A 42750-nucleotide genomic window follows, 5' to 3' on the forward strand; every position below is an offset into this window, starting at 1 on the left:
GAATTATATAAATATTGTCATGTTAATTTGTTATAATGTAGATAACAAAAATGGCGGTGATGAAATTGCTTCATACAAGATCGAGTATTCAAAATGAGATGGAATTTGTTTGTCTTGAAGACTTAGTTCCCGAAGACCATCTGCTGAGAAAAATTGATAAGCATATTGATTTCTCTTTTATTCTTGAGAAGGTTAGACCTTACTACTGTGAAGATAACGGCCGTCCCTCGTTAGATCCATTGATCCTGTTTAAAATGATGTTCATCGGCTATTTTTTTGGTATTCGTTCGGAACGCCAGCTGGAAAGGGAAATTCAAACGAATGTTGCTTACCGTTGGTTTTTGGGATTGAGGTTATCCGACCCTGTTCCTCATCACTCTACTATCAGTTGGAACCGGTGTAATCGTTTCAAAGATACAGACATCTTCCAAGAGGTCTTTGATGAAATCGTTCTTCAAGCGATCAACCACCGTATGGTTGGCGGGAGAGCGCTATTTACTGATTCTACCCACTTAAAGGCCAGTGCGAACAAACATAAATATACAAAAGAAGTCGTTAAAGTGGAGACACGTGATTACATAGAAGATTTAAATCAAGCTATAGAAGAAGATCGGAAAAAGCATGGAAAAAAGCCTTTAAAGGCTCGAAGGGAAGTGAAGGAAACAAAAGAGATCCGAAAAAGTAATACAGACCCTGACAGTGGATTCATGTCCCGGGACAATAAACAAGAGATGTTCTGCTATTTGGACCACCGTACGACAGACATGAAATTTAATATTATCACGGATGCCTTTGTCACTCCTGGAAATGTTCATGACTCTGTTCCCTATCTTGAACGTTTGGACCGCCAAATAAAAAGGTTTGGATTTGAAGTGGAAGCCGTAGCACTAGACTCTGGATACCTGACAAACCCTATTTGTAAAGGCTTGTTTGACCGGAGTATTTTCGGGGTCATTGCCCATCGCAGGTATCATCCAACACAAGGGTTATTTCCAAAATGGAAGTTTAAGTATGACGCAGAACATAATGTCTATATCTGCCCCAATGGAGAAACATTAAGCTATTCCACCACAAGCCGTGATGGCTACAGGGAATATAAATCGAATCGGAAAAAGTGTGCGGCCTGTCCTCTCTTGGAAAAATGTACCCGGTCTAAAAATCATCAAAAGGTGGTCACCCGCCATGTTTGGGAGGAACATAAAGATCAAATCCGTCTGAACCGCTTATCATCGGAAGGAAAATTACTATACAAATTTAGAAAAGAGAAAGTTGAACGAAGCTTCGCAGATTCAAAAGAACTGCATGGGCTTCGTTATTGCCGGTTGAGGGGAATACAAAAGGCAGCCGAGCAGGTGCTACTCACGACGGCCTGCCAGAACATGAAGAAGATTGCCTTACACCTGGACAGACAGGACTAGGTGTAAGGGAGTCTTTTTCCCATTTATTTAGGATGAAAAAATAATTGAATATCTCGAAAATACAAGAACAAAAAAAGCTTGTAGAGAAAAAACACCCACTTTCTCTACAAGCTGAGCAGCCTTGTCAGGCTGCTTTTTATAACAAGTCTTCATAAACAGGTTCTGCATTTTTCAATTTATCAACTTTTTCCTCGATTCCATTTTCCGCATTAATATACATGCGGTATGTGTCACCGTGATCCATTGTACCCAGGAATTCATAGCATAGCACTTCTTTGCCAAGTTCATTCACAATGACAGCTTTCCTGTTCTCCTGAACCTTTAGATCAGGATTTAACTTTGAGCGCGCTTCTTCCAGGGTCAGATTTGGTTCAGGTAGTTTTCTTTTTTTACTTCCCTTTAAATAATCATCCGCAGCAAAACCGATGATCTGTCCGTTATCAAGGGCGACTTTTACTTTGATCGACTCAGGATAAATCCTGACTCCGTCTTGGTTGGTTACATATGTAAACAGTCCGACGGAATCATATTGTATACTTTCAGCCATTTCAAGGCCATTATACTTATGCCTTTTGAGAAATTCATCAGCCTTGTTCATGGCCTCATTTAAGCTAATTTGCTGTTTATTCACTTCTCTTGAATCAATGAACCAGATTGGATAGCCACCTTTTCGGGTAATATCCATCGTTGCTTCGTGTCCTCTATCATTAGCAAGTACGACGTTGTAAAATCCGAAAGAGGACCCTTTCTTGTTTTCAGTTACTTCAACCTTTTTCGGCTGATTGATACCGCTGTATTTTTGAGCCAGGGCTATTGCTTCCCTTTTTGATATCTTCTCTCCTTTTAAATGCTCGTAGTTTTCATCCCGTTTTTGAAAACTTACGATAGATGGATTTTGAAGATTTTTCTCGTCATACCCAGTTGCATGTTTTTCAACCGTTTTAAATCCATCTATAATCGTATTGTCAGACATTTCTTTTCCAGAAGCCAATGCCAGTTCAACATCCATCCAGCGAAGATTGTTTTTCAAAGCAAGATTCTGGACTTTTCTTAACTCATTCCTGATTTCTCCGCTTTGATTGTATAAATTCCTCAAAGTCTTCTGTTCGTCTTTTGACAATGGCTCATCATCCAAATTGCGGACAGCTGTCCTGTAGCTGAATGTACCGATATTCGACAGGAATTCTTCCGTTTTATTGAAAGGAAGTAAAGTAAGAGGAAGCTGTCCCACCTGGCTTCGCGCATCGGAAGTGATCCTCCATACATCTGCAAGGGCTGGAGATAAAGATTTGCTTGAATTCATTGCAATTGTCCCACCAAGTTTCTCATGCAGTAAATCCATCTGATAGCTCAAATCATGGAATGCCCGTTGATAATTGTTTTCCGCGTTTATCAAAATTGTATTTTTTTCCTGATGTTCCTGGTAGCCCCAGGCGCCTGCCCCTACTGCAGCGACTACCAATATGGCCATAATTATATTTCTGATCAAGCCTTTTCACCTCCTCAGCTGCAGAATATATGTTTCCCAATTTTTTTTATTTGAGGTCTTGACCAAATCCATGCACTTGTTGCCGTATCCGGATTGAAATAGTAGAGGGCGTTGCTTGATGGGTCCCAGCCATTGATCGCATCCAAAACAGCTTTTTTGGATGTTTCATTCGGCTCTAACCAAATTTGTCCATCAGCGACTGCAGTAAATGCGCCCGGTTCAAAGATCACTCCGGAGACCGTATTTGGAAAAGAAGCGCTGTTCACCCTATTTAAAATGACCGCGGCAACAGCAACCTGCCCCTCATATGGTTCGCCCCTTGCTTCACCATGTACGGCATTCGCCATAAGCTGAATATCATTTTGTGAGAAGCCGGCGGGCGTATTGACTGCTGTTGGCTTTGATGCTCCGCCTGTACTTCCCTTTCCGCCATAATAGGTAAAGTTTTTACCTTTATTCACTTGTTCTTTTACGTATTGCTTGTTATATTTGGACGCCTTCACCAATTTTGCTTTTGTAGTTTCCCCGGCAAGACCGTCCACTTTAAGCCCGAAGTTATTTTGGAAGTTCCTCAGGGCCCAATACGTCCCCCAACCGAATACACCGTCTATTTTCCCATGATAATACCCGAGATATTGAAGCCTGGCCTGGAGTTCAATAACATCATCCCCCACTGCACCTTGTTGTATGACTTGGTTGGTGAATGCCTCTGTTTTCACCCCCGGGGAGGCTGTTGTAGCGATGGCACACAATAACACAACGATCACCATTTTGCCCATCGTGGCATACTTCATGCTGTAACCCTCCACATATTAATTTTCATGCCGATAGTATTTGAATTTGAAGCTTTTTTATTCAATTTTGATTCATTAGATAAACGTGCCTTGAACACTGAAGACGGTAAAACGGTCGCTGAGAAGCGGCCTGAAGCCTGAAAGGAACAAGTTTTTTCTATAAAATTCCATAATAAAAACGCATCCGCCTAGATCAGACAGATGCGTTTTTTTCCTGAATTTTTCTTCCGTAAAGTTTTTTCGTAAGCAGATGGGCATGTTTGACTTTTCTCAAACCGAGCCACCATAAAAACAGCATGAAAGGGAGAATATAATAAAGCCAATTTTTCTCGGAGAATAATATGAAATCATATAGTCCATGTAATATGAATGGCACAAAAAAAGAGAAAAAAAGACATCTTTTTTGGGAACTGTCTGTTTGGAATTTGGCCTTCCCCAAATAGTATCCCATGATAACACCAAACAAGGCATGGCTTGATACAGGCAGCAATGCGCGGCCAAGTGCAAAGCTTACACCATTTGCAGCTAGATATAAAATATTTTCTACCGTTGCAAAACCAAGCGAGATGCTTGCTCCATATACGATTCCGTCGAAAGGTTCATCAAATTCGGCATGCTGATAAATAGCAAGGAAAAGTACAAACCATTTAAAGAACTCTTCAAATAATGCAGCAGATAAAAATGCCGACAGAAGGCTCCCCTGAATAATTTCTTCCACAGACATGATATATTGAATAAACATTATCGGAAAAGTAATAACAGCACCCATTAAAAACGTCTTGAACACTGTCAAAATGGGCTCCTGGTCAAATTGATCCCTCAAATAAAAATAACTTAACAGAGCTAATCCCGGGGCAACACCAGCTGAGACTACCACCAGCATACACAGCCCTCTTTCTTTTTCATTTATTCCATCGTATCATGGAAAATAGAGTTTGAACATGCAAAGTTGCAGTATTTTACGCAGGAGTTGAAAAAATGAAACATATACTTGTCATCCATACAGGCGGGACTATTTCAATGGAAGCAGATACCGAGAATAATACAGTAAATATTGGTGATACCAACCCGTTGACAAAGGGACTGGAAGACCTCCGTAAGCTTGCCCGCCTCACCGTTAAGGAACCATTGCATAAGCCATCTCCACATATCACGATAAACGATATGCTGGAACTCAAACGCCTAATCGAGTCGGAATGCGCAAGCGGAGATATTGACGGGGTAGTCATCACCCATGGCACGGATACAATGGAAGAAACGGCTTTTTTCCTTGATCTGACCCTCGATACGGACACACCGGTTATCATGACTGGCGCTATGCGTTCGATCAATGAAACCGGATCAGATGGATTATATAATATTTTGTCGGCTATTCGTACAGCAGTATATGAAAAATCCATAGGAAAGGGTTTGCTGGTCGTCTTCAATGATGAGATACATACTGCCCGTGAAGTGACAAAAGTTCACACGACAAACGCGGCAGCTTTTCAGAGTGTGGTTACCGGACCGATTGGAACGATAACGAACGGTTCCGTCACTTTTCATTATGATCCACTGCCGGAACTTAAAATAAAGGTAAATAAAATCACAAAACGTGTTGGATTGATTAAGGCTTATGCGGGGATGGATTCTTCCATTTTGTATACATTAAGTGAATTGAAATATGACGGTGTCGTGATAGAAGCACTGGGTCAAGGAAACCTCCCTCCTGATGCTGTCGATGGGGTTGATAAGCTGCTTTCCAATGGGATACCGGTCGTCCTTGTTTCAAGATGCCTGAAGGGCAGTGTCCAGGATACATATGGTTATCCGGGTGGTGGCAAACAGTTGAAGGAACTTGGAGTTATTTTTTGCACAGGGTTAAACGGGCAAAAAGCACGTCTGAAACTATTAGCTGCACTGATGCAAACAAATGAGATACAAAAATTGAAAGATGAATATTTTTCTGCTTGATTATTCGGCTTCGGGGCTGTTCATTCCCTAGCAGTTAAAGCGTCCAGACTAAAGAGACAATCAAAAGGTGATACTTGATAAGTCTATTTCACAGCTGCCACAGATTATTGACTTGCCCCTTTCATGTTTGCGCTAGAATTAACACTTTCTTCGTAAAAAACATCCCGGTCAATTGGATTGCCGGGATGTTGTAATAAATGATTCTCTTTTTTGAATGGCAGCAGCAATTTGACCTCCATGAAAACGTCCATTTTCAATAAATATTTCATTTGCATTATTTCCGGCAGCGATGACTCCTGCAATAAATAAATCCGGAATATTCGTTTCCATGGTCTCAGGATCATACTCAGGCCTTCCGGTCAATTCATCCATCTGCACACCCATCGCTCTTATAAACGTGTGATCGGGATGATATCCTGTCATGGCAAATACAAAATCATTCGGGATTTCCTCTTTCCCCTGGTCCGTAACATAGACGATGCTCGTTTCGGTAATTTCTTTTACCTCTGAGTTAAAAAGCATCGTGATTTCCCCATCTCTTGCTAACGCCTCAAAGTCCGGAAGCACCCATGGTTTGATGCTGGAGGAATATTTGCTTCCTCGATATATTACCGTCACTCTTGCTCCAGCTTTTTGAAGTTCAAGTGCTGCATCGATCGCTGAATTTTTACCTCCAATAACCGCTACATCCATATCAAAATAAGGATGAGCTTCTTTGAAATAATGAGAAACTTTATCGAGATGTTCCCCTTTGATTCCCATTAGATTCGGATTGTCATAATATCCTGTTGAAATAATGACGTACCGTGATTCATACTTGTTCCGATCCGTAGTGACCTGAAAAAACCCATCCCTTTTTTCGACGGATTCCACCATTTCAAACCTGTTAATTCTTAAATCCTTTCTTTTGACCACTTCGCGATAATAGGTAAGAGCTTCATTCCTCTTTGGCTTCCGATTGACTGTCAAAAACGGGACATCACCGATTTCCAGTTTTTCACTCGTACTAAAGAAAGTTTGGTGAGTCGGATAACGATAGATGGCATTTACAATATTTCCTTTTTCAATAATTAAGGGGTTTTTGCCTATTTGTTTCAATGCAATGGCTGCCGACAGACCACACGGTCCTCCGCCGACTATGATACAATCCTCTTGCTGCATGGACACCGACTCTCCTATCTTACAATTACTAAAAAAATCTCCTTTCTTTATGATAGGAGATTTCGACTTTCCGTGCAAAAATAATGTTTTAAAAATGTCTGTGTATTAATGAGAATGCCACTTTATCTATGATTTTATTTCCATAATCCTCCAAGTAAGCTTCCGTCACACCGGACAATTCACCGTATTCACTGCAGAGGCTCCCCATAATTCCACTCACTTCAGAGGTACCGTCAATTTTTAAATAATAGCTGCCGTCCAAAGCAAATAAAGAACTGCTTTCACAACCAATATTTAATGCTGTTACTCTTTTTACCAGCAGAATGATATGGTCAAATTCCTCAAATCTATATAAAAGCCCCAAGCTATTTCCTGCTACCAGCCCCTCATCCTTTACAGGCGAATCTTGCCAGGGTTCTTCCTCTTCCAATGTCAAGATTAAAACGAGTTCCCTGGATGTTAGGGAAAAAATCTCGACGGAGACGGCACCAAAGTCATTGAGTTCATATACCCTGCTTGCTTCATCTAACATTTCATCAAATAAAACATCCCATACAAAGGTGTCTTTCAATAGTTCGTCTTGCAAAAAACCCTTCTTTGTCAACTCTTCGAAAGTAATTGAATATTTGATTTTATTTGATGATATTCTCTCCAGCTTCATTAGACCCGCCCCCTGAGGAATACTGTTATCCTCATACTATGAAAGAGGCGCCGGATGGTTCATGGAAGTGCCGGCTGATATCTCAACCCTTTTTGACAGTGATCAAATGTGTTTCTGCAGGAGCGCCAAGTCTGAGCGGCAGCAAGGAGGTACCATAACCGTTGCTGACAAACAATGTTGTCCATTGATATTCCTTGATCCCGCCTTTTTCGTATGGACCCATTCCGAAGATGCGGATTTGCCCGCCATGGGTGTGCCCGCTTAGAATAAGGGGGACACCGTCTGAGTCTGTCACTTTTTCTGCAAGATCGGGGCTGTGGCTGAGTACGATTCTGAACGCGGTCTTTTTTATTGAGTATAGGATAGCTTGCATCGAGTCGGATGTATTTGGATAATCGGTGCCAATCAATACAATTTTGTTATCGAAAGTCGGCAAAAAAGCAGAGTTATTTTTCAAAACAGTTACATCAAACTCACGAAACAACTCTTCCAGTTTTTGTATGTCAACCTCGTAATCATTGTTTCCCCAGATAAAGTATATGGGTGCAATTTCAATCAGTTTTTTTATATTCTCCCTGACACGTGAAAAAGGAACACCTTTTTCAGTCAAATCCCCGCCAATGATCACAACATCTGCACTACCTTTTGCTTCATGAATGATACTGTCATGAATGCTTCTTCGATGAATATCCGAAATGAAGAATATGGTCAGATCATCAATCTGTGCAGGATAGTCGTCAAATGTCAATACTTCCTCCCGGACGGTATTCGCAAACGCCGCACGGACCATCATTACAATAAGAAATGCCGCTGCAATAAGCAGCACTGCCGCCAATAAAAATCCTGTCATGCCATCACCTTGGTTTTTCAACTTTCCCGCACGATTGGCAGAATGTTATACGGTCCCCATCTTAACATATGGCTCCATAAAAACAATAGTCTTATTACCGTATGCACAAAGACTTCATATATCTATATAGGAATGTTTGGTTGCCCATTCCAATATAGTATTAAGGATGACATATAGAAGGAGGAGTTTGTGTGCCTACCCATCATAAGACCTATCATCCGTATATCAGCCCTTTTGATCCATGCCCACCGATTGCGGTTAAATCATATTCCACCCCTCCCAATCTTTATTTGGGATTCCAGCCGCCGAATCTGCCCCAATTTTCACCGAGGGAAGCATTAAAAAAAGGTACGCTTTGGAAAGTATTTTATGATCCGTATTACAGCCCTTATGAAAGAGCAAAGGAGGGGTCTGACTCATGAGGCAAATGCCTCCGGAATATTACAAACAGTTGGAAGAACTTCAGGCGATGGATTTTGTCATTGTAGAACTAACCCTTTACCTGGATACTCATCCAGGAGATATGGAAGCCATCCGCCAATACAATGAGTTTGTAAAAAAAAGAAAAGCATTTGTAAGTCAATTTGAAAAGGAATTCGGGCCGCTCACAAGTTTCGGTTACAGTTTTTCCAAATATCCATGGGAATGGAAAAAAGCTCCGTGGCCATGGCAAGTATGATTCGTTATTAAAGCTTATTTCAAGGAGGTCTTTCCCCTTATGTGGGTATATGAAAAAAAATTACAATATCCAGTTCGTGTAAGCCAGTGCAATCCGATGCTGGCAAAATTTTTGATTGAGCAGTATGGAGGTGCCGATGGTGAATTGGCTGCAGCCCTTCGTTATTTGAACCAGCGCTATTCGATCCCTGATTCGGTGATCGGGCTTTTAACGGATATCGGAACAGAGGAATTAGCGCACCTGGAGATGATTGCCACAATGGTTTATAAACTTGTAAAAGACGCGACTCCAGAACAATTAAAAGAAGCTGGGCTTGGAGCCCATTATGCAGATCATGATAAAGCATTGTTTTACCATAACGCTGCAGGAGTTCCATGGACAGCGACTTACATTCAAGCCAAAGGCGACCCGATTGCTGATTTGTATGAAGATATAGCTGCCGAAGAAAAGGCGAGGGCTACTTACCAATGGATCATTAATATGAGTGATGATCCAGATTTGAACGACGGATTGCGCTTTTTAAGAGAGCGGGAAATCATTCACTCCCAGCGCTTCCGTGAAGCAGTGGAAATACTTAAAGAGGAACGGGACAGAAAAAAAGTTTTCTAATGTATAAAGATTATCAAATCTTACTTTATAAGATTTGATAATCTTTTTTTCCGCATTATTCGATTCTTGTATTCATTATTGAGGATCTTTCCAAGAACCGCCTTTTTGGACAATGTTACTGTTTTCTTTGTTATTTTCTCACTTTTACTAAGATATAAAAACTTCTCTTAGAAAATACGTTCATTCTGTTACTTGGTTTCATTTTATGTTATAAATGCAGAATATTATAACTTTTACCAATGGTATTGGAGAATGACCACAACTAAAATAATTAATCAGCAAATAGTAATTAATCTGGAGAAGGAATTGGGTTTGATGTTTGTTTTAAAATCAGGTGTTTACTGAAAATGTAGCCTCTGCAGTCATAAGGAATACTAAATAAAAAACTTGAAGTAGTAGAAAGGCAAGGGCTTACAAAAAGAGTTGAGATTTATGTAGGGTGGCACTGGGCAACATTTTAAAATCAATCACGAATAAGTATTTTTCGTTTGGTTATCTCTTTTTTAAGTAACTGAATAAAGTTCACGTCGAGCTCTATTTCTTTGGCTTTCTTATAAGCCAAAACTAACGACTCATCAGACAACTTATCCATATTTTTATTCTTCCCCTTTAGCTTCATTAAAATCTCAAAACACTGACATGATACAACACTAGACAATTTAAAGAAAGAAATATGTTTATATACAGATAAAATAATTGTGTATTAATTGCTCATTGCCCATTATGATGGATGAAAAAAATACTTGATAAGCGCTTTAAACTTTTCTAAACTTTGCACTAAACGAGAAATTAATTTTTTCTGTCTTTCATGTTTTGATCATGACTGCATATTTCATTTTACCGGTTTTCTCAGTTATAACTGTACTATTAACCATGGTACAGGGATCTTTGCCGATGTGACCGGCCTTGTTCGTAAGCGGAGAAAAAGCTAAATGATCAGTTATATGCAGAACCTTCGAGTTACGGAGGAATGTCAACTTGTAGCAATGGATATGTTTGATACTTACACCCTTTATAAGAAGATAATTTCATTGAATATAAGGCGAGGGCTACTTATATGAGTGATGATGCAGGTTTTAAAGAAAGCGGGAGATCGTCCACTCCCAGTGCTTCCGTGAAACAGTGGAGATACTTAAAGAGGAGCAGGACAGGAAAGAAGTTTTGAAATGTAAAAAGATTATCAAATCCTACTCCGTAAGATTTGATAATCTTTTTTATCCCATTATACGATTCATCATCTTGACGTTATTTCCGAAACCGCTTCATCAAACTCCTCTTTTTCCGGGCGATTCAACCTTGTTGATAATAAAAGGGCCATTGCCAATAATACGACACAAAGCCACAAGGCAGCAGAAATACCGCCGAGTTTGTCCGCAAGCAGTCCTCCAAGACCAGGTCCAAGTATCTGCCCTCCTGCAAAATAGATAGTCACATATCCCAGAGCGATTGGCGCAAATGATTGATGGATCTGCTCTGTAGAAAGTGCCTGGATGAGGGAAAGCATGCCCACAAACGTAAAGCCCCAAAGGGTTTGACTGATGATAAAACCTGAATAAACTGGAATCAGTATGGGAATCAATATGGCAAATCCCCCTAGGAAAATGGTGATACACAAAGATAATTTTCTTCCAATTTTATCGGAGACAGCTCCCCATACTGGCCCGCTGAATATGCTCATGCCCCCTCCTAAAGCCATGACTGTCCCTGCATTGTTTTCATTTATACCTGCCTCAAGTATGTAGCTGAAAAAGAAGCTTTGCGGTATTAAATAGGCAAAACCGATTAACCCGTAGATGACAGCGACCAGGAGGACACCTTTATGAAAGTATACTTCCTTAAATAAAGACTCGTCCTTGTTACCGTTCTGGCGTGCAGGCACAGGAGGATCTTTCAAAACCCTAACCGCAATTAAAGTAGTAATGATAGAAACAAGGCCAAAAAGAAGCCAAAGATAACGCCAGCCGTCATTGAAAAACCATAGATTAAAAGGTGGTGCAAGAATACTTGCGATAAGGGTTCCCAACCCCATTCCGCCTAACAAAAGTCCAATCATCAATCCCCTGTTATTCGGAAACCACCCTACAACAATATTTACAAGCGGCGTGTACCCGAAAGCGGTGCCAACACCAAGCATAATCATACCAATAAGAGAGGTGATATAATTTTCTACAAAAAATAATACCATACACCCTCCGGCTAGAATCATAAGACTGATGACTATGAGCGGCTTAGATCCCCATTTGGATGCCATGATTCCTACAATCAGTACCATGACAAGATAACCGATGGCCGTGGTAGTGCCCAACATCCCCGCCTGTTGATAGGACAGATGAAGACTATCCCTCATATAAGGCATCAAGATCCCGTATGCCATCCTGCCGAATCCTGATATACATATCGTAATCAAGATACTGACTATAGCGTATATCAACATTTTTTTCCGCTGTTCCATTCCTCCACCCCGCCGGCAAATAAATAATACTGTTCTATCAAAAAATTTTTTGAACAAAGGTGTATCAATTGTATCAAAAAGACGATTATCTGAAAAAATAATTACAAAAAAAGCGCCCCAAAACCATTAAAGCAGGTTAATGAGGCTACATTTTATTCATATTCAAATCTCTACTTTAATAATTTAATAAACTCACGCATAAAACCCGGTAAATCAGGCCATGCGTGTCCGGAGACAAGATTTTCGTGTACATGGAGAGGTTCTTCGATATAAGTGGCTCCACAGGCGGATACGTCAGGCCTGCATGCGGTATAAGCAGTAAATTCACGGCCCTTCATCAAATCCGGGACAATGGCCAGCACCTGTGCTGCATGACAAATTGCGCCTACTGGTTTATTTTCCTCAAAGAAGTGGCGAAGAATACCTGGCATTGCGTCATCAAGACGAATATACTCTGGAGCACGTCCTCCCGGAATGATCAGTCCATCATATTCGGATGGATCGATATCGGCAAATGCAACATGGGAATCAATACCATAGGCAGGCTTTTCAACATATGTTTCCATCCCTTCTACAAAATCATGGCTGACCGTTTGCAGTTTCTTGATGGATGGGGAAGCGATCGTTACATCAAACCCCTCTTCAAGGCAACGATAGTAAGGATAAAATATTTCCAGTGCTTCTACTGCATCTCCAGTCACAATCAAGATTTTTCTACTCACACTTATTCCCCCACTCCATTATGATGATTACCTCTGTATACTCATATTCGACCCATCTTTCCAATTTCCTCCCAAATACCGCAATAAAATCCGAATGGATAAGCTATTTCATACTTAAAAACTTTCTTTCAAATGTATCTGCAGACATTGGATGACCAATATAATAGCCCTGTGCATATTTACAAGTGGTTTGCAATAAGAAGTCCAAATCGGCTTTTGTTTCAACTCCCTCAGCAACAACATCTAAAAATAGATGTTGGGCCAGTGATAAAATACATTTTACAATGGCCGCATTCTCTTTATTGTTTGATATGCCGGTGATAAAAGACTTATCGATTTTCAATATATTTATCGGATATTTTTGCAAGTAACCAAAAGAAGAATAACCCGTGCCAAAATCATCTATAGATATTTTCACTCCAAGGTTTTTTAATTCATGCAATTTTTCGATTGTAAATGTATGATCCATTATGGCTATACCCTCAGTAATTTCCAATTCAAGATATTTCGGATCAAGTTTTGTTTCGTTTAAAATTTGTGAAACTGATTCAATAAAATTGTGTTCATTAAATTGTTTCATTGAAATATTTACAGCTATTTTTAAAGGAGGAAGACCCTGCTCCTGCCACTTTTTATTTTGCAGGCATGCTTCCCTCAAAATCCATTTGCCAATTGGTAGTATTAGATTGGTTTCTTCCGCCAAGGAAATGAATTCACCAGGAGTTACATTCCCTAATTCGTTATTATTCCATCGTATCAAAGCCTCCACACCGGAGATCTCTTTCGATCGAAGATTCAACTGAGGCTGGAAGTTCAATTTGAATTCATTATTTTCCAATGCCATTCGGAGCTGTTTCTCTATAGTCATTTTGCGATGAAGACTTTTATTGATCTCGGGAGTGTAAAACTCAAACCCATTCTTGTTCTTTTCTTTTACAGCATACATGGCGGCATCGGCATGTTTCATTAATTTTATGGAATGTTCACCATTATCGGGATATATACTTATACCTATACTTGGAGTGATATATAAACTATATTTTTCAACCACGATGGGTTTTTTAAACGTGTCAAGAATATGATGGGCAAGGTTTGATACAGATTGAATTGAACATTCTTGAAAGATGAATGTAAACTCATCTCCACCTATGCGATATACCCTAACTTGACGTTTCAATTCATCAATAACTGATTGAAGGAGGCTTGATATTTCTATCAAAAGCAGATCGCCTATATCATGACCCAGTGTATCATTTATATTTTTAAATCCGTCCAAGTCCATATATAAAAGGGCCAACTGTTTATCACGTTTTTCAGCTGCCTTGATTGCTTGGTTCAAATCCTCATCAAACAACCTCCTGTTCGGCAATTGGGTCAGTGAATCATGATAGGCAAGGTTTCTAATCTTATCTTCCTGTTCCTTTAATTCGGTAATATCAGATGAAACCCCCAATACCAGGCTTTCCTCAGCGGTTTGAACAGGTATTTTATAAGTTTTCAACCACTTTTTATTCCCACGTACATCTCTGATTTCTTCCTCAGTCGCATAGACATTGTCCGTGTTATCAAATTCAGTTTTAGAAAAATACTCCGGGATTTTTTTTTCAACGTCCTCATCAGATTTGCCGATAATATCTTTAGAGTCTAATCCATGTAAATCTGCAAAAGCCTTATTAGCCAAAGTATATATTCCGTCCTGGTTTTTAGCATAAATATAGTTGGGATTGAGATCGATCAGTTTTTGCAGAAAACTTCTTTGATTGTCAAGAGCTTGATTCATTTTATTTACCACTTGGACATGCAGCCGCAAAGAAAGAACAAAGGTCGAAATGGCAAAAAATACAACAGCGATACCGCTAGGATATAACATGGTTTCCGGGATAATGTTTAGCATTCCAAAAGCGTATCCTATCGTAATCGCAATGATAAAAAAGAAAAGGAATGATCTATATTCATCATTTTTCATTTCCAAGATCAACACTACGCAAGCAATAACTCCGACAATGAATAAGGCTACATTTGAATGGAATGCCCATGAGTGCGCACCATAAATGGGAAAGTAAAAACTAGCATGCTTATCCGATTCTATTAAAATGATATCTTCAATACCTTCTTTGCCCCATCCCAGTAAATAAACGATGAGGCTCCAAAAATAAAATAAGAAAACAACATATTTATTTATCAATAAATTCCATGCAATTCCGAGATTATCTGTTATCATTTCTTTTCCAATCGAATAAGCAATATGAAATAATGCCGGTGATAACATAATAGATCCGATACGGAGAAGCCTGAACCAAAAGTCTATTGATTCTTTCGAGAGGAAAGAGTACGCATATAAAACCGTTACATCAAATTGCCAAACGCTTGCCAAAAATAAAAAGAGAAATAGAGTCCGTGACAGCTTTTTCTCTCTAAGGATTTTCAAAAGTAAAAATCCGATTAATATGGGGATGACAGCAATTAAGGTAGATATAATTAAATTCATACTTCCACTCCCGATGAAACCTAATATTTATTAAGAAGAAGACATGTATTGTTTCCGCCAAGACCATGTGTTGTGATTGCAACTCTATTCACCGGCCGATAGATAGTGTCATAAACGATCGGTAAACCTTCAAACCCTTCACCTTCGGTAAATAATGTAGGCGGAATAAAATTATACTCCATTGAAATTAAAGCGGAGATAACTTGAATGACTCCCATTGCTCCAAAAGAGTGCCCGAGCGCGCCTTTGATTGATGTGATCGGAACGGATTGTCCAAATAAGTGTTGATGTACATAACATTCTATTTGATCATTTACATGCAGACCCAAGGCTTGACTGTTAACATAATCAGGAACTTGGCCGTTTACTGCATTCTTTAATGCACTAAGCATCAAATTACCTAATGCATTAGTATTCAACGATTGTGAACCTTCATTGTTTGAATGGATCCCTTCAATCTTTCCAAAAATCGTTGCTCCTCTTCGGATAGCATTTTCTTCTTTTTCCAATATTAAAACGCCTGCCCCTTCAGACATGACAAACCCTTTATGTTTTTTTGAAAATGGCACCCCCGTCTGCCCTACTCCTTTATTAATTTCTATCTGTCGTAATTTATTGAAACCGAATGTCGACCATTGTCCTAGTGAAGCATCGGCACCCCCAACAATACACATGTCTGTTTGGTTTTGCTCCAATAGCAGCTTACCCAACAGGATTGCATCTGATCCAGCAGTGCAACCGGTTGTTAACGTGAATACCTGTCCATTTATACCGAGATGAGAGGCTACCGAAGAAGAAACCATATGTGAATCGACTAACGAAACACCATGAATGGGGTACTTCTTAAAATCAGTAGCCAAAACTGAATATTCTTCAATTTCTTTTATACTGCCAACTGCGGTCCCCATAATGACGGCAATCCGAGAAGGGTCTTTGCCTGACACTTCTGCCATTTTGATAGCATCATCAGAAGCAGCCATGGCAAGCCGGCTTACCCTGGAATGCCGTTTATAATTTCTTTCCTTGATCATTACAAAATCATGGTCTACAACCCCCGCAACAATATGAGAGTCGTTTGGCCCAATACTTTTTAATATTTTCAGCTTGCAAATCCCTTTTTCCAAAACCTCTTTAAAATCTTCTTTATAATCAATACCTGGAGCTTTTACCCCGTATCCCGTGATAACAATATCCCCCATGCAATCACCCAGTTCTATTTTTTATATTTTTACTTTTTTGATAAATCTTTATCTGCAGTTCATCCATTTTGCCTTTTAAGATTAATATTTTACTATATTTCTCGGAAACAGTCGATTATCGCTGAATCTTATCACTCTTTATATCTTTTAACACGGGTTATTAGACGTATTTGAAATGATCATTTTATACCATTATTGGAAACTAAACGTACAACTCATATAAAATGAGGCAGCATATTTGGTTTTTCGTAAAGAAGCATTGGAAGATGCATGTAAAAAAGCCCAGGAATTTCAAATGAAATACCTGGACTTGTTTTTAAATCATTTCACTTTGGGAAAATACTGTTCCATAAATTGAAATGAAGAACCTTTTGTCTCGATTAATTTGTATGAACGTCGGCCAATTGTGCTTTCCTAAGCTCTTTTGCAGCTTCTGTCATATTTTGGAGGGCTGCAATAGTTTCCGTTTCTTGTCTTGTTTTTAATCCGCAGTCAGGATTTATCCAAAATTGACTTGATGGAATGATTTGCAACGCCCGGTTGACATTGGCCTTTATTTCTTCTTTGGTTGGAACACGAGGGCTGTGAATATCGTATACGCCAAGCCCGATTTCTTTATCATAGGTGTTTTCTTTAAATGTTGAAATCAGTTCCCCATGACTTCTGGAATTTTCAATAGATATCACATCAGCATCCAATGCGCTGATGGTTTCGAATATGTCTTGAAAATCTGAATAGCACATATGGGTGTGAATTTGAGTACTGTTTTGAACCGAAGCGGTTGCTAGCTTGAATGCATGTACCGCCCGGTTCAGGTATTGATCCCAGTTTTCCGATTTAAGCGGCAGCCCTTCTCTTAGTGCTGGCTCGTCAACCTGGATAATTTTTATTCCGTTTTTCTCAAGCTCTTCAATTTCAAAGCGTAATGCCACTGCAATTTGATCCAGGACATCAAAACGAGAAATATCATCTCTGACAAACGACCAATTTAATATGGTGACCGGTCCTGTCAGCATCCCTTTCACCTTTTTTTGCGTTAAGGATTGGGCATACACGCTTTCTTTCACAGTCATGGGCCTATCAAATGTTACATCACCGAAAATAATGGGCGGTCTTACACACCTGGATCCGTATGATTGAACCCACCCAAATTGTGTCACTAAAAACCCATTCAGTTTTTCACCGAAATATTCAACCATATCTGTCCGCTCGAATTCACCATGAACTAATACATCCAAGCCGATCTCTTCCTGGATATTGATCCATTTTTTGATTTCATTTTTAATGTATTCCTCGTACGCCTGGTCAGTAATTTCGCCCTTTCTCCACTTTAATCGTTCCCTTCTAACTTCAGCCGTCTGAGGGAGACTGCCAATTGTGGTTGTAGGCAATAATGGAAGCTGTAATCGTTCCTTTTGCAAAGCAATTCTTTCCTTAAAAACGAGCTCACGCTCAGTACTTAAGCTGCCTGCTGGATTTTTGACTATTTGTTGACGATAGTCGGAATGATTAAGTACCTCGATCGCATTTGTACTTTCTCGGATCTCTAAAAGGACCGATTCTTTTCCTCTTTCTAGCCCTCTGGCCAGTATAGAAATTTCATCCAGCTTCTCATCAGCAAAAGAAAGAGCCTCTTTAATAACTAAATCCAATGCCTTTTCACTTTCTGTTGTTACAGGTACATGGATCAAGGAACATGAGGGCTGGACAATAATGTTTTCTTTATCCACAATTTCTGCGATGGATTCTAACAGGTCGATTTGATGATTTAAGTCTTGACGCCAAACATTCCGACCATCAATGATTCCCGCAGCGAGTTTTTTGTCTTTCGGAAATCCATGTTTGTTCAATTGTTCCAAAGAGTTGCCGTGAACAAAATCAAGTCCAATTGCTGCCGCCGGCAAATTCACGATCTTCTCATACGAATCGACCGATTCAAAATAGGTTTGGATTATAATATTGACTTCTGGTATTACTTTCGCAAAAGATTCATATACATATTCGGCCTGAACAATGTCCTCTTTCGTCAAGGCTGTTGAAAATATCGGCTCGTCAATCTGTACCCATTTAACTCCTGCTTCTTTCAATTCCGTTAAAACATCGATATATAATGGAAGGAATTCCTCGACAAGTGTTGGGAACTCTCCTTCTTCGTAGCCTTTACCTAGCTTAATAAATGTAATCGGGCCCAATAAGACTGGCTTCCCCTCGATTCCTAATTCCTCCTTCGCTTCATTGTAGAAATCTAACGGACGATTCTCTTTTAATGAAGGTTTGGATTCATTAAATTCAGGAACGATATAGTGATAGTTTGTATTGAACCATTTTGTCATTTCCGATGCAACAGCGTTTTGAGTTCCTCGGGCAATGGAAAAATATGTTTCCAACGAGGTCCCTGTACAGTCTGTTTGAAACCTTTCCGGAATTACGCCAAACATAACTGCCGTGTCAAGAACATGGTCATACAATGTAAAATCTCCTACCGGAATGAGATCAATCTCTTTTTCCTTCTGCTTTCGCAACCCCTCCAACCTGACAGTTTTCGTTTCTTCCAGAAGATCTTTTTCAGATATTTTTCCATTCCAAAATTTATCCAATGCCTTTTTCCACTCACGCTGCTTTCCAATTCTTGGATAACCCAGATTTGAACTAATGACTTTCGCCATGCTATTTCCTCCTAATCATCTTTTATGATAAAACAAATTGAGAACTTCGCTTTTCATCCAACTCCGTCGTTTTTTGTTGGATGTATTTTGCTAACTCCACACTCAACTCGTAGCGGATGAACGGTGTAATTAAATAGATTCCATTAAAATACTGAATAGCAGTGTCTATTAATTCCTTCGCTATGTCCAAACCGGTTAGAACTGCCTTCTCCGGATCTCTCGCAATATCCATTCTCTTTCTCGTTTCGACTGTCAATTTAATGCCAGGAACTTCATTATGAAGAAACTCTGCATTTTTTGAAGAAACAAGCGGCATAATTCCAATATAAATGGGTGCCTCTATATGTTTGGTGGCTTCCCATGTCTCAATAATTTTTTCCTGGCTAAAAACAGGCTGTGTCAATACATAATCAGCACCAGATTGAATCTTTTTCTCCAGACGCTCGGATGATTTTTCAATATTATGAACATTAGGGTTGAAAGCCGCTGCCACATGAAAGTTCGTTTTTTGTTTAAGGGATTTTCCTGAGAAGGAAATACCTTCGTTACATTGCTTGATCAGCTTGATCAAATCAAATGATGTCACATCAAAGACAGATGTTGCTCCCGGAAAGTCGCCGATTTTAGTCGGGTCACCTGTTATCGCCAAAATATCCCGAATTCCCAACGTATGCAAACCCATTAAGTGTGACTGTAATCCGATCAAATTACGGTCACGGCATGTTATATGGACCAGAGACGAAAGACCGACGTCTCTTTTGACGAGCGATGCCATTGTTTTATTGCATATCCTGGGGGATGCAAGAGAGTTATCAGCTATTGTCAGGCCGTCAATTCCTGCTTCTTTTAGTGCCTTTGCCCCATCAAAAAATTTTCGTGTGTTTAAATGTTTTGGAGTATCCAACTCTACAATGATCGAACGTTTAGCTTTTATTTTCTCAAATAACGTCAATTCATCAGGCTTTTTCGTTTCGCTTATTTCTAACCTTTCCTGTTTTTTTACATTCTTCTTCTTAATCGGCTTTAAGTTTTTTATGCCTTCCTTCATGGCCCGGATATGATCAGGAGTTGTTCCGCAGCATCCTCCCATCAATCGGACCCCTTCATCTCGGAAATGTACAGCAAACTTCTTGAAGTATTCAGGCTCGGATTTGTAAAGCAACTTTCCATCCCGGAATTCAGGGAGACTTGAATTCGGATAAGCAGATAAAAAAGCTTTCCCGGGAATGGGGACGGTCTCCAACGCTTTCAGCGCATGATACGGACCCAGTCTGCAATTCACCCCGACAACATCAGCTCCGAGATCCTCCAAACGTTTTAAAGCATCTGATAAAAGAATTCCATTTTCCAGGACTCCTGGCTCATGCATGGACACATTTGTAATGATTGGTATATCTGTCACTTGGCGGGCTATTTCTAATACAGTGGTCAATTCATCAAGATCGTAATACGTTTCCAACAAAAGACCATCAACATCATCAATTAGAAGACAATACAGTTGTTCCCTAAAACTCCGTTTAATTTCCTCCCGCAGTTCTGAATGGAATCTCGCCCCATGAATTCCACCGATTGTTCCGACAACAAAGGCATTCTTTTGGGCTGCACTTTTTGCTATTTTAACCGCTCCGCTGTTAATTTCCTTTACACGTTCCTCCAAACCATATCTTGCAAGTTTTATATAATTAGCACTATATGTGTTTGTTTGGATTACTTCTGCACCGGCTTTTATATATTCCTCATGAATATGAAAAATATCATCCGGGTGAGTGAGATTCAACTCCTCAAAACAGCGGTCAACACCGTACGAATATAATAGGGTGCCTGTCGCTCCGTCTCCGATCAATATTCGTTCTTTTAAACTATCTAACAGATTCAACTTGACCACCTCCTTTAACTTTTGTTGAAGGGGCCAATCCATCCTTTTCCAAGCAATGAAAAGCTTGTTCCAAATCTGATATCAAATCTTCTGCATGTTCGATTCCCACTGAAATCCTCAGAAGCCGGTTGCTGAGGCCATAGCTTTGTCTGGTTTCTTCAGGAATATCGGCATGCGTCTGTGTTGCGGGGTATGTAATCAAACTTTCCACACCGCCCAGACTCTCTGCAAAAGTAAAAATTTTTAATGATCTTAAAAACGGAGAAACGCATGCTTCATTAGCAATTTCAAAGCTGACCATCCCGCCTTTTCCGGGATAATGAACTGTTATTGCCAGTTGATGCTGTTTTAAATATGAATAAATCTTCTTGGCATTCTCCTCATGCTGTCTCATCCGCAATGCCAGTGTTTTCATTCCCCTGATCAGAAGCCAGGAATCGAACGGCCCTAGTACTGCTCCGCAAGTGTTATGATTTTCGGACAGCTTTGTGCTTATCTCCTCATTACCCGATATGACCAAACCAGCCAGTACATCATTGTGACCGCCTAAATATTTGGTCGCGCTGTGAATGACTATATCCGCCCCCATTTCGATAGGTCTTTGAATGATTGGAGTATAAAATGTATTATCGACAATCATCAATAGCCCATTCTCTCTAGCAAATTCCGATAAAATTTGGAGATCTGTTTCCCTCATCAACGGGTTTGTAGGTGTTTCAATAAATATCGCTTTTGTATTGGTTTGTATCAGTTTATCAATAATTTCATTTTCTGGATTCCAAAAGGAAAATTGTATCTGATAGTTTGTAGAAAACCATTCAAAAATCCGGTATGAACCACCATACAAGTCTCTGGATGCGATAATATGATCTCCTGTTTTAAACAAGGAAAATGCCAGTTGAATTGCACTCATTCCGGAACTGCAGGCAAATCCGCGATCCCCATTTTCAAGTTCCGCTATTGCACGTTCGAGGACATCACGTGTGGGATTGCCTGTTCTAATGTAATCATACCCATTTGACAAACCGATATTTTGATGGCGATAAGGAGCTGATAAATAAATGGGAGTGTTGACTGCTCCAAGTGGCTCATCCCTATCGTTTCCTGTTTGGACAAGCAGAGTTTCCTTTTTTAAAGACAATGTCATTCTCCTTCCCAAGTGAGATACAAACCCTTCTTTTCCAAAGAAAAAGGGCCTTCTCAATAAGAAGAAGCCCAAAAAATATTAGGTTTCTTCTCATCTTCCAAGTCATTTACCAACTTGATGGATTTAGCACCTTTCCGAATAAAACGGTGGTTGCTGAGGCGTCACAGGGCCATTCCCTCAACCTCTCTTGATAAGAAAAAAGCGGTTATATCAAATTGTAGCCTTCCCAAACAACAAAAAACCGGAAATACAATCCTGAATAAGGTTGTATTTCCGGTTGACCGGTCAATACTTTTATTGTGTTGGTAAGTAAATCGAATTATATCGGCTTATTTGTCGTTTGTCAATAAGATTTCCGAATTAAATGTTCAATCTGGATTCTTTTCTTCTCCCCCAATCCAGACTGCCCCTTTGATCGGACAAAGCACCTACAGCGTAAGATCGAGCCAGCGTGAAAACACATTCAAAGTAGAATGCGCTCCTGTGGCATGCATGAAACATACTCTACTTCATGCTAGAGGGTCCAAAAGCCTCCTCTTCAAAGATTGTCTTGTATTTCTCGCTTTTAGACGGGTAAATTGCGGTTTTCTTACTTGCTTTCATAATACAAATTTATATCATACTGTTGTTTGATTTCATCGAAAACACGATGGCGGGTAGACCAATGTTCTTCAGTCCAAATATCATGGCTTTTATCAATGATCTCACATCTTAAATCATGAAACTCCGTTTCCGCCTTCTCTTTTTTTTCGTAATAAAATTTCAATGCCCCAAACAGAAAAACTGCCATCAAAAAAAGAAAGATAAGATGGTTTTTATCAAGCAATATCGTAATACTCTTCATGATAGAATATTCATTCGGAACGATGATCAGCGTGTAGCAGATGAATAATAGAGTAAGACAGTATAATATAAAAAAAGAAAGAATGAAAAAATGTGTATTTTTATAGTGATCATATTTCATCTTTTTCTCGATCAAGTGCAGGATCATCCTTTTGGTTGCTTCATCTACCTGCTCGTCAAGCGTAAGCATAATTTTCTCCATCATTGCATGCCCTCCATCAAACAGCTCCTCATCCTAATCGTATGAGGGGCTAATCCATCTTATGATAGTATTTAGGGCAGTGGTATTTTCAATGTTTGACCCACGCTGATCTCATTTCCTGCAAGGCCGTTTGCCTGCCTGATTTTTTCTACACCTTCCTGGGAACTATAATATTTCAATGCGATACGGAAAAGGTTTTCCCCCTGTTGGACAGTGTGATAAGTAACTTTCTCTTCATTGCCTTGTTCTGCCTGCTTTTCCATTTCCGAATTTTCATTGGCAGCTTGAGTTTCTTGGGTTTTTACCGCTTCCTCTTTTTTCTCTTGATCTTTATTATTGTTGTCTTTCATTTCCGATTTTTTCTCTTTATTTTCGGATTTATCCTCTTTCTTTTCTGATTCTTTCTCTTTTTTGTCAGATTTATCCTCTTTCTTTTCTGATTTACTTTCCTGTTCAACGGAGGATTCTTCGACGTTCTTTTCTTTTTGGCCCTCCGTTTGAGAATCGGCTTCCGTTACCGAATCTTCTGTCTCAAAAGACACTTCTTCACCGGAACTGCTGACAAGATTAGCTTTTGAGCGGTCACCATTGTTAATGATGGATAGTATGATGATCGGAAGCATTAATAAAATGAGCAAAAGAACAAGAGGAATTGATACTTTCATTCTTTTTTTCTTACTGGGACGTCTTTTTTTAGGATTACTTTTATTCCCATGATATTCTGCTCTTGAAGGCAGCACTTCTTTATCGTCCATTTTTTCTTTCTCTGTATCGGCTGTTCGCCACTGTCTACCTTTTTGATTCAATTCCATCTATAATCCCCTCTTTTACAATTCCTTTCGGAAAGAACCGAATTTTATATATATCCCCAACAAAAAGTCTATGGTAAAATGCATGGCGATCACCGGCCAAAGCTTCTGATCGGCCAATTCATACACGATTCCCATCCAGAAACTTAATATCATGACGTTCACCATTAAAAACCAATGGGTCCAATACCGGAAATGTATGATTGCAAATAAGATACTTGCGGCCACGAGCCCTATTGACGTTTGCACTATCCCCCGAAACAGGAGTTCTTCCGTTAATCCGACCACGAATGCAACAATGGGGATTTGCCATACTGGCATCGCTTTAAAAATTTTATTATTGATCCCGCCATCGTCATAAAATTTTTTCGGCATTATATTCATCAACAGGATATCAATACCTACAACGACTATCCCATTAACGATTCCCCAAAAAACCCATTTTGAATCAAATTTGAATCTCGATAAAATGTCATCGACGTCGAAAAAAATTGCTCCTGCTATAAGGGAAACCAAAAGCAAAATCAATTGAGTCAGATACAAATGAGCTGTAAGTTCCCGCGGAGTCATTTGCTTGATAAGCTCTGCCTGTCTGTTTTGTCTCATGTAAAATCACTCGTTTTTAATAACAATAATCCATCATATATATGGTAGTGCCATCTTATTTTATGACCAGGAAATTTTTATGATTGAACGGGCAATACATAGAAGTTCACCATTTGTGAAAAATAATTTTGCATTATGCTGTTTCTCATTAGAGAGAGATTATCTTAATTTTATCATGAATCGATTTTTTCGACTATGTTCTCTATGATCTTCCGTTAAATAAAATAGTTCGACAAATTTTCATAGGGTTCTTTTATGTTGAAATGTTGATTGTGGAGGATTAATATATGTATAGAAATAAATCTTTTTCAATAGCATGTTTTTACACAGAATTGACATAGATAAGTGATAGGAGGTTTACAAGTGGCCAAGTATACAATGGTCGACCAAGATACTTGCATTGCCTGCGGTGCTTGCGGAGCTGCAGCACCTGATATATATGACTATGATGACGAAGGCCTGGCTTATGTCGTCCTTGATGACAATAAAGGTATTGCGGAAGTTCCTGATATTTTGGAAGATGACATGTTGGATGCATTTGAAGGCTGCCCGACTGAATCCATAAAGGTCGCCGACGAACCATTTGATGGAGATCCATTGAAGTTTGAATAATAAAATTGTTGAAGAGGGAGCGAAAGCTCCCTCTTTACATTACATAGCAATTTTATTTTCTTCTGATAACCGTTGTTTTTTTGCCTTTTTAAAATGGAAGAGCTCATATACAACCGGAATGATCACAAGCGTCAACAAAGTGGCAACCGATAATCCACCAATGACAACAACTGCCAACCCTTTCGAGACAAGGCTGCCCATTTCCTCCTTGCCCATCAAAAGAGGAATCATGGCAAAGATAGTAGCCAAGGCAGTCATGATGATAGGACGGAACCTTGTGGCACCAGCCTCAATCAAAGCTTGTCGAATCGGCATTGTCTTTTCGTTCTGCCTTACCCGGTCAAGAAAAACAATCGCATTTGTCACGACAATCCCAATTAACATAAGCGCCCCGATCATGGCTCCGATATCAATAGGTGTCCTGGATACGAGCAACCCAAGAATTGCCCCAATCAATGCCAACGGTAACGTGAACAAGATCACAAGAGGGGCACGGAGTGTTTTAAACGTAAGCACCATGATCAGATAGACTAGACCGATGGAAACAGCCATTAATTGGAACAGTTCCATGAATTGTTCAGACTGTGCACTTGCGGCTCCTCCATATTCCAAAGAAACTCCCTCAGGCAAGGACAGTTTACCTGCCTTCATATTGACCTCACCCGCTATATTGGACAGATTTTTCGGGTCCGCCTCCACACTGACACGTACATATTCTTTACCGTCTTTCCGAAGAACACTTGTCGGCTTCTCCATTTTCTCAATTTTAGCAATCGTTGAAAGCTTTACTATTTTGTCATCGGACATAACAGAGATGTCCTTTAGCTCACTCTCTGAAGTCGGATGGATGGAACTGTCAATCAGGACTGGCGTATCTTTGCCCTCAACTCTGATCATCCCGATCGGAAATGGGTTTAGCAGCACCTGTACTTGCTTGGCAACTTCTTCTGTGTTTGCTTTCTTTTGATCAACATTAATATTATAGACCGTTTTAAGCTCGTTTTGATTGCTTGTTACTTTTTCTACTCCTTCAATTCCCTTTACTTCATCCATCACTTTCTTGGATGCTTCCAATAACTTGTCGGCATCGTTTCCAACGACATCCAATGTGATTGTTGAATCACTGAAGTTTACAATGGATGCCACCATGATGTCGAAATCCGCCTCAGGATACTTTTCTTTTTGTTTCTCTATTTTTTCCATCATTTTTTTAGTATCGGCATCCTTCTTCATCACTACGTGAAAATTCCCTTGATTTTGCGAATTGATTTGGCTGAACTGGGCATCCTCTGGATTCGATCCAAGGAATGTGATGACTTCTTTCACTTCAGACTGACCCTTTAGAAAGGACTCGAACTCAAAAGCCTCATCCTTCACTTTTGAAAAAGGTATATGATCCGGATATACCACTGATACAGACACGTCGTTATCCGAAGCGTCAGCTGTTCCTTTTGGCATGACAACGTACATGCCTATCGCTCCTATAAATATAATGAAAGACAACAATAGTGGGACCCATTTATGTCTTAAGCACCAATCCAAGATTTTTATATACCGGTTCGGTTTCTTGTACACAGGCATTTTTCCCTGTTTCAGCAAACGCGAACTCATGAGAGGAACGATAATCAATGCAACTAGAAGTGAAGACAGAAGTGCATATGTAATCGTCAGCGCAAATGGAAGTAATAATTCCTCAAGCGACTTCACAAGCCCCATTGGTAAAAACACCGCAACAGTTGTCAATGTCGACGAAGTAATGGCAGCTGCCACCTCTTTGGTCGAATTAACAATCACTTCTTTTGAAAAATCTCCTCCTTGAACTTTTCTGAATATGTTCTCTATAACAACGATACTGTCATCCACTAAACGGCCCACGGCAACCGCAACAGCACCAATAGTCAGTATATTTAACGTAATTCCTGATTGTGATAGTAAAAATAGTGTCAAACCAAGAGACAGTGGGATGCTTATAATGGTAATGAGTGTCATTCTCATATGGCGCAAAAAGATAAAAATGACAATCGTAGCAAATAAAGCACCAAGTAGTACCGCGTGCATCATACTATCCACAGAGTTTACTATAAATTCCGAAAATGATATGAGCATTGATGCCTCAATGGCCGGTTTGAAATCATTATTTACCTTTTCCATAGTCTGTTCCACTTTTTTACCGACCGAAACTGCATTTGCATTTGACTCTTTATGAAGAAGCAGGGCCACTGCTTCCTCCCCATTTACCCGGGTAAAAAATGTTTCACTTGTGTCACTGATGTTAACCTTTCCAATATCTTTCAGTCGAATTTCCGGTGCAATCTGTATGTTTTCAAGTTCTTTTATTCCTTCTATCTTCCCAATGACTTTTAGATTTGCTTTACGCTCATCAACTGTTTCTTCCCCCACTGCCACTGCCAAGTTCTTCCCTTGAAGAATACCCATTAATGCCTGAATAGGGATCTGGTAATCAGACATTTTTTTCTGATCAAGAATCACATTTACTTGAGTGTGCTGTTTTCCATATACAAGAACATCAGACATTCCAGAGATACCCTGAAACATTGGAATAATTTCATTTTCTATTTTTTCCATGTCATCTCTATTGATCCCTTTTGGAAAAGAAAGCCCGATTTGCCATAAAGGAATCATGTCCAAGTTCAGTTGTGAAACGATCGGCTTGGAATAGCCCTCTGGCAGCTCAACGCCAGTTAACGCTTCCTGAACCTGATTTTTTGCTTCTTTCATATCAATTGAAGGATCCAATGCTATATCAATGGATGAATACCCGTCTGCAGATGTTGAGAATACATGCATTTTACCTTTGACTGAACCTATCGCTTTCTCTATAGGCTTTGTAACCTCCTCAGCCATGGTGTCTGCATCTGTCCCCTGCCCCATAACAATCACTGTTACCGCAGGGTTATTTGCGGCAGGCATAAATTCCTTTGGCAATGTAAAATAACTTAGTGTCCCGAGCCCCAAAACCAAAACAGTCATCAAAATGACAGCTGCCCTGTTTCTCAAAGCCCATTTTGTAAACCAGATCATTCATTTCCCCCCCATAAAGTATAATTCCCACTACTTCAGTATAGTTTATTTGTTAATTGTTCATATAGACTTAAGTCGTAGTTTTTCTTACTCCTTTGTATTTAGTTGTGTCAGTTTTTAAAAAAAGCCAGCAATGAAAAATTCATTGCTGGCTCACTAAATCACTATTAGATATTACGGTAAACGACTTGCTTATCTATCCAGTTGCGCATGCGGCTGTATATCAATAAAAAGATAATCGCTACAATCAAACCTTTGATTATATTAAATGGCAGGATGGCAGCTACGACCAACTGACGCAGATCCGAAGTCGACATCGGGTCCCATCCAAGCAAAAGCGTGTAGGCGGGCAGAATCGCCACATAATTCAATATACTCATGAAAACTGACATGAACAGAGTTCCAAAGATTAATGAAACAACTAATCCCCATTTCCTTTTCAACTTCTTAAACACATAATAAGTAGGCAAAACAAACAGGATTCCTGCGATGAAGTTGGAAAAGTTTCCAACCGGAATTCCGGCCTCGCTGCCAATCATTAAATAATCTAGTATATTTTTAATCAGTTCCACCAGTATTGCTGCAAGCGGCCCAAACATCAGCGCAGCGATCAATGCAGGAATATCGCTGAAATCCACTGTAAGATAGGCCGGAAACGGCGGTATTGGGAATTTAATGAGCATCAGCACAAATGACAGGCTGCTTAACATCCCGATTGCTACAAATGACCTCGTATTGAATTTTTTCAAAATCCTCTCTCCTTTGAGATTCATCCCATGTCGAAGAAAGGTCAGCCAACATCCACAGCCTAAAATGAAAAATCCCTCAAAGTTTTGAACTTTTGAGGGAGAATTAAGGCATGTTCTAATAAACGTTCAGATTCCTGCATTTTGAACGTATGGCGGCTACCTTCATCTTCTCCCATCCAGACTATACTGTCGGCTTTGGAATCACACCAAATCCTGCCTTTATCAGGCTCGCGGGCTCAGAGAATCGGAATCTCATTACCGCCGGTCGGGAATTTCACCACGCCCCGAAGATGAATCGGATATGTTATTTGGACTTATTATACAACAATAGCTCTAATTTGTGAAGATATATGTCAAAATCCTTTTCATTTTATACATTTATCACTTGGATTTTATGAAGGAGCTGCATTTGACAATCAAATGCAGCTCCTTCAATCTGCGATATGTTACGCATGAAACAAGATTAGACGCCAAGCTTCAGCATTTTTCTTCATGATCTATTTGGCAAAAATAGAGTGAAAGTCGTTCCTTCCCCCAGTTTGCTTGTCACTGTCAGCTGGCCTTGATGGGTATTGACAATGTTTTTGGCAATGGCAAGGCCAAGTCCTGTACCTGCCCTTCCTCTTGTTCGTGCCTTGTCCGCTTTATAAAAGCGTTCAAAAACAAATGGCAAATCTTCTTCGGGGATCCCGGTTCCATCATCTTCAACGGAAATTGTGATTCCGCCCTTTACAACGGACTGGGTAACTGTGATTTTACCATTTTCATGAGTATATCTCATGGCGTTATCTATAAGATTCGTTAATACCTGTTCAATTTTATCAGGGTCAAGCGAAAAAAGCACTCCCTCTTTCTCAATATGGCTTTTCAGGTCAATTTTATTATCACGGGCAATGGTTTGAAATTTAGAAGTGATCCTTTCAACAAACACACCGACATCCACTTCTTCGAAGTTCAAAGTGATATGACCTGCTTCCATTCTCGCCATATCAAGAAGTTCGTTGACGAGTCGTCCAATCCGAAGTGACTCGTCATATATGATTTTTATGATTTCCTGTTTCTCCTCTTCGGAACCCGCAATATCATCGATGATGGCCTCACTGTACCCCTGAAGCATGGCTATTGGAGTACGAAGTTCATGCGACACATTGGCAACAAAGTCAATTCTCAGTTTATCCAATCGACGTTCCTCTGTCATGTCTCTTATTACAGCCACCGCTCCACGTACACTTTTTTGATCATGTGTATACAGGGGACTGACGATAACAACATAGTACCGCCCCTGGATTGACAGTTCACCGGTATGTTCTTTTTCATCAGCGACAGCCCGTTCCAAAAGTTCCGCCATTTCAGGTGGAATCGGATAGTTGGCTTCGTTTCCGTCTATAGGCCATTGTTGAAGAAATCTTTCAGCCGGCGGGTTCGTAATCAAAATGGTGCCATCACGACTAAATGTCATAACTCCATCTGCCATACTGCTTAAAATATTGGTAAGCTGTTCCTTCTCCTGCCTTAAAACATTCATATTGAATTTTAGGCGTTTCCCCATTTGATTGAATGCAATGGCCAATTCTCCAATTTCATCATGGCTCAGGAACGGAACCCTCGTATCAAAGTTGCCTTTTGACAATTCAAATGCGGCTTCTCTCATTCTGCGCAGCGGTGCAGTAATCCTTGTAGATAAAAAGAAAGCGAAAATGGTCGTCAAAACAATCGCTATTCCGGCAGCTAGCAATATGAGATTGGCTGTCTGCTTCGTTGTTTCTTTCAGCACTCCCAACGACTGGTAAATGAAAATGGCACCAGTTTCATTATCGTTTAGATGAAGCGGTACACCGGCGACAATGTAGTTATTAAATCTGCTGCCGGACTCATGTAGTTCAGACAGCGATAGTTCTTTCTTAATTATTTTCTGTTGGGTGAATACCTTGCTCAACTCATCGTCGTTTAAAAATACATACGAGGGTATCTTGTTACTCTCATTTACGTTTGGAGAATAATGAAAACGTTCTTTGTCGTATGCAATGGCAACTGCCATGGGATCGTCCACAATTTCGAACACAATTTCCTCTCCAAGCCCGTCATTTCGATGAGATTCAATAATCCCCGATATTTTTTCAGCTGTATCTGATAAATTTTGTTCAATTTGGTCTACATGATATTTCTCAAAAAACTGTATCAGTAAAATAGTCAATATGACCAATACAAAGGAGACCAGCAGCAGAATGGTCATCCATAGTTTCCCGACAACGCTGCGCCAAAGTCTCATTCATTGCCTGCCTCGAATTTATACCCTACTCCCCAAACAGTGACAATCATTCCTGCTGCTTTTTCAGATACGCGGTTCAACTTCTCGCGCAATCTTTTTATATGTGTGTCCACTGTTCTCAAGTCTCCAAAAAACTCGTACTGCCAAACCTCTTTCAACAAATGCTCGCGGTCAAACACCTTATCGGGCGATTTTGCCAAAAAGTGGAGAAGTTCATACTCTTTCGGTGTAAGGTTCACTTCTTTTCCATCAGCGGTAACCCGGTGTGCGTCATGGTCAATCGATAAGTGCGGATAGACGATAATATCCCGTGCAGTTGGATCAGTTTGAAGAAAGCTTGTCTGAGAAGACCTTCTCAACACTGCCTTCACTCTCAAGACAACTTCCCTCGGGCTGAACGGCTTGACAATGTAATCATCAGCCCCCACTTCAAACCCCTGCACCCTATTTGCTTCTTCTCCCTTTGCCGTTAGCATAATAATGGGAGTGGCCTTTTCTTCACGCAGCTCCTTACAAACCTCAATGCCGTCTTTTTTTGGCATCATCAAATCAAGCAAAATACAGTGATATTCATTGGTCATGGCCATTTCGAGCGCCTCTTCGCCATCGGCCGCCTCATCGATGATATAATTTTCACGTTCAAGATACATTTTTAATAGCCTGCGAATACGATCTTCATCATCTACAATCAAAATTTTAACTTCTTGTTCCATTTTCTTTCCCCCTCGGCATCATCTTAGCGTACTTACATACTATTGTATAAGAAAAACGCCCACACCTAAAGAGTGAGGGCTTTTAGTACAAAATCTCGCACTTAGTCATGCATAAGAGTGAAGACCCGCAATGATCAGATTGACGAATACAAGGTTGAAAATGATAATTGCAATCCCAATCACCGCAAGCCATGCAGATCTTTCCCCATGCCAACCCCTTGATAGCCGCAGATGAAGAAATGCAGCATAGAAAAGGAATGTGATAAGCGCCCATACTTCCTTCGGATCCCATCCCCAGAATCTCGTCCACGCAATCTGCGCCCAAATCATGGCGAAAATCAGGCCGCCTAGAGTGAAGACCGGAAATCCAATCAACACAGAGCGATAGCCGATTTCGTCGACAAGATCAAGGTTGACATTCTTGACAAGCGGCTTTAATAACAGGCTGATCCGCTTCCTGGTGACCAAGCGCAGCAATAGATACAGGATTGTCCCAGCAATAACTGTCCAAACGACAGTATTTAATTTGTTGGCATTGATGATTGCCGGCATGCTTACAAGCGGGCTCATCCGATCCTTGGTCAAAAGTTCGCCTTCATGGGGGCCAACTAGAGCAGGAAGCCGATACGAGGTTTCAGCCGGCCTATCATTTTTATCTACCCAGGCAAAATCCGCATTATAATGAGTTAAGCTGAACGATGTTGAAATAATGATAAAAGCGATAGTCGCGACAACACAGTACATGATCGCTTCAAGCCAAAAGGATCTTTTGTCCTTTACTGTGGGGTCAACAGCTTTTAATAAATAAATAATGCCAGCCACAAAGCTGATAGAGAGAATAGCCTGACCTGCTGCCGCTGTTGTGACATGAATATGTAGCCAGTCACTTTTTAATGCGGGAATAAGCGGGGTGACTTCCCTTGGAAACATACTCCCATAAGCGATTAAAAGAAAGGCGGTCGGCAATGCAAACAACCCAAGGACATTCAGCTTATAAATAAAGAATAGGAGAATGAACGCAGCAACAATCATCATCCCGAAAAAAGTTGTAAATTCGAAAAGGTTACTGACAGGTGCATGCCCTGCTGCAATCCACCTTGTAATGAAATAACCAATCTGGGATATGAAGCCGATCACTGTTGCAAAGATCGCGAGCACTCCCCAGCGGTTAACACCCGTCTGCTTCTCCCTGCCCCTCTTATCTCGAATCGCTCCGCTGAAAAGGAAGGTTGCAACAAGATATAAAATAAGTGAAGCATACAGCAAATTGCTGCTTACTTGGACGAGTCCTGTCATCATGTATTCCCACTTTCTTTTCCTTTATTTTCTCCCGTCTGGTCTATGACATCTGGTATGGACGTACCTTCTATAAGATCAGATATATCTTTTTTCAGACCGTGCCAGTTTTTATTCGTGTGTCCGGCAATAAAAACTTCGCCGTTTTTATACTGAAACCAAATCCGCCTATGCATCCAGAACGATCCTTGAATGACACCAATCATAAAGATGGCCCCGCCGACACCTAAAATCCATAGAGTCAAGTCTTTTCTGACAGTAAGTGCAGTTGCATTCTGAGTATCAATGCCTTTGAAAGTCATTTTATAATCAGTTTCACCAAGCGGCTCCTCTGTCTGCCTGATGGCTGTAAAGCTGACCTCACCCTTCGGATGCTCCGGAGAAATCATGTTAAATACAAAGGCAGGATTGTTTGGATTCGGTGATTTTGTCTGTGGCTCCCCATTCTCTGCAAAGCCCGAGAAATCTGGGTAATAGCCGATCAGTTCTACTTTATATCCATTTCCCAAATCATAACTGTCCTTTGGATCGAACAGATCAATCGTCACTTCGCCGTAACCCTTTTCCTGTTTTTTGTTCATAAGGGTAAACGTCATTGACTGCAATTCATTTTCCCTATAGCTTGTTTGATAAATGGCAAAATGGTCAAATTTCAATGGCTCATTCACACGTATTTCTGCTTTTTTCACCTCAACGAGATTACTTTCGGACCCCAGTGTCTGTTCAGGGTCCCGTTTATAAAGCACAACATCCGACCGAAATTCTTTTACGACAGGACCGGCTTTTTCCAAAGCCGAGTTGTAAACTTCCTTATCTTTTTCTTTATCGTAAAAATCGACGGTAAACTTTTTGTTTTCCAAAACATATTCATTATTGGTCCCGGGAATTGTTTTCGTTTCCCCATCACGAAGCCAAAGAACTTCATCCACATACATACCGGGAACAAATCGCAGCATTCCGCCAATCAGGAATATGATGAGTCCTATATGGTTAACATAGGGCCCCCACCTTGAGAACCTTCCTTTTTCAGCTAAGATGCTTTCGTCTTTGATCCTGATATTATATTTTTTTGCCTTAAGCTCTTTTTTGAACTTTTCGATTTCCTCATCCGATATATTCATTTCCTTACGGTTAAAAAGGCGCTGCCTTTTCAAAAAGCCGACATGGCGGTCCACCCGCTGATTTTTTAATGCCCTATGTAGCGGAATCACCCTGTCCAGACTGCAAATAACTAGGGAAATTCCGATGGATGCGATCAGCAGCAGATACCACCAGGAACTGTACAAATCATGCAAACCAAGCCAGTAATATATTTGTCCGAAAATATGATATTCATCGGCATAATATTGGGAAGGATCAGCATTTGGCGGTATATACATCACCTGTGGGAATATGGTCCCAAGTGCCGAAACTATCAATGTGATTACAATGAGCCAAACTCCCACTTTAACCGAGGAAAAAAAGTTCCAGGTTTTATCAATAAAAGTTTTGTTGTACGTTTGTGACCTGCGTGCGCTCCCCTCATAACGCATATCATGAAGGTTTTCCCTTTTTGCTTCGTCAGTGAGGGCGCGGCCGCATGATTCGCACAGGATAGTTCCATGCGGATTGACATGTCCGCAGACACATTTCACTTCATTCATAAATAACTAGCTCCCCTTAGTAGGTTTAATGCTCTCCATCATTTCCCTGATTTTCTGCTCTGTCAATTCGCCTTCCTCAACTTTTATGACTTTTCCCTCAGGGGTTACCAAAAGGGTGGCTGGCAAATTGAAGACACCATACATGTTCATGATATCTTTGTTCTTATCTTTTAAAATCGGAAAATCCAAACCGTGCTTTTCCACAAATTTATTGATTAGAAATTCGGGCTCTCCGACATTAACCGCCAATATTTCAACACCCTGATCCTTGAATTCCTTATATTGATTATTCATATAAGGCATTTCTCGTTCACACGGCTTACACCATGTTCCCCAAAAGTTCAGGAATACGCCTTTGCCCTTATAGCTGGACAATTGATGCTTTTCTCCATTAAGATCTTCAAGTACAAAATCCGGAGCCTTATCGCCAGCGGAAACTTTACTTCTTGATTCTTTCGTAAAATTTGCATATAAAGTATAGATGACGGCAGCTGTCATGACAGTTAAAATGATTGTTCTAATAACTAGACGACGCTTTTTTTTCGAAGCCATATGAATTATACAAACCTCCTTGAAGCACAGATATTCGACATACATTATATCACTATATAGGTTCGGTTCAGGCTTTTCATATGAAGGTTATGTGAAAACTGAAATCTCTTATCAGTGCTTGTTCAAAAAGTTTGCCAAATTAGAAGCAAGAAGGCGAAACGGCGATGTTCCGAACAGCGCACTTTCAAAGGACATGATAACTCCGTATTGCCCACTGGACGTGGACGTTTTTAACCGTACATGAGCAGCGCAGAAACAAGCCAAGGAAGAGGCTTCACATATCAATTCGTGAGTTTTTGAACATCCTCTCTTATCATCATTGCCCTGTTTGGGCCAGAACTTTCAACCTTTTTACCTCATGAGGAGTCAATTCCCTGTACTCTCCCGCATTTAAACCATACAAGTCAAGAAACGCAAGCTGTTCCCTTTTTAGTTTTAAAACAGGGTGACCTATGGCTTCCAGCATTCTCCGAACCTGCCGGTTCCTTCCCTCATGTATCGTGATTTCTACAATTGCACTGTTCTTGCCTTTTTCTACTGTCATTAGTTTCACCTTTGCCGGAGCCGTTTTGCCATCTTCAAGGACAATTCCCTTTTCAAGTTTTTTTAGGGCTTCACGCAACGGGATTCCTTTAACTTTGGCGACATAAGTCTTCCTGATTTCATGGCGCGGATGTGTAAGCAAATGGGTAAACTCCCCGTCATTGGACAATAACAGCAAACCGGACGTATCATAGTCAAGACGCCCGACGGGATATAGCCGTTCTGGCACATGGGCAAAGTAGTCTGTGACAACTTTCCGGTTCTTATCATCTTTTACAGCACTGATAACCCCTCGTGGCTTATAGAATAAAAAGTACCTTTTCTCTTCTTCCGCGAGCGGAATGCCGTTCACCTCTATTTTATCTGCTATGCCTACTTTTGTACCCAGTTCGGTTACAACCTGTCCATTCACTTTCACTTTTCCTTCAGCAATCAATTTCTCGGCATTTCGTCGGGAGGCTACTCCCGCCTGAGCAATAACTTTTTGTAATCTTTCCATTCCCTCACCTCAAAAGGATGCGTTTTCTGTATGAATTATTGCATACCTAATAGGAAAATCAAAGAATATTACCTTTTGTCCATAGTTTGTTCATAAAGGAAGGATTTGTAGTCATAAGCCTTGACCATTGGTTAGAAGTGTGCCATTTGAAAATTTACAAAAAAAAATCCGGCCTATAGACCGAACATCACAGTCACGATAATGATTGCCGCTGAAATGCCTATCAAGTCTGCTGCAAGCCCCACTTTAATGGCATCTCCCATTTTTTTGATCCCCACTGCTCCAAAATAAACCGTCAAAACATAGAAGGTTGTATCGGTACTTCCTTGTATGGTGGAAGCCATCCTCCCAATGAAAGAGTCAGGTCCGTGGACGGAGATGATATCACTCATCAATCCCAGAGCAGCTGTCCCGGAAATCGGCCTTATAATAGCCAGAGGTACAACCTCTGCAGGAACACCAACTTGATCCAGGACGGGCTTGACCAGTCCTATGAAAAAATCCAGGGCACCCGAAGCTCTGAATACAGTGATCGCGACGAGCATTCCAACCAAAAAAGGAATGATGGAGACAGCGATTTTTATTCCCTCTTTGCCCCCTTCAACAAAAGACTCATACGTAGGAACCCTTTTCCATGTTCCATAAAGTAATATATAGGCTATGATGGCCGGAACAATCCATAACGAAATAACAGAGATCATTTGCATTATCACTTATCTCCCTTTTTAGCCCGGCGATGGTAAAAAAACCTGTCGATAATGATAGCACCGGCAGTGGCACAAATTGTCGCAACCAATGTAGGGCCGACAATGTCTGTCGGACCGGTGGAATTGTAGTTCATCCTGATGGCTATCACCGTTGTCGGTATTAAGGTCAGCCCTGAAGTATTCAATGCGAGAAAAGTAATCATTGACCTGCTCGCTTCGGATTTCCCGCCATTTAACACTTTCAGCTGCTCCATCGCCTTGATTCCAAGCGGAGTGGCTGCGTTGCCCAAACCAAACATATTCGCGATGATATTTGACAATATATAGCCAACCGCCGGATGATCGCTTGGAACCTCGGGAAAAAGTTTCAGTATCATGGGCTTGAATAGATTGGACAGTTTTTGAAGCAGTCCTGCATCCTGTGCTATCCTCATCATGCCCAGCCAGAAAACGAGAACACTGATCAATCCGATACATAGCGTTACCGCCTCATTGGCAGAATGGAAAATAGCTTCATTCACTTCCTTCATTCTTCCGTTGGCTGCAGCAAATAAGAGTCCGATCACTGTCATTGCGACCCAGATAATATTAATCATGGTAATATTGCACCTGCCCGTTCACGAAACAGGGATTTCAGCCTTTGCGCCCAGGATATTTTTTCCCGCTGTTCCTCCCCAGAAATATATACCGGTACATTTCGGACAGCCTGGTCCTGTAAATAGATCACAGCCCTTCCGACCTCGCCATCTTCGGTTTTTCTCATTTCCTTTGGCGAAAGCAGTGTATAACGAATCCGTACATCCGAGTACTCTTCCTTCGTCAATGGATAATATACAGGCCCCTTTATATATAAAGTCTTTTTTCCTTTAAACGGCTGAACACCCTTCAATGGGCCATCAGGTAATATTTCCATCATTTTAAAATGACTGAACGCATACTCATACATGGAGATATGATCATTCCAATCATCCGAGGCATTCAATGTGACAGCAACCATGTCCTTGTTCTTCTTTGAGGCTGTTGTAACAAGTGTTCTTCCGGCCCTTTTCGTATAGCCAGTTTTACCGCCCGTGGCATATTTATATTTTTCGGTCAGAAGCCTGTTTTTATTTTTCCAATGCTGAGAGCGGTCTTCCCGTTCAAAAGAATATATTTTTGTCCCGGAAATAGTGCGAAATGTTTCATCGTGCATCGCATAACGCATGAGGAGAGCCATATCATAAGCTGTAGAATAATGCTCTTCATGGCTGTCCAATCCGGAAGGGTTTGAAAAAGCCGTATTCGTCATACCGATTTCTTTTGCTTTTTGATTCATCATGAAGACAAATCCCTCCATGCTGCCCCCGACATGCTCCGCTATGGCATTTGCTGCATCATTCCCGGAGCGAAGCATCAAACCGTAAACAAGATCTCTCAATTTTATTTTTTCTCCCGGAACAAGATAGATGGATGAGCCCTCTGTATAACTTGCTGATCGGCTGACCTTCACAGTTTCATCCATCTTTCCGGATTCAATAGCTAGAATAGCAGTCATGATTTTCGTAATCGATGCAACCCTCCGGACCTCATGAGGGTTTTTTTCAAATAAAACCCTTCCTGTTTTCTGCTCCATCAAAACAGCACTGGAGGCGCTCACTGGAAATTCCGGATTTTCTTTATTCGAAAAGGCGGTGAGTAATATTAATGCACTGCTCATACAAATGACTAAAATATATTTCAAAGACGACATTCTCCCGCCCCTCTCGTGCGTTTGTACAAGTCTATGCATCGAACAAATCGATATGATAAAAAAATGGCCCCCTTCCGGGAGCCGTCTAAAAAATTATTCATTTGGACTTGCCGTTAAATCAAATAAAGGTCCTGCTTCCTCCAACTTTGAGTTATGCTTGGCCGGTTCAGGCAATGGCGGCAGCTCTTTTATATCCGTCAACCCAAAATAGTCGAGAAATTCACGAGTGGTGGCGTATAATATGGCCCTGCCTATGCCTTCTTTCCTTCCAGCTTCCTTAATTAAGCCCTTAGCCAAAAGCGTCCGGAGCGGTCGTTCCGTCTTCACCCCACGAATTTCCTCAATTTCCACTCTTGTAATCGGCTGCTTGTAAGCGATAATCGCCATCGTCTCCAATGCAGCCTGGGAGATGGACTCTGTTTGGGTGTTTTCTACAAGTTTTTGTAAGACATTAGAAAACTTCCTTTTTGTTACAAGCTGGTACGTACCCGCAAGAATGGCGATTGTAAGGCCCCTATTTTCATCCGCTTCGTATTCATCATGAAGTTCTTCAATTAACCTTCCTGCTTCTATCTCGGATATATCAAGAGCTGCTCCTATCTGCTTTGGAGTCAATCCTTCATCCCCCGCAGCAAACAGCAGGCTTTCCAATGCCGCTTTTAAATTAACTGCTTTCAAGAACTAATGGCTCCTCTCTTGCTGATAAATATATTTCTTCGAAATTATGACTTTGCCAGACTTCAATTGCGTTGCATTTCATTAATTCCAGCATAGCCAGAAAGGTAATAATGATAAACTCTTTATCAGAGGTGTGGAAAAAGGCTGAAAAACTTTGTCTTTTTCCATTTTTTTTAAGTGTATTTATTAATTCATCCATTCGTTGTTGAATCGTGATTTTAGGTCTGGCCACCTTAGCCGACAATGGCTGCTTAATTCTTTTTCTCCTTAAAAGTTTATTATAAGCACCAATCATATCGTAAATCGTAACCCCGGATATTTGGACCCTGGGAATTTCATCAGCAAAATGGGAAAGATCGCTTGGGGGCTTTGTAAAAATCTCGCTTCTGGCACTTTCTTTTTGCTGGAAAAGCATAGCAGCTTCTTTGAATCTTTTATATTCAATAAGCTGTTCTACCAGTTCCGTCCTTGGATCTTCCTCATATGGCAGCTCCTCTTCCTGGACCTCTTCGTTTTTCGGAAGGAGCATCTTGCTTTTGATTGAAAGTAATGTTGCAGACATGACGAGATACTCGCTTGCATGATCAAGTTCGAGTTCGTTCATCGTATGTATATATAACAGATATTGATCAGTTATTTCCGCCATTGGAATATCATAAATATCGATTTCCATTCGCTTGATTAAATGAAGAAGGAGATCAAGCGGGCCTTCGAACACTTCTGTTTTAATTTGGTAAGACATATAATATCACCAATTTCGACATAAACATTGATATTTCCACCTTATCATCATACAATACTTTCATCCTGATGTGATCACTATTTTTTAGAAAGATCCCCCTCCAGTGTGTTACACTAAAATATAAAGCTATCAAATCGGAGGGAGTCATCACTATTGATTTTTCCATTATCATATATTGAATTTCTGGCCCATTTTCATGGGGACAGGGACTTCTTTGAGTGTCACGAAGTTTTGGAGGATCATTGGAAAAATACCGGCATGGAGAAAGGCTCTGTGTGGGTCGGCTTGATCCAAATTGCCGTAAGCTTTTACCATTACCGCCGTGGAAATAAAAGAGGTGCCATCAAGATGCTGGAAAAGGCCCTCGATATTGTAAATAAAAAAAGAGCCGAGCTGCATTCTCTTGGTATCAATTATGAACAGCTTTTGTCGATGCTGATCCGGAGTTGCCAGGATATGCAGTCGGGTGCACCCTATAGTCCCATTAACCTTCCAATACAAGATTCCGAATTATTGACTGTTTGCAAGGAGCGAGTACGTTTGATCGGATTTGATTGGGGCGGCAAGGAAGAACTCAATGAATACATCATCAATAAACATATTGCGAGAAATAGACTGTTCACCGAAAAACACCTTGAGAAAGCTGCCATCGAATAACATATTAAAAACCCGGATACTATTCATCCGGGTTTTCTTCATTCAAGAATTGGCATTTATCAAAAAACGCCGATGTCTCTTCATTTGGACACAGCTTTTTGTCCGTATGGAGCTGTTTTAATGCTTTTACCATACTTTTCCCTATTCCTTCATGTCGATGAGAAGGAGTGACACAAATATGCTGGATCTCAATTGTGTCATCTTCAATGACCGCACCAATTAGTCCAATGATATCATCTTCAGCTTTCCACAGGTAAAGCTGCCAATTTTCGCCTTCTTCATATTGTTTCATCGTTTGCTGCAGCTTCTTCAAATCTTTTTCATTCGGCATAAACGAAAGAAGGCCCATTGCAATTTTTTCAAAGGCTTTTTTATAGCGAATTAACATCATTTACCCCTCATCATTTTTATTTCGAATAGTATTTCATTTATTCGGCACAATAAAAAGCCAATAAATCAATCCCCATACGAACGCCATGGCAAAAAGTATAACAAACAAAATAATGTTGTTTTTGCGCAAAAACAAACACTCCCGCCAGTAGTTATGATCAGTTTTAATAATATAACATTAATCCAACACCGACCATTTTACCTATATTCGCTGTTTAACGCAAATGTTTGTCCAATTTGGAACCCTAAATGGGTGATTTTTCACTGAATGGGACATCCAGCCGGACAAGATCCTCATATGATTCCCTTTTAATGACAATCCGGCTATTTCCATCCTCCACGAATACTACCGGAGGCCTTGGAATCCGGTTATAATTGTTGGCCATTGCATAACCATACGCTCCTGTGCAGAAAACAGCCAAAATATCCTGTGTTCCTGGATCTGGGAGCGGAAGGTCCCAAATAAGCATGTCGCCGGATTCACAGCACTTCCCGGCAATCGATACAACTTCGTCATGCTTGTCAAGCGCCCGGTTTGCCAGTATAGCTTCGTATTTGGCGTCGTATAGAGCAGGTCTGATATTATCGCTCATCCCGCCATCAACAGCCACATATTTCCTTACATTCGGGACATCTTTTCTGGAACCGATCGAATATAGGGTTGTGCCTGCATCCCCAACAAGCGACCTCCCAGGTTCGATCCAAATTTCCGGCATCGGAAGCGACAACCGTTCTGTCTCATTTCTCACGACTACAATCATTTCTTCGACATACTGTTCAGGAGAAAGAGGTGTGTCCCCTTCCGTGTAGCGAATCCCAAATCCGCCTCCAAGGTTTAGAACCTGAGGGACAAAGCCATATTCACCATTCCATAGACTTAATTTTTCCAAAACTTTTTTGGCGGCCATCACAAAGCCGGCTGTTTCAAAAATTTGTGACCCAATATGGCAATGGAGCCCGAGCAGATTCAAATACTCGCTTTCCAAAGACATAGCCAGCGCTGTTTCCGCCTGCCCATTCTCCAGATCAAATCCGAATTTCGAATCCTCCTGTCCGGTAAGGATATAGTCATGGGTATGAGCCTCAATTCCAGGTGTCACACGGAGCAATATATTAACGATTTGTTTTCTTTCCTGGCATAGGTGATGGAGCATATGAAGCTCGTGGAAATTGTCGACAACGATACAGCCGATTTTATGATCCAAAGCCATTTCCAGCTCTTCTTCGCTCTTATTATTTCCATGAAAATGAATTTTTTCAACCGGATATTTCGCAGCAATGGCCGTATACAACTCCCCGCCTGAT

39 protein-coding genes and 2 riboswitches are annotated in these 42750 nt (G+C 40.6%); of the genes, 7 read left to right on the top strand and 32 right to left on the bottom strand.

Going from position 1 to position 42750, the window contains the following annotated elements:
- The first annotated feature begins 59 nt into the window (after positions 1-59).
- Complete coding sequence (locus C509_RS0120945; protein ID WP_083934562.1) at positions 60-1418, top strand: IS1182 family transposase; 1359 nt, start codon at positions 60-62, stop codon at positions 1416-1418.
- A gap of 136 nt (positions 1419-1554) precedes the next feature.
- On the opposite strand, the gene ypeB is transcribed toward C509_RS0120945, so the two are convergent.
- From ypeB to prsW, 3 genes are all read right to left on the bottom strand, one after another.
- Positions 1555-2907: a germination protein YpeB gene (ypeB, locus tag C509_RS0120950; protein ID WP_018708899.1), complete on the bottom strand. Its 1353-nt coding sequence runs from the start codon at positions 2905-2907 to the stop codon at positions 1555-1557.
- Positions 2908-2921: 14 nt separating this feature from the next.
- Positions 2922-3677: a spore cortex-lytic enzyme gene (gene sleB / locus C509_RS0120955; protein WP_245542515.1), complete on the bottom strand. Its 756-nt coding sequence runs from the start codon at positions 3675-3677 to the stop codon at positions 2922-2924.
- A 217-nt stretch (positions 3678-3894) separates the two neighbouring features.
- Entirely contained in the window at positions 3895-4584 is a 690-nt protein-coding gene (prsW, locus tag C509_RS0120960; protein WP_018708901.1) for a glutamic-type intramembrane protease PrsW, read from the bottom strand.
- A 95-nt stretch (positions 4585-4679) separates the two neighbouring features.
- On the opposite strand from prsW, the gene C509_RS0120965 reads away from it, so the two are divergent.
- Positions 4680-5654: an asparaginase gene (locus tag C509_RS0120965; protein ID WP_018708902.1), complete on the top strand. Its 975-nt coding sequence runs from the start codon at positions 4680-4682 to the stop codon at positions 5652-5654.
- Between the two features lie 168 nt (positions 5655-5822).
- Here the strand turns inward: C509_RS0120965 and C509_RS0120970 are convergent, their stop codons facing one another.
- The 3 genes from C509_RS0120970 to C509_RS0120980 all read right to left on the bottom strand — a co-directional run bounded on the left by C509_RS0120970 (position 5823) and on the right by C509_RS0120980 (position 8347).
- On the bottom strand, positions 5823-6815 hold the full coding sequence (locus C509_RS0120970) for a YpdA family putative bacillithiol disulfide reductase (RefSeq protein ID WP_018708903.1): 993 nt from the start codon (positions 6813-6815) through the stop codon (positions 5823-5825).
- Positions 6816-6903: 88 nt separating this feature from the next.
- Entirely contained in the window at positions 6904-7476 is a 573-nt protein-coding gene (locus C509_RS0120975) for an adaptor protein MecA (RefSeq protein ID WP_018708904.1), read from the bottom strand.
- A gap of 82 nt (positions 7477-7558) precedes the next feature.
- A complete protein-coding gene (locus C509_RS0120980; RefSeq protein WP_018708905.1) occupies positions 7559-8347 on the bottom strand; it encodes a metallophosphoesterase in 789 nt (262 codons plus the stop codon).
- 170 nt (positions 8348-8517) lie between these two features.
- On the opposite strand from C509_RS0120980, the gene C509_RS0120985 reads away from it, so the two are divergent.
- Genes C509_RS0120985 through C509_RS0120995 form a run of 3 tightly spaced genes read left to right on the top strand, consistent with a single transcriptional unit; the run spans position 8518 to position 9614 of the window.
- A complete protein-coding gene (locus C509_RS0120985) occupies positions 8518-8748 on the top strand; it encodes a spore coat associated protein CotJA (RefSeq protein WP_018708906.1) in 231 nt (76 codons plus the stop codon).
- Positions 8745-9005: a spore coat protein CotJB gene (locus C509_RS0120990; protein ID WP_018708907.1), complete on the top strand. Its 261-nt coding sequence runs from the start codon at positions 8745-8747 to the stop codon at positions 9003-9005. Before C509_RS0120985 ends, C509_RS0120990 begins: the two co-directional genes overlap by 4 nt.
- 39 nt (positions 9006-9044) lie before the next feature.
- Complete coding sequence (locus C509_RS0120995) at positions 9045-9614, top strand: manganese catalase family protein (RefSeq protein WP_018708908.1); 570 nt, start codon at positions 9045-9047, stop codon at positions 9612-9614.
- A gap of 463 nt (positions 9615-10077) precedes the next feature.
- Here the strand turns inward: C509_RS0120995 and sda are convergent, their stop codons facing one another.
- The 11 genes from sda to C509_RS0121055 form a co-directional block, all read right to left on the bottom strand.
- The gene (sda, locus tag C509_RS27575; protein ID WP_083934638.1) at positions 10078-10233 is read right to left on the bottom strand and encodes a sporulation histidine kinase inhibitor Sda; all 156 of its coding nucleotides are present in this window, start codon (positions 10231-10233) and stop codon (positions 10078-10080) included.
- A 615-nt stretch (positions 10234-10848) separates the two neighbouring features.
- Positions 10849-12066 carry an MFS transporter gene (locus tag C509_RS0121005; protein WP_018708910.1) on the bottom strand — a complete coding sequence of 406 codons (1218 nt, stop codon included), beginning with the start codon at positions 12064-12066 and terminating at the stop codon, positions 10849-10851.
- Positions 12067-12236: 170 nt separating this feature from the next.
- Positions 12237-12788, bottom strand: a complete 552-nt coding sequence (locus C509_RS0121010) for a DJ-1/PfpI family protein (RefSeq protein ID WP_018708911.1) — start codon at positions 12786-12788, stop codon at positions 12237-12239.
- 103 nt (positions 12789-12891) lie between these two features.
- Positions 12892-15276: an EAL domain-containing protein gene (locus C509_RS25235; protein ID WP_018708912.1), complete on the bottom strand. Its 2385-nt coding sequence runs from the start codon at positions 15274-15276 to the stop codon at positions 12892-12894.
- A gap of 20 nt (positions 15277-15296) precedes the next feature.
- Entirely contained in the window at positions 15297-16475 is a 1179-nt protein-coding gene (locus C509_RS0121020) for a beta-ketoacyl-[acyl-carrier-protein] synthase family protein (RefSeq protein WP_018708913.1), read from the bottom strand.
- A 380-nt stretch (positions 16476-16855) separates the two neighbouring features.
- A complete protein-coding gene (gene metE, locus C509_RS0121030; RefSeq protein WP_018708915.1) occupies positions 16856-19141 on the bottom strand; it encodes a 5-methyltetrahydropteroyltriglutamate--homocysteine S-methyltransferase in 2286 nt (761 codons plus the stop codon).
- A 22-nt stretch (positions 19142-19163) separates the two neighbouring features.
- The gene (locus C509_RS0121035; RefSeq protein ID WP_018708916.1) at positions 19164-21017 is read right to left on the bottom strand and encodes a bifunctional homocysteine S-methyltransferase/methylenetetrahydrofolate reductase; all 1854 of its coding nucleotides are present in this window, start codon (positions 21015-21017) and stop codon (positions 19164-19166) included.
- The gene (locus C509_RS0121040) at positions 21001-22164 is read right to left on the bottom strand and encodes an aminotransferase class I/II-fold pyridoxal phosphate-dependent enzyme (RefSeq protein WP_033370529.1); all 1164 of its coding nucleotides are present in this window, start codon (positions 22162-22164) and stop codon (positions 21001-21003) included. The genes C509_RS0121035 and C509_RS0121040 overlap by 17 nt, the downstream gene beginning before the upstream one ends.
- An 87-nt stretch (positions 22165-22251) precedes the next feature.
- Positions 22252-22361: riboswitch (SAM riboswitch) on the bottom strand.
- A 392-nt stretch (positions 22362-22753) separates the two neighbouring features.
- Positions 22754-23212 (bottom strand): DUF2663 family protein, encoded by a 459-nt coding sequence (locus C509_RS0121045; protein ID WP_018708918.1) that lies wholly within the window; start codon positions 23210-23212, stop codon positions 22754-22756.
- A 68-nt stretch (positions 23213-23280) separates the two neighbouring features.
- On the bottom strand, positions 23281-24021 hold the full coding sequence (locus C509_RS0121050) for a LysM peptidoglycan-binding domain-containing protein (RefSeq protein WP_018708919.1): 741 nt from the start codon (positions 24019-24021) through the stop codon (positions 23281-23283).
- A 15-nt stretch (positions 24022-24036) separates the two neighbouring features.
- Positions 24037-24624 (bottom strand): CPBP family intramembrane glutamic endopeptidase, encoded by a 588-nt coding sequence (locus C509_RS0121055; RefSeq protein WP_018708920.1) that lies wholly within the window; start codon positions 24622-24624, stop codon positions 24037-24039.
- Between the two features lie 363 nt (positions 24625-24987).
- On the opposite strand from C509_RS0121055, the gene C509_RS0121060 reads away from it, so the two are divergent.
- Entirely contained in the window at positions 24988-25236 is a 249-nt protein-coding gene (locus C509_RS0121060) for a ferredoxin (protein ID WP_018708921.1), read from the top strand.
- A 39-nt stretch (positions 25237-25275) separates the two neighbouring features.
- On the opposite strand, the gene C509_RS0121065 is transcribed toward C509_RS0121060, so the two are convergent.
- The 13 genes from C509_RS0121065 to C509_RS0121125 form a co-directional block, all read right to left on the bottom strand.
- Positions 25276-28278, bottom strand: coding sequence for an efflux RND transporter permease subunit (locus tag C509_RS0121065; RefSeq protein ID WP_018708922.1), 3003 nt, complete (start codon positions 28276-28278; stop codon positions 25276-25278).
- A 167-nt stretch (positions 28279-28445) separates the two neighbouring features.
- Entirely contained in the window at positions 28446-29027 is a 582-nt protein-coding gene (locus C509_RS0121070; RefSeq protein ID WP_018708923.1) for an ECF transporter S component, read from the bottom strand.
- 160 nt (positions 29028-29187) lie between these two features.
- Positions 29188-29323: riboswitch (FMN riboswitch) on the bottom strand.
- A gap of 194 nt (positions 29324-29517) precedes the next feature.
- Positions 29518-31296, bottom strand: a complete 1779-nt coding sequence (locus C509_RS0121075; protein WP_018708924.1) for an ATP-binding protein — start codon at positions 31294-31296, stop codon at positions 29518-29520.
- Positions 31293-32009: a response regulator transcription factor gene (locus C509_RS0121080; protein ID WP_018708925.1), complete on the bottom strand. Its 717-nt coding sequence runs from the start codon at positions 32007-32009 to the stop codon at positions 31293-31295. The genes C509_RS0121075 and C509_RS0121080 overlap by 4 nt, the downstream gene beginning before the upstream one ends.
- Positions 32010-32114: 105 nt before the next feature.
- Positions 32115-33308 (bottom strand): c-type cytochrome biogenesis protein CcsB, encoded by a 1194-nt coding sequence (gene ccsB, locus C509_RS0121085; protein WP_018708926.1) that lies wholly within the window; start codon positions 33306-33308, stop codon positions 32115-32117.
- Positions 33305-34948: a cytochrome c biogenesis protein ResB gene (gene resB / locus C509_RS0121090; RefSeq protein ID WP_018708927.1), complete on the bottom strand. Its 1644-nt coding sequence runs from the start codon at positions 34946-34948 to the stop codon at positions 33305-33307. The genes ccsB and resB overlap by 4 nt, the downstream gene beginning before the upstream one ends.
- Before the next feature lie 6 nt (positions 34949-34954).
- The gene (resA, locus tag C509_RS0121095; RefSeq protein WP_018708928.1) at positions 34955-35500 is read right to left on the bottom strand and encodes a thiol-disulfide oxidoreductase ResA; all 546 of its coding nucleotides are present in this window, start codon (positions 35498-35500) and stop codon (positions 34955-34957) included.
- 316 nt (positions 35501-35816) lie between these two features.
- Positions 35817-36542: a pseudouridine synthase gene (locus C509_RS0121100; protein WP_018708929.1), complete on the bottom strand. Its 726-nt coding sequence runs from the start codon at positions 36540-36542 to the stop codon at positions 35817-35819.
- 173 nt (positions 36543-36715) lie between these two features.
- Positions 36716-37249, bottom strand: a complete 534-nt coding sequence (locus C509_RS0121105) for a spore maturation protein (protein WP_018708930.1) — start codon at positions 37247-37249, stop codon at positions 36716-36718.
- Positions 37250-37251: 2 nt separating this feature from the next.
- A complete protein-coding gene (locus C509_RS0121110) occupies positions 37252-37845 on the bottom strand; it encodes a nucleoside recognition domain-containing protein (RefSeq protein ID WP_018708931.1) in 594 nt (197 codons plus the stop codon).
- Positions 37842-38978, bottom strand: coding sequence for a D-alanyl-D-alanine carboxypeptidase family protein (locus C509_RS0121115; RefSeq protein ID WP_018708932.1), 1137 nt, complete (start codon positions 38976-38978; stop codon positions 37842-37844). The genes C509_RS0121110 and C509_RS0121115 overlap by 4 nt, the downstream gene beginning before the upstream one ends.
- Positions 38979-39071: 93 nt before the next feature.
- Complete coding sequence (gene scpB / locus C509_RS0121120) at positions 39072-39656, bottom strand: SMC-Scp complex subunit ScpB (RefSeq protein ID WP_018708933.1); 585 nt, start codon at positions 39654-39656, stop codon at positions 39072-39074.
- Entirely contained in the window at positions 39643-40398 is a 756-nt protein-coding gene (locus C509_RS0121125; protein ID WP_018708934.1) for a segregation/condensation protein A, read from the bottom strand. Before C509_RS0121125 ends, scpB begins: the two co-directional genes overlap by 14 nt.
- A gap of 153 nt (positions 40399-40551) precedes the next feature.
- On the opposite strand from C509_RS0121125, the gene C509_RS24395 reads away from it, so the two are divergent.
- Positions 40552-41055, top strand: coding sequence for a DUF309 domain-containing protein (locus tag C509_RS24395; RefSeq protein WP_018708935.1), 504 nt, complete (start codon positions 40552-40554; stop codon positions 41053-41055).
- A gap of 19 nt (positions 41056-41074) precedes the next feature.
- On the opposite strand, the gene C509_RS0121135 is transcribed toward C509_RS24395, so the two are convergent.
- Positions 41075-41443, bottom strand: a complete 369-nt coding sequence (locus C509_RS0121135) for a GNAT family N-acetyltransferase (RefSeq protein ID WP_018708936.1) — start codon at positions 41441-41443, stop codon at positions 41075-41077.
- A gap of 247 nt (positions 41444-41690) precedes the next feature.
- On the bottom strand, positions 41691-42750 hold a 1060-nt coding region (gene lysA / locus C509_RS0121145; RefSeq protein WP_018708938.1), incomplete at its 5' end, for a diaminopimelate decarboxylase.

Source organism: Siminovitchia fordii DSM 16014 = CIP 108821 (assembly GCF_000374565.1).
Lineage (GTDB): Bacteria > Bacillota > Bacilli > Bacillales > Bacillaceae_C > Siminovitchia > Siminovitchia fordii.

Coding starts and splice junctions, on each gene's coding strand:
- C509_RS0121100 (WP_018708929.1), bottom strand. CDS start 36,542: ATGGAAAGATTACAAAAAGTTATTGCTCAGGCGGGAGTAGCCTCCCGA.
- prsW (WP_018708901.1), bottom strand. CDS start 4,584: ATGCTGGTGGTAGTCTCAGCTGGTGTTGCCCCGGGATTAGCTCTGTTA.
- C509_RS25235 (WP_018708912.1), bottom strand. CDS start 15,276: ATGAATTTAATTATATCTACCTTAATTGCTGTCATCCCCATATTAATC.
- C509_RS0120975 (WP_018708904.1), bottom strand. CDS start 7,476: ATGAAGCTGGAGAGAATATCATCAAATAAAATCAAATATTCAATTACT.
- C509_RS0121055 (WP_018708920.1), bottom strand. CDS start 24,624: ATGAGACAAAACAGACAGGCAGAGCTTATCAAGCAAATGACTCCGCGG.
- C509_RS0121115 (WP_018708932.1), bottom strand. CDS start 38,978: ATGTCGTCTTTGAAATATATTTTAGTCATTTGTATGAGCAGTGCATTA.
- C509_RS0121050 (WP_018708919.1), bottom strand. CDS start 24,021: ATGGAATTGAATCAAAAAGGTAGACAGTGGCGAACAGCCGATACAGAG.
- C509_RS0120990 (WP_018708907.1), top strand. CDS start 8,745: ATGAGGCAAATGCCTCCGGAATATTACAAACAGTTGGAAGAACTTCAG.
- resA (WP_018708928.1), bottom strand. CDS start 35,500: ATGGCTTCGAAAAAAAAGCGTCGTCTAGTTATTAGAACAATCATTTTA.
- C509_RS0120965 (WP_018708902.1), top strand. CDS start 4,680: ATGAAACATATACTTGTCATCCATACAGGCGGGACTATTTCAATGGAA.
- ccsB (WP_018708926.1), bottom strand. CDS start 33,308: ATGATGACAGGACTCGTCCAAGTAAGCAGCAATTTGCTGTATGCTTCA.
- C509_RS0120945 (WP_083934562.1), top strand. CDS start 60: ATGAAATTGCTTCATACAAGATCGAGTATTCAAAATGAGATGGAATTT.
- C509_RS0120970 (WP_018708903.1), bottom strand. CDS start 6,815: ATGCAGCAAGAGGATTGTATCATAGTCGGCGGAGGACCGTGTGGTCTG.
- C509_RS0121045 (WP_018708918.1), bottom strand. CDS start 23,212: ATGATGGAGAAAATTATGCTTACGCTTGACGAGCAGGTAGATGAAGCA.
- C509_RS0121125 (WP_018708934.1), bottom strand. CDS start 40,398: ATGTCTTACCAAATTAAAACAGAAGTGTTCGAAGGCCCGCTTGATCTC.
- resB (WP_018708927.1), bottom strand. CDS start 34,948: ATGAATGAAGTGAAATGTGTCTGCGGACATGTCAATCCGCATGGAACT.
- C509_RS0121065 (WP_018708922.1), bottom strand. CDS start 28,278: ATGATCTGGTTTACAAAATGGGCTTTGAGAAACAGGGCAGCTGTCATT.
- C509_RS0121110 (WP_018708931.1), bottom strand. CDS start 37,845: ATGATTAATATTATCTGGGTCGCAATGACAGTGATCGGACTCTTATTT.
- metE (WP_018708915.1), bottom strand. CDS start 19,141: ATGGCGAAAGTCATTAGTTCAAATCTGGGTTATCCAAGAATTGGAAAG.
- C509_RS0121005 (WP_018708910.1), bottom strand. CDS start 12,066: ATGGAACAGCGGAAAAAAATGTTGATATACGCTATAGTCAGTATCTTG.
- C509_RS0121080 (WP_018708925.1), bottom strand. CDS start 32,009: ATGGAACAAGAAGTTAAAATTTTGATTGTAGATGATGAAGATCGTATT.
- C509_RS0120995 (WP_018708908.1), top strand. CDS start 9,045: ATGTGGGTATATGAAAAAAAATTACAATATCCAGTTCGTGTAAGCCAG.
- C509_RS0121105 (WP_018708930.1), bottom strand. CDS start 37,249: ATGCAAATGATCTCTGTTATTTCGTTATGGATTGTTCCGGCCATCATA.
- C509_RS0121135 (WP_018708936.1), bottom strand. CDS start 41,443: ATGTTAATTCGCTATAAAAAAGCCTTTGAAAAAATTGCAATGGGCCTT.
- C509_RS0121075 (WP_018708924.1), bottom strand. CDS start 31,296: ATGAGACTTTGGCGCAGCGTTGTCGGGAAACTATGGATGACCATTCTG.
- sda (WP_083934638.1), bottom strand. CDS start 10,233: ATGAAGCTAAAGGGGAAGAATAAAAATATGGATAAGTTGTCTGATGAG.
- C509_RS0121020 (WP_018708913.1), bottom strand. CDS start 16,475: ATGGGGGATATTGTTATCACGGGATACGGGGTAAAAGCTCCAGGTATT.
- C509_RS0121040 (WP_033370529.1), bottom strand. CDS start 22,164: ATGACATTGTCTTTAAAAAAGGAAACTCTGCTTGTCCAAACAGGAAAC.
- sleB (WP_245542515.1), bottom strand. CDS start 3,677: ATGGTGATCGTTGTGTTATTGTGTGCCATCGCTACAACAGCCTCCCCG.